The 56,236-nt window shown below is 73.4% G+C and carries 48 protein-coding genes (1 of these 48 cut by a window edge); 17 read left to right on the top strand and 31 right to left on the bottom strand.

What is annotated here, in order from left to right:
* The 3 genes from gltB to MNY60_RS04600 form a co-directional block, all read right to left on the bottom strand.
* Nucleotides 1-3,118 carry the 5' portion of a glutamate synthase large subunit gene (gltB, locus tag MNY60_RS04610; protein ID WP_242334318.1) on the bottom strand. Its footprint begins 1,493 nt before the window's first position, so 3,118 of the gene's 4,611 nt are visible here — the first part of the coding sequence; its start codon is at nt 3,116-3,118; its stop codon lies beyond the left edge, outside the window.
* A 437-nt stretch (nt 3,119-3,555) separates the two neighbouring features.
* Complete coding sequence (locus MNY60_RS04605) at nt 3,556-4,215, bottom strand: hypothetical protein (RefSeq protein WP_242334315.1); 660 nt, start codon at nt 4,213-4,215, stop codon at nt 3,556-3,558.
* Between the two features lie 113 nt (nt 4,216-4,328).
* Entirely contained in the window at nt 4,329-5,705 is a 1,377-nt protein-coding gene (locus MNY60_RS04600) for a sigma-54 dependent transcriptional regulator (RefSeq protein ID WP_242334312.1), read from the bottom strand.
* Nucleotides 5,706-5,969: 264 nt separating this feature from the next.
* Here MNY60_RS04600 and MNY60_RS04595 point away from each other — a divergent pair, with 264 nt between their 5' ends.
* Nucleotides 5,970-6,500, top strand: coding sequence for an O-acetyl-ADP-ribose deacetylase (locus MNY60_RS04595; RefSeq protein ID WP_242334309.1), 531 nt, complete (start codon nt 5,970-5,972; stop codon nt 6,498-6,500).
* Nucleotides 6,501-6,539: 39 nt separating this feature from the next.
* Here the strand turns inward: MNY60_RS04595 and MNY60_RS04590 are convergent, their stop codons facing one another.
* From MNY60_RS04590 to MNY60_RS04535, 12 genes are read right to left on the bottom strand one after another with little or no spacing between them, the layout of a single operon-like run.
* Nucleotides 6,540-6,938, bottom strand: coding sequence for a cytochrome C oxidase subunit IV family protein (locus tag MNY60_RS04590; RefSeq protein WP_242334307.1), 399 nt, complete (start codon nt 6,936-6,938; stop codon nt 6,540-6,542).
* Between the two features lie 9 nt (nt 6,939-6,947).
* A complete protein-coding gene (locus MNY60_RS04585; RefSeq protein WP_242334304.1) occupies nt 6,948-7,583 on the bottom strand; it encodes a cytochrome c oxidase subunit 3 family protein in 636 nt (211 codons plus the stop codon).
* The gene (locus MNY60_RS04580; protein WP_242334301.1) at nt 7,573-9,240 is read right to left on the bottom strand and encodes a cbb3-type cytochrome c oxidase subunit I; all 1,668 of its coding nucleotides are present in this window, start codon (nt 9,238-9,240) and stop codon (nt 7,573-7,575) included. Before MNY60_RS04580 ends, MNY60_RS04585 begins: the two co-directional genes overlap by 11 nt.
* Nucleotides 9,215-10,270 (bottom strand): cytochrome c oxidase subunit II, encoded by a 1,056-nt coding sequence (gene coxB / locus MNY60_RS04575; protein ID WP_242334298.1) that lies wholly within the window; start codon nt 10,268-10,270, stop codon nt 9,215-9,217. The genes MNY60_RS04580 and coxB overlap by 26 nt, the downstream gene beginning before the upstream one ends.
* Nucleotides 10,267-11,130, bottom strand: coding sequence for an SCO family protein (locus MNY60_RS04570; protein ID WP_242334295.1), 864 nt, complete (start codon nt 11,128-11,130; stop codon nt 10,267-10,269). The genes coxB and MNY60_RS04570 overlap by 4 nt, the downstream gene beginning before the upstream one ends.
* On the bottom strand, nt 11,127-11,570 hold the full coding sequence (locus MNY60_RS04565) for a hypothetical protein (protein ID WP_242334293.1): 444 nt from the start codon (nt 11,568-11,570) through the stop codon (nt 11,127-11,129). Before MNY60_RS04565 ends, MNY60_RS04570 begins: the two co-directional genes overlap by 4 nt.
* On the bottom strand, nt 11,567-12,751 hold the full coding sequence (locus MNY60_RS04560; protein WP_242334290.1) for a hypothetical protein: 1,185 nt from the start codon (nt 12,749-12,751) through the stop codon (nt 11,567-11,569). The genes MNY60_RS04565 and MNY60_RS04560 overlap by 4 nt, the downstream gene beginning before the upstream one ends.
* A complete protein-coding gene (locus tag MNY60_RS04555) occupies nt 12,748-13,320 on the bottom strand; it encodes a cytochrome c (protein WP_242334287.1) in 573 nt (190 codons plus the stop codon). Before MNY60_RS04555 ends, MNY60_RS04560 begins: the two co-directional genes overlap by 4 nt.
* A gap of 1 nt (nt 13,321) precedes the next feature.
* The gene (locus tag MNY60_RS04550) at nt 13,322-13,849 is read right to left on the bottom strand and encodes a DUF3341 domain-containing protein (protein ID WP_242334284.1); all 528 of its coding nucleotides are present in this window, start codon (nt 13,847-13,849) and stop codon (nt 13,322-13,324) included.
* Nucleotides 13,846-15,258: an NrfD/PsrC family molybdoenzyme membrane anchor subunit gene (gene nrfD, locus MNY60_RS04545; RefSeq protein ID WP_242334282.1), complete on the bottom strand. Its 1,413-nt coding sequence runs from the start codon at nt 15,256-15,258 to the stop codon at nt 13,846-13,848. Before nrfD ends, MNY60_RS04550 begins: the two co-directional genes overlap by 4 nt.
* The gene (locus MNY60_RS04540) at nt 15,255-18,278 is read right to left on the bottom strand and encodes a TAT-variant-translocated molybdopterin oxidoreductase (protein ID WP_242360105.1); all 3,024 of its coding nucleotides are present in this window, start codon (nt 18,276-18,278) and stop codon (nt 15,255-15,257) included. Before MNY60_RS04540 ends, nrfD begins: the two co-directional genes overlap by 4 nt.
* A complete protein-coding gene (locus MNY60_RS04535; protein ID WP_242334276.1) occupies nt 18,266-18,916 on the bottom strand; it encodes a cytochrome c3 family protein in 651 nt (216 codons plus the stop codon). Before MNY60_RS04535 ends, MNY60_RS04540 begins: the two co-directional genes overlap by 13 nt.
* 295 nt (nt 18,917-19,211) lie before the next feature.
* Here MNY60_RS04535 and MNY60_RS04530 point away from each other — a divergent pair, with 295 nt between their 5' ends.
* The 5 genes from MNY60_RS04530 to clpA all read left to right on the top strand — a co-directional run bounded on the left by MNY60_RS04530 (nt 19,212) and on the right by clpA (nt 24,501).
* A complete protein-coding gene (locus MNY60_RS04530) occupies nt 19,212-20,081 on the top strand; it encodes a sigma-70 family RNA polymerase sigma factor (protein ID WP_242352598.1) in 870 nt (289 codons plus the stop codon).
* 95 nt (nt 20,082-20,176) lie between these two features.
* Nucleotides 20,177-20,821, top strand: coding sequence for a hypothetical protein (locus MNY60_RS04525; protein WP_242334270.1), 645 nt, complete (start codon nt 20,177-20,179; stop codon nt 20,819-20,821).
* An 89-nt stretch (nt 20,822-20,910) separates the two neighbouring features.
* Nucleotides 20,911-21,618, top strand: coding sequence for a leucyl/phenylalanyl-tRNA--protein transferase (gene aat, locus MNY60_RS04520; protein WP_242334267.1), 708 nt, complete (start codon nt 20,911-20,913; stop codon nt 21,616-21,618).
* Nucleotides 21,619-21,875: 257 nt separating this feature from the next.
* The gene (locus tag MNY60_RS04515) at nt 21,876-22,202 is read left to right on the top strand and encodes an ATP-dependent Clp protease adaptor ClpS (protein WP_242334264.1); all 327 of its coding nucleotides are present in this window, start codon (nt 21,876-21,878) and stop codon (nt 22,200-22,202) included.
* Between the two features lie 10 nt (nt 22,203-22,212).
* Complete coding sequence (gene clpA / locus MNY60_RS04510; protein WP_242360104.1) at nt 22,213-24,501, top strand: ATP-dependent Clp protease ATP-binding subunit ClpA; 2,289 nt, start codon at nt 22,213-22,215, stop codon at nt 24,499-24,501.
* A gap of 21 nt (nt 24,502-24,522) precedes the next feature.
* Here the strand turns inward: clpA and MNY60_RS04505 are convergent, their stop codons facing one another.
* Nucleotides 24,523-26,385 (bottom strand): methyl-accepting chemotaxis protein, encoded by a 1,863-nt coding sequence (locus MNY60_RS04505; protein WP_242360103.1) that lies wholly within the window; start codon nt 26,383-26,385, stop codon nt 24,523-24,525.
* 240 nt (nt 26,386-26,625) lie between these two features.
* Between MNY60_RS04505 and hrpB the strand changes: the two genes are divergently transcribed.
* The 4 genes from hrpB to MNY60_RS04485 all read left to right on the top strand — a co-directional run bounded on the left by hrpB (nt 26,626) and on the right by MNY60_RS04485 (nt 31,889).
* Complete coding sequence (gene hrpB / locus MNY60_RS04500; RefSeq protein ID WP_242360102.1) at nt 26,626-29,229, top strand: ATP-dependent helicase HrpB; 2,604 nt, start codon at nt 26,626-26,628, stop codon at nt 29,227-29,229.
* 86 nt (nt 29,230-29,315) lie between these two features.
* Nucleotides 29,316-30,428 (top strand): non-homologous end-joining DNA ligase, encoded by a 1,113-nt coding sequence (gene ligD / locus MNY60_RS04495; protein WP_242360101.1) that lies wholly within the window; start codon nt 29,316-29,318, stop codon nt 30,426-30,428.
* 9 nt (nt 30,429-30,437) lie between these two features.
* Entirely contained in the window at nt 30,438-31,184 is a 747-nt protein-coding gene (locus MNY60_RS04490; RefSeq protein WP_242334250.1) for a DUF72 domain-containing protein, read from the top strand.
* A 186-nt stretch (nt 31,185-31,370) separates the two neighbouring features.
* Nucleotides 31,371-31,889, top strand: coding sequence for an SgcJ/EcaC family oxidoreductase (locus MNY60_RS04485; protein ID WP_242352602.1), 519 nt, complete (start codon nt 31,371-31,373; stop codon nt 31,887-31,889).
* Nucleotides 31,890-31,955: 66 nt separating this feature from the next.
* On the opposite strand, the gene odhB is transcribed toward MNY60_RS04485, so the two are convergent.
* Together odhB and MNY60_RS04475 are read right to left on the bottom strand one after the other, a co-directional pair.
* Complete coding sequence (gene odhB / locus MNY60_RS04480) at nt 31,956-33,242, bottom strand: 2-oxoglutarate dehydrogenase complex dihydrolipoyllysine-residue succinyltransferase (protein WP_242360100.1); 1,287 nt, start codon at nt 33,240-33,242, stop codon at nt 31,956-31,958.
* A 5-nt stretch (nt 33,243-33,247) separates the two neighbouring features.
* On the bottom strand, nt 33,248-36,073 hold the full coding sequence (locus MNY60_RS04475; protein WP_242360099.1) for a 2-oxoglutarate dehydrogenase E1 component: 2,826 nt from the start codon (nt 36,071-36,073) through the stop codon (nt 33,248-33,250).
* 68 nt (nt 36,074-36,141) lie between these two features.
* On the opposite strand from MNY60_RS04475, the gene MNY60_RS04470 reads away from it, so the two are divergent.
* A complete protein-coding gene (locus MNY60_RS04470; RefSeq protein ID WP_242360098.1) occupies nt 36,142-37,353 on the top strand; it encodes a methyltransferase in 1,212 nt (403 codons plus the stop codon).
* Here MNY60_RS04470 and MNY60_RS04465 read toward each other — a convergent pair.
* Nucleotides 37,323-38,474 (bottom strand): hypothetical protein, encoded by a 1,152-nt coding sequence (locus MNY60_RS04465; RefSeq protein WP_242341010.1) that lies wholly within the window; start codon nt 38,472-38,474, stop codon nt 37,323-37,325. The genes MNY60_RS04470 and MNY60_RS04465 overlap by 31 nt on opposite strands.
* Nucleotides 38,475-38,651: 177 nt before the next feature.
* Between MNY60_RS04465 and MNY60_RS04460 the strand changes: the two genes are divergently transcribed.
* The gene (locus tag MNY60_RS04460) at nt 38,652-39,953 is read left to right on the top strand and encodes a hemolysin family protein (protein ID WP_308197039.1); all 1,302 of its coding nucleotides are present in this window, start codon (nt 38,652-38,654) and stop codon (nt 39,951-39,953) included.
* A gap of 41 nt (nt 39,954-39,994) precedes the next feature.
* On the opposite strand, the gene MNY60_RS04455 is transcribed toward MNY60_RS04460, so the two are convergent.
* From MNY60_RS04455 to MNY60_RS04435, 5 genes are all read right to left on the bottom strand, one after another.
* Nucleotides 39,995-41,032, bottom strand: coding sequence for an NAD-dependent epimerase/dehydratase family protein (locus MNY60_RS04455; RefSeq protein WP_242360097.1), 1,038 nt, complete (start codon nt 41,030-41,032; stop codon nt 39,995-39,997).
* The gene (locus MNY60_RS04450; protein ID WP_242341007.1) at nt 41,017-41,406 is read right to left on the bottom strand and encodes a response regulator; all 390 of its coding nucleotides are present in this window, start codon (nt 41,404-41,406) and stop codon (nt 41,017-41,019) included. The genes MNY60_RS04455 and MNY60_RS04450 overlap by 16 nt, the downstream gene beginning before the upstream one ends.
* Before the next feature lie 130 nt (nt 41,407-41,536).
* The gene (locus tag MNY60_RS04445; protein ID WP_242341006.1) at nt 41,537-41,914 is read right to left on the bottom strand and encodes a hypothetical protein; all 378 of its coding nucleotides are present in this window, start codon (nt 41,912-41,914) and stop codon (nt 41,537-41,539) included.
* 163 nt (nt 41,915-42,077) lie between these two features.
* Nucleotides 42,078-43,982 (bottom strand): molecular chaperone DnaJ, encoded by a 1,905-nt coding sequence (locus MNY60_RS04440; protein ID WP_242360096.1) that lies wholly within the window; start codon nt 43,980-43,982, stop codon nt 42,078-42,080.
* Nucleotides 43,983-43,996: 14 nt separating this feature from the next.
* Entirely contained in the window at nt 43,997-44,794 is a 798-nt protein-coding gene (locus MNY60_RS04435; RefSeq protein ID WP_242360095.1) for a prolipoprotein diacylglyceryl transferase, read from the bottom strand.
* A 221-nt stretch (nt 44,795-45,015) separates the two neighbouring features.
* On the opposite strand from MNY60_RS04435, the gene MNY60_RS04430 reads away from it, so the two are divergent.
* Nucleotides 45,016-46,128 carry a phosphotransferase gene (locus MNY60_RS04430; protein ID WP_242360094.1) on the top strand — a complete coding sequence of 371 codons (1,113 nt, stop codon included), beginning with the start codon at nt 45,016-45,018 and terminating at the stop codon, nt 46,126-46,128.
* Nucleotides 46,125-46,640, top strand: coding sequence for an adenylyl-sulfate kinase (locus tag MNY60_RS04425; RefSeq protein ID WP_242341002.1), 516 nt, complete (start codon nt 46,125-46,127; stop codon nt 46,638-46,640). Before MNY60_RS04430 ends, MNY60_RS04425 begins: the two co-directional genes overlap by 4 nt.
* Before the next feature lie 9 nt (nt 46,641-46,649).
* Here the strand turns inward: MNY60_RS04425 and MNY60_RS04420 are convergent, their stop codons facing one another.
* Nucleotides 46,650-47,270, bottom strand: a complete 621-nt coding sequence (locus MNY60_RS04420) for a hypothetical protein (RefSeq protein WP_242341001.1) — start codon at nt 47,268-47,270, stop codon at nt 46,650-46,652.
* 185 nt (nt 47,271-47,455) lie between these two features.
* Between MNY60_RS04420 and MNY60_RS04415 the strand changes: the two genes are divergently transcribed.
* The gene (locus tag MNY60_RS04415; protein ID WP_242341000.1) at nt 47,456-49,267 is read left to right on the top strand and encodes a DUF294 nucleotidyltransferase-like domain-containing protein; all 1,812 of its coding nucleotides are present in this window, start codon (nt 47,456-47,458) and stop codon (nt 49,265-49,267) included.
* A 355-nt stretch (nt 49,268-49,622) separates the two neighbouring features.
* Here MNY60_RS04415 and MNY60_RS04410 read toward each other — a convergent pair whose 3' ends face one another.
* Both MNY60_RS04410 and MNY60_RS04405 read right to left on the bottom strand, forming a co-directional pair.
* Nucleotides 49,623-50,837 (bottom strand): HNH endonuclease, encoded by a 1,215-nt coding sequence (locus MNY60_RS04410; RefSeq protein ID WP_242360093.1) that lies wholly within the window; start codon nt 50,835-50,837, stop codon nt 49,623-49,625.
* 719 nt (nt 50,838-51,556) lie between these two features.
* Nucleotides 51,557-52,129 (bottom strand): type 1 glutamine amidotransferase domain-containing protein, encoded by a 573-nt coding sequence (locus MNY60_RS04405; protein ID WP_242341444.1) that lies wholly within the window; start codon nt 52,127-52,129, stop codon nt 51,557-51,559.
* Nucleotides 52,130-52,332: 203 nt separating this feature from the next.
* Between MNY60_RS04405 and MNY60_RS04400 the strand changes: the two genes are divergently transcribed.
* Nucleotides 52,333-52,935 (top strand): 3'-5' exonuclease, encoded by a 603-nt coding sequence (locus MNY60_RS04400; protein WP_242360092.1) that lies wholly within the window; start codon nt 52,333-52,335, stop codon nt 52,933-52,935.
* Nucleotides 52,936-52,945: 10 nt separating this feature from the next.
* Here MNY60_RS04400 and MNY60_RS23645 read toward each other — a convergent pair whose 3' ends face one another.
* The 4 genes from MNY60_RS23645 to MNY60_RS04385 form a co-directional block, all read right to left on the bottom strand.
* On the bottom strand, nt 52,946-53,077 hold the full coding sequence (locus tag MNY60_RS23645) for a hypothetical protein (protein WP_255840998.1): 132 nt from the start codon (nt 53,075-53,077) through the stop codon (nt 52,946-52,948).
* Between the two features lie 127 nt (nt 53,078-53,204).
* Nucleotides 53,205-53,762, bottom strand: a complete 558-nt coding sequence (locus MNY60_RS04395) for a DUF3501 family protein (RefSeq protein WP_242341446.1) — start codon at nt 53,760-53,762, stop codon at nt 53,205-53,207.
* A complete protein-coding gene (locus tag MNY60_RS04390; protein WP_242360091.1) occupies nt 53,759-55,126 on the bottom strand; it encodes a heterodisulfide reductase-related iron-sulfur binding cluster in 1,368 nt (455 codons plus the stop codon). The genes MNY60_RS04395 and MNY60_RS04390 overlap by 4 nt, the downstream gene beginning before the upstream one ends.
* A gap of 94 nt (nt 55,127-55,220) precedes the next feature.
* Nucleotides 55,221-55,640, bottom strand: a complete 420-nt coding sequence (locus tag MNY60_RS04385) for a rubrerythrin family protein (protein WP_242341448.1) — start codon at nt 55,638-55,640, stop codon at nt 55,221-55,223.
* 159 nt (nt 55,641-55,799) lie between these two features.
* Here MNY60_RS04385 and MNY60_RS04380 point away from each other — a divergent pair, with 159 nt between their 5' ends.
* Nucleotides 55,800-56,060, top strand: a complete 261-nt coding sequence (locus tag MNY60_RS04380) for a hypothetical protein (RefSeq protein WP_242360090.1) — start codon at nt 55,800-55,802, stop codon at nt 56,058-56,060.
* The last annotated feature ends 176 nt before the right edge of the window (nt 56,061-56,236 follow it).

Here is a 56,236-nt window from a genome sequence, read left to right as displayed (position 1 = left end):
CCACGCCGACCTCGGCCACGAGCTTCACCGAGACGCGCGCGCGGTGGTTCGCGTTCTTGAGGTCGTGGATGAGCTGGGCGAGGTCCTCGATCGAGTAGATGTCGTGGTGCGGCGGCGGCGAGATGAGGCCGACGCCCGGCGTCGCGTGGCGCACCTTGGCGATCCACGGGTAGACCTTCGAGCCGGGCAGCTGGCCGCCCTCGCCCGGCTTCGCGCCCTGGGCCATCTTGATCTGCAGCTCGCGCGCGTTCACGAGGTACTCGCTCGTGACGCCGAACCGGCCCGAGGCGACCTGCTTGATGGCGCTGTTCTTGGAGTCCCCGCCCGGCTCACGCGCGTAGCGGGAAGGATCCTCGCCGCCCTCGCCGGTGTTCGACTTGCCGCCGATGCGGTTCATCGCGACGGCGAGCGCCTCGTGCGCCTCCTTCGAGATCGAGCCGTAGCTCATCGCGCCGGTCTTGAAGCGGCGCATGATCGACTCGACGGGCTCCACCTCGTCGATGGGCACCGGCTTCGGGCCGGGCACGAGGTCCATGAGGCCGCGGAGCGTGTTGAGGTGCCTCGCCTGGTGATCGACGAGCGAGGTGTACTCCTTGAAGAGCGCGTAGCTCTTCGAGCGGCACGCGTACTGGAGCTTGTGCACCGTCTCCGGGTTGAAGAGGTGGTGCTCCCCGTTCGCGCGCCACTTGTACTGGCCGCCCGCGGGGAGGCTCGTGTGGAAGATGGGTCGCTTCGGGGGGAAGCCGCGCTCGTTGCGGAGCCGCGCCTCCTTCGCGACGACGTCGATGCCGACGCCGCCGACGCGGGTGGAGGTCCAGGTGAAGTACTCGTCGATGAAGTCCTGGTTCAGGCCCACCGCCTCGAACACCTGGGCGCCGTGGTAGCTCTGGATGGTGGAGATCCCCATCTTGGAGATCACCTTCACGATCCCCTTGCTCACGGCCTTCACGTACTTCTTCTCGGCCTCCGCGGCCGGGCCGGGGATGAGCCCCAGGTTCACCTGGTCGTGGATGGTCTCGAAGGCGAGGTAGGGGTTCACCGCGGACGCGCCGAAGCCCACGAGCAGCGCGAAGTGGTGCACCTCGCGCGGCTCGCCCGTCTCGAGGACGAGGCCGATGCGCGTGCGGGTGCCCTCGCGGATGAGGTGGTGGTGCACCGCCGAGACGGCGAGGAGCGAGGGGATCGGCGCGTCCTCGGCGTCGTGGCCGCGATCGGAGAGGACGATGAGGTTGTAGCCCTCGGCGATGCACTCCGAGGCCTTGAAGCGCAGGTCCTCGAGCGCCTTGCGCAGCCCCGCGCCGCCGTCCTTGGCGCGGAACAGGATGGGGAGCGTGATGGCGCGGAGGCCCTTCGATCCCGGCCCGCCGTCGAGCGCGCGGATCTTCTCGAGCTCCTCGTTGCGCAGCACGGGGGTCGGCAGGGAGAGCTGCCGGCAGGCGTCGGGACCGGGCTCGAGGAGGTTCCCCTCCGGCCCCACGGCGGTCTCCACCGCCATGATGATCTCCTCGCGGATGGCGTCGACCGGCGGGTTCGTCACCTGCGCGAAGAGCTGCTTGAAGTAGGCGAAGAGCGGCTGCGGCTTCTCCGAGAGCACCGCGAGCGGCGCGTCGTTGCCCATGGAGCCGAGGGGCTCGGTGCCGTCGGTCGCCATCGGCGTGACGATCATCTTCACGTCCTCGGCGGTGTAGCCGAAGACCTCCTGGCGGCGGAGGACCGTCTCGTGATCCGGCTCGATGACGTGCTGCGGCCTCGGCAGCTCGTCGAGGCGCACCGCGAAGCGCTCGATCCACTCGCGGTACGGATGCTGCCTGGCGATCCGCTCCTTCAGCTCGTCGTCCGCGACGATGCGCCCCTCGGAGGTGTCGACGAGGAAGATGCGCCCGGGCTGGAGCCGGCCCTTGCGGAGGACGCGGTCGGGGGGGATGTCGAGGACGCCGACCTCGGACGCCATGACGACGAGGTCGTCCTTCGTCACGTAGTAGCGCGAGGGGCGGAGCCCGTTGCGATCGAGGAGCGCGCCGACGCGGACGCCGTCGGTGAAGGCGATCGACGCCGGCCCGTCCCACGGCTCCATGAGGCAGGAGTGGAACTCGTAGAACGCGCGCTTCGTGGCGCTCATCGACTCGTGCCGGTTCCAGGGCTCCGGCATCATCATCATCATCGCGTGCGGGAGCTCGCGGCCCGAGAGCGTGAGCAGCTCGAGCACGTTGTCGAACATGGCCGAGTCGGAGCCCTCGGTGTCGACCACGGTGAGGACCTTCTGCAGGTCCTCGCCGAGGAGCGACGAGCGCATCATCGACTGGCGCGCGTGCATCCAGTTGATGTTGCCGCGCAGCGTGTTGATCTCGCCGTTGTGCGAGATGTAGCGGTACGGGTGGGCGCGCGACCACGACGGGAAGGTGTTCGTCGAGAAGCGCGAGTGGACCATCGCGATCGCGGTGACGAGCGCGGAGCGCGACAGGTCCGGGTAGAACGCGCGGAGCTGCGGCGCGTTCAGCATGCCCTTGTAGACGACGGTCTTGTGGGACAGGGACGGCACGTAGAAGTGCGTGCGCCCGGGGATCGCGGAGCGCGAGACCTTCTTCTCGACCAGCCGGCGGATGACGTACAGCTTCCGCTCGAAGCTCATCGCGTCGGGGCAGTTCGAGCCGCGGCCGACGAAGATCTGCCGGACGACGGGCTGGCTCGCGCGCGCGGTGGGCCCCAGGGTGGAGTCGTCGGTGGGGACGTCGCGCCAGCCCAGCACCTGCTGGCCCTCCTCGCGCACCACGGCCTCGAAGATCCGCGCGCACTCGGCGCTGCCCGCCGGGTTCGGCGGCAGGAAGACCATGCCCGCGGCGTAGTGGCCCGGCCGCGGCAGGCGGACCCCGAGCGGCTCGCACTCGGCCGCGAGGAACGCGTGGGGGAGCTGGAAGAGGATGCCCGCGCCGTCGCCGGTGTTCTTCTCGGCGCCGACGGCGCCGCGGTGCTCGAGGTTCACGAGCACCTCGAGGGCCTTCGAGAGGATGTCGTGCGAGGGGCGGCCTTTGATGTCGACCACGAAGCCGAAGCCGCAGGCGTCGTGCTCGTGCTGGGGGTCGTAGAGGCCCTGCTTCCCTGGATACCCGGTCTCGATCATTCTCACTTCACCCTTTGCGAAACGCCTTCACGCCGCGGCAACCGCGGCGCCTCCGCTCGATCGGATCTCCGGATCGCGATGCACACCGTGCGCCGCCTCCGCTCCACTCGGGGCGCGGGGAGCGACCGGCGAGCCGTGCGGCTACGGCACGCTGCACGAGCAAGAAAATCGAGTGTCGCCAAGGGGAAGCGTCTCAGTCAATACCGGCCCGCCCCGATCGGCGCACTGCCCGAGATCCGGGCGCGCTGCTGCTCGTTCGACGTGCAGACAGGCGACGGGGCTGCCCGTCGACTGGGCACCCCCGTCGCGCCTGCTCGATCATCGGGCCCGGGCCCGCTGCCAGGGGCGAGCCTGCCCGGCCGCCGGGCAGCGCCGCGCGCTGCCGCCCGCCCGTCCGCCCTACGCCGCTCCGGTGAAGCCGCGAGTCTTCCGGCAGACTACCCGCGGGGCCCGCGGCCCCGGCGCGCCTGCGCGGGCGGCGCCTCCGCGAGGATGCCGCGCTCGCCGTTCGCCGGGTAGCGCGCTGCGACGCGAGGCTCGGCGCCGTCGAGGTTCTCCTGATCGCGCGGGCGAAGGAGCAGCTCGACGGTGGACGTCCCCTCGGGGACGTCCTTGGCGAGGAGGAAGCCCGTCCCGTCGTTGCCCGGGAGCACGGAGCCGAGCGCCTTCGTCTGGCCGCCCTTCGTGCGCGCGGCGACCACGTACTCCTGGCCCTCGGGCGGCGCCGCGAGGCCGTAGAAGTACACGCGCACCGCCTTCTCGGACGGGTGGGCGAAGGCGATCCCGCTCTCCTGCGCCTTCGGGTTCACGCCGTAGAAGAGCGCCGCCGCGGCGCCCGCGGAGCGCTGGAGGCCCTCCTCGGCGCGCGCGTCGGTGAGGAGCTTGTCCCGCTGCTCGACGGTCTTGTGGAGCTCGGCGACCTCCTGCTGCGCCGCCTTCGCCTCGCGCTCCACCGAGCCCGCCTTCGAGACCTGCATGATGCCGTACCCCGCGAGCGCGAAGACGCCGACGATCACGGGGATGATGAAGAGCCAGAGCTTGCCCTCGGAGCCCTTGCTCTCGAGGACGCTGCCAAATTCGATCCGGTCGGAAGCCATTCCCTAAGGTAGGGCCCGGGCTTCGGGGAGGGCGACTCGTCCGGGCGCGACGAGGTCGCTCAGGAGAGCGCTCCTCCGTTCGGCCGCAGGGGCGGGGTGGCGCGGAGCGGCGGTCAGCTGCCGAGCGCGAGGTCGTGCGGCACGCGGCCCGACCGGTACTCCTTCAGCCGGTACTGGATCTTGCGGATCGAGACGCCGAGGATCTCCGCCGCGCGCGCGGTGGAGCCGCCCACCTGCTCGAGCGTGCGGAGGATCGCCTCCCGCTCGATCTCGAACAGCGACGCGCCGGGGATGAGCGCGATGGCGCCGGCCTCGTCGACGCGGCCCCCCTGGAGCACCGGGGAGAGGTCCTCGGCGGCGATCTCCGTGCCCTGCGTCCGCGAGAGCGCGCGCTCCACCACCGAGGCGAGCTCGCGCACGTTGCCCGGCCAGTCGTAGCCGAAGAGCGCGGACAGCGCGCCGGGCGTCAGCCCGGTGATCCGCCTGCCCGCCGCGAAGGAGGAGGTCTCGAGGAAGTGCTGCACGAGCGCGGGGATGTCGCTCTTGCGCGCGCGGAGCGGCGGCAGCGCCAGGGACACGACGTTCAGCCGGTAGTAGAGGTCGTCGCGGAAGCTGCCCGCCCGGATCTCCTCCGCGAGGTCGTGCTGCGTCCCGGCGACGAGCCGGACGTCCACGTGGATCGTCGTGCGCCCGCCGACGCGCTCGAGCTCGCCCTGCTGGAGCACGCGCAGGAGCTTCACCTGGAGCGCGGCGGGGAGCCGGCCGACCTCATCGAGGTAGAGGGTCCCGCCGTCGGCGTCCTCGAGCCGGCCGGGGCGCCGCTCGTCGGCGTCGCCGAACGCGCCGGCCTCGTGGCCGAACAGGTCCGCCTCGAGCAGCGCCTCGGAGCGCGCCGCGCAGTTGACGCGCACGAACGGCCGCTCGCGGCGCGGAGACCACTCGTGGAGCGCCTGCGCGACCTGCGCCTTCCCCGAGCCCACCTCGCCCTGCACGAGGACGGCGGCCTTGGTCGGCGCGACGCGGCGGAGCACCTCGACGAGCGCGGTCAGCTCGGGGGCGGAGCCGACGATCGAGGCGCGCGCACGGGCGCGCTCGCGGAGCGCCGCGCGGTCCCGGCGCAGGCGCCGCCGCTCGAGCGCCTTCTCGATCACGATCACCGTCTGCGTCGGATCGAGCGGTCGGACGAGGTAGCTGTCGGCGCCGGCGCGCATCGCCGCGACCGCGGCGTCGAGCCGGTCGAGCGGCGTGGAGACGACGACCGACGCGTCCGAGCGGGAGGCGCGCAGGCGGCCGACCATCGCGGCGCCGTCGCAGCCGGGCAGCGTCGCGTCGGTCAGGACCGCACCCGGACCGAAGGTGGGGACGAGCGCAAGCGCGCCCTCCGCGGTCGACGCCTCGACGGCGTCGAACCCGCGCTCGAACAGGGCGGCACGGAGCGACGCCCCCTCGAGCGGGTTGGCGTCGATGACGAGAATGCGATCGCGAGGCATGAAACCGGTCGAACGCCGTAGCAAGCTCCGTACCCGGGTTTTGCGGGTTTTTTCGTGCAGGAATTGCGGGGACGCGGGGCGCGCTCCCGGCGCCGCGCGAGGGCTCGCCCGTCTTCAACCTCGCGCCACCGCTCACGAATCCACTCGGCGTCGCCCCTCGGATCCGCCCGCTCGGGCGCCGCGCCGCGGCGCACGCCGGGCGGGGGATCACCCGGGCCCGGGAGGTCACCTGCCTCCGCGTCCGGCATCCGCTACGAAGCACCGATGGACCGGACCTGGGCGAGCGGGCGGATCACGGTGGTGCAAGGCGACATCACGCAGCTCGCGGTGGACGCGATCGTGAACGCGGCCAACGCGTCGCTCCTCGGCGGCGGCGGCGTGGACGGCGCGATCCACCGGGCGGCGGGCCCCGGCCTCCTCGAGGAGTGCCGCGCGCTCGGCGGCGCGCGCACCGGCGAGGCGAAGCTCACCGGCGGCCACCGACTTCGGGCGCGCCACGTCATCCACGCGGTCGGGCCGGTGTGGACGGGCGGCGGCGCGGGCGAGGACGCGCTCCTCGCCCGGTGCTACCGCGAGTCGATGCGGCTCGCGGCCGAGCACGGGGTGCGCTCGATCGCGTTCCCGGCCATCTCCACCGGCGCGTACGGCTTCCCGCTCGAGCGCGCCACGCGGATCGCGGTGGCGGAGGTCGTGGCCGCGCTCGCCGCGCCGCTGCCGGAGCGGGTGGTGTTCTGCTGCTTCTCCGCGGCCGACCGCGAGGTGTACGAGCGGGTCCTGGCCGCGGCCGGGACCTGACCCGTGATTCACCCTTCGTGACAGCCCCCTGGTCGGAGATCAATGCGTCCGCGAGGTCGGCGGCGGGGCGTAGTCGGGCGCGGGCAGGGCGCCCTCGCTGCCGGGCGGCTTCGAGAGCGGGTAGCGCGTCGCGTAGTCGCTGAGCGTGAGCCCCACGAGGAGGGCCACGAACACGAGCGAGGTGACGAACACGAGCCGGTTCGCGCCCTGCTGGTCGTACAGGTGCATGAAGAACAGCGCCACGAGCGCCCCCTTCGCGATCGCGATGGCGAGGGCGACGAGGACGTGGAGCGGGCCGGGCAGGTGCACCTTGGCGAGGGCCCAGGTGGAGACGGTGAGGACGAGGAGCACGATCCACACCGCCACGTACCGGCTCACGTGCGAGTGGTGCGGGGCGCCGTGGTGCTCGACGGTCGAGGCGTTGCCGTGGGCGGCCATGAGCGGCTCCTAGACGAGGTAGATGAGCGGGAAGACGAAGATCCAGATGAGGTCGACGAGGTGCCAGTACAGCGCCCCGAGCTCCACGGGCACGTGGTACTCGGCGGCGTAGGCGCCCCGGCCGGCCCGCCAGCCGATCACCGCGAGCACGGTCATGCCGATCACGACGTGGATCGCGTGCAGCCCGGTGATGAGGAAGTAGAGCGCGAAGAAGATCGGGCCGCCCGGCCCCTGCACCGCGTCGCTCGCGTAGTAGCGTCCCGGCAGCTCGCCGGCGTGGAAGTGGTGCGTGTACTCGACCGCCTTGAGGCCGAGGAACGCGAGCGCGAGCAGGATCGAGAGGCCGAACAGGAGGCGCGTGCCTCGCCCGTCGCCGCGCGTCGCCCGCTCGAGCCCCATCGCGACGGTGAACGAGCTCGTGACGAGCACGAGCGTGTTCACGAAGCCGATCCAGGTCTCGAGGCCGCGGCTCGCCTCGCGGAAGGCCTCCGGGTACAGGTACCGGTACACCCCGTACCCGGCGAACAGGGCCGTGAACAGCAGCACCTCCGTGGCGAGGAACAGCCACATGCCGAGCCGCGCGGCGTAGGTCTGCTTCTCGAGGCTCTCGAAGTGGTGCGCGAGGTAGGTCGTGTTAGCTGGCATGCTTCGGCTCGGGCGTCGCGGCCGGCGGAGTCTCGACGCCGGGCAGGTCGTACTCGTGCGGGCCGTGCGTGTAGACCGGCGTCGTCTCGTAGTTCTCCGGCGGCGGCGGCGAAGGGGTGTTCCACTCGAAGCCCCGCGAGTTCCACGGGTTCGCGCCGGCCACCGGGCCCCACTTCAGCGCGACGAGCGTGTAGACGAGCACGATGACGAGCCCCATCGCGAGCACGGACGCGCCCGCCGTCGAGGCGACGTTCAGGGGCCAGAACTTCTCCGGGTAGGAGAAGTAGCGCCGCGGCATCCCCTCGTTGCCGAGCAGGAACTGCGGGATGAAGGTGAAGTTGAACCCGAGGATGATCATGACCGCGGCGACGAGGCCCCAGCCCTCGGGCAGGCGCTTCCCCGCGATCTTCGGGAACCAGTAGTGGAGCGCCGCCAGGAACGCCATGAGCGTCGCGCCGACCATGATGAAGTGGAAGTGCGCGACGATGAAGTAGGTGTCGTGCCAGTGGACGTCGAGCGACACCGTGGCGAGCGCGATGCCCGTCATGCCCCCGAACACCAGGAAGAACAGGAAGCCGACGAAGTAGGCGAACGGCGTGGCGAACAGGATCGACCCCTTGTACAGGGTCGCCGTCCAGTTGAAGACCTTGATGGCCGTGAAGATGCCCACGAACATCGAGAGCACCCCGAACACGCCGCCGTTGAAGGCGGACTGCCCGGACACGAACATGTGGTGGCCCCAGGTGAAGAAGCCGACGAAGGCGATGCCGAGCGAGGAGTAGGCGACGGCCTTGTAGCCGAAGATGTTCTTGCGCGAGAAGGCGCAGACCACCTCGGAGATCACGGCCATGGCGGGCAGCACCATGATGTAGACGGCGGGGTGCGAGTAGAACCAGAAGAAGTGCTGGAAGAGCACCGGGTCGCCGCCGCGCGCCGGATCGAAGATGCCCCAGCCGAACGCGTGCTCCACGGCCACCAGCAGGAGCGACATGCCCAGCACCGGCGTGGCGAGGATCTGGATCACCGAGGTCGCGTAGATCGACCACACGAACAGCGGCAGGCGCGTCCAGGTCAGGCCGGGCGCCCGCATGGTGTGCGTGGTGACGATGAAGTTGAGGCCGGTGAGGATCGACGAGAAGCCCAGGATGAACGCGCCGAGGAGCACCGGCACGACCTTGGTGATCGTGGTGGTGGAGTACGGCGTGTAGAACGTCCAGCCGGTGTCCGCCCCGCCCTGCACCATCCCGAAGAGCGCGATCACCGCGCCGGCGAGGTACACGTAGAAGCTGAGCAGGTTTAGCCTCGGGAACGCCACGTCCTTCGCGCCGATCATGAGCGGCACGAGGAAGTTCCCGAAGCCGCTCGGGATGGCGGGGATCATGAAGAGGAAGATCATGACCACGCCGTGGAGCGTGAACATGCGGTTGTAGGTCTGCGCGCTCATGATCGTCGGGCCGGGCGTGAGCAGCTCGATCCGGATGAGGAGCGCGAAGATCCCGCCGATCGCGAACGCGATCGTGGTGGCGACGAGGAACATCACCCCGATCCGCTTGTGATCCTGGGTGAGCAGCCAGGACCTGAGGCCGGTCTCGGGCGAGTTCAGGTAGTTCCGGGGGTTCCACACCGGGACTTCACTGCGGGCGAGGGATGGATTCATAGACCGGGCCTTCCGACGGACCGGAGCGGACCGCCTGCGTCTTGAGGGTCTTGATGTACTCGACGACCGCCGCGACCTCGGGCGGAGAGAGCTTGCCCTGGTAGGTGGGCATCACGTTCTGGTAGCCGGCGACGATGTCCGCCGCGGGGTCCATCATCGATTTCGTGAGGTAGCCCTCGTCCGCGACGACGCTCTTGCCGTCCTTGAGCTTCTCCTGGCGGAGGTAGAGGTCCACCCAGGTCGGGCCGATGTGCCGCGTGCCGTCCACGCTGTGGCACTTCATGCACCCCTGCTCCGAGGCGATCCGGCGCCCCTCCTCGGCGACGTTGGCGGCGGGCAGCGCCCGCTCCCCCGACGGCCCCGCGTCCTGGGCGACGGCGTTCGCCCCCCGGCGCTGCTCCGCGATCCAGGTGTCGAACTCCTCCTGCGGCATGACGACGAGCTCGCCGAGCATGGCGGAGTGGCCCAGGCCGCAGTACTCGGCGCAGAAGATCTCGTAGCGCCCGGGCTTCTCCGCCTTGAACCACGACTGCGTGTAGCGGCCCGGGAGCGCGTCCATCTTCACCCGCAGCGCGGGGACGTAGAACGAGTGGATCACGTCACGCGAGGTGATGAGGAGCCGCACCGGGCGCCCCACCGGGACGCGCAGCGTGTCGATCGCGTTCGGCCCGCCCGGATAGGCGAACTTCCACATCCACTTCTTGCCCTGGACGTAGACGTCCATCGCGTCCTTGGGCGGGAGCGACAGCTTCGCGTACTGCGGGAAGCCGATCGCGAACCACACGAGGAACAGACCGAGCGGCAGGCCCACGAAGACGACCTCGTGGATCGTGCGCGGGGCGACGTGCGGGGTGAGATCGGTGTCCGCGCGGCGGCGGTACCGGACGAAGAAGAAGATCGCGGTCGCGAACACGCCCGCGGCGGCGATCATCGTGGTGATGATGATGAAGTAGTGGAGCCCGTCGACCTGGCGCGCGTAGTCCGACGCCTGCTCGGGGAGGAACAGCATCCTGCGGAGGAGCTCGTTCATGCCGTGCGCCTCGCCTTGCCCCGGCGCTCGCGCCAGACGAGGCCGCCGATGAGGCCCGACAGCGCGAGGAGCACCGCGAGGCCCCCCGCGCGCACGAAGCCCCACGCGTACGGCTCGTACTTCCGCGACGCGGGGTCGTAGCGGTAACAGGTGAGGAGGAACTTGTCGAAGCTGGTGCCGACCTTCCCGTCCGCCGCCTCCACGACGGCGAGCCGGAAGTCCTTCGCCGGATACTCGATGCCGTACAGGTAGCGCGAGACGGTGCCGTCCGGCCCGAGCACGAAGACCGCGGCGATGTGCGCCCACTCCTTCGTCTGCGGGTCGTACTTGTAGCGGAAGCCCACCGCCTCGGCGAGCTGGCGGGAGGCGGCCTCGGTGCCGACGAGGAAGGGCCACACCGGCTCGGACTCCGCGCGCCCCAGGGACTGGAGGTAGCCGCGGCGCCGCTCCGCCGCCTGCGCCGGCTTCTCCTTCGGGTCGAACGACACCGTCACCGCCTCGTAGTCCTTGCCGAGCACGAGCCCGTTCTCGCGCATGGTCTTGGCCATCCCGGAGAGGATGAGCCCGCAGAGCATGGGGCAGTCGTAGTAGACGAGCGTGAGCACCACGGGGCGGTGGCCACGGAACGCGTCGCCGAGCCGGAAGGGGCGGCCGTTCCCGTCGGTGAGCTCGAGGTCGAGCGGCACGCGGTTCCCGAGCCGCTCGTCGACGCCGACCTCCTCCAGGATCGCGGGGGGCTGGTCGGTCGGCGGACCCTTCGGGTCCGGGCGATTCCAGAACTGCGCCGCGGCGGGGCTCGGCCTCGAGGCGAGCGTGGCCAGCGCGGCGAGCGCGGCGAGCCGGGCGGTGCGCCGGATCATGGCTGCCCTCCCGGCGGCGGCGCCTCGCCCTTCGGCGCCTGCGCGGGCCGGACGCCCTTCGCGACGAGGTCCATCGCGCGGTCGATGGGGATGTGCACCACGCCGCCGTCGCGGTCGACCCAGCCGTACGACCCGAGCTTCTCGAGCCGCCGGGCCCGATCGCGCGTGCCGCGCACCGCGACGTCGAAGATCTGCTGCTCGACCATCCCGATCTTCGACTGGCCGAGCTCGGCGGGGATCGTGGGGGGCGGCTGCTCGCTCTGGCGCAGGCGCAGGTAGCTCACCGCCGCGAGCGAGGCGAAGAAGAAGACGACGAGCGCGCCGACGCCGACCGCGACCACCTTGCCGCTCGAGATCCGGTCCTCCTCCGACCGGACCCCGTGGCCGTGACCGCCCTCGTGCGCGTGGGCGTGCGTGGGATCGATGTGCGGATCGTTCATTGCGGCAGGTACCTCAGCGAGTCCTCGAGGTAGGGGTCGCGCACCGGCACCGGGGAGGCGCCGCGCAGGCGGAAGAGCGTGAACGCGACCGCCGCGCCGCCGACCCCCACGAACGCCGCGAGGTCCCAGAGCGACGGCCGCGGGCCGGCGGGGTCGAGGTGCGGCATGACGAGCCAGTAGAGGTCGACCCAGTGCACGAGGAGCAGCCAGCCCGCCACGAGCGAGAGCGCCCGGGGGGTCCGCTTCAGGTCGCGCGAGAGGAGCAGGAAGAACGGGACGACGAAGTGGAACAGCGCGAGGAAGATCCCCACCCACTTCCACCCGCCGTCGATCCGGAGGATGTACCAGGGCACCTCCTCCGGGACGTTCGCGATCCAGATGAGCATGAACTGGGAGAAGGCCACGTAGGCCCAGAAGGCGGTGAAGGCGAGCAGGAACTTCCCGAGCGAGTGGAAGTGCTCGAGGCTCATGTGGTGCCCGAACGCGGTCGGATCGGGCCGCGAGAGCGTGGCGGCGATGATCGTGACCGCGAAGGCCGCCATGAAGCTGCCGGCGAACCAGTACACGCCGAAGATCGTCGAGAAGAAGCGCGGGTCGAGCGACATCATCCAGTCGAACGACGCGAAGGTGAGCGTCAGCGCGAGGAACGGGAGCGAGCCCGCGCCGAGGCGGCGCTGCCACCGCGTGAGCGTCGCGCCCCCGGCGCTGTCCTGGCGGATCGACCAGCTCCGCAGCAGGTGCGCGACGACGATCCAGAACACGAAGTAGACGGCGGCGCGCCCGAGGAAGAAGCCCGCGTTCAGGTAGGGGAGCTTGTGGTGGACGGCGTGCGCCATCTCCGGCGCCAGCGTCTCCGGCGGCGCCATCCACACGAAGAGGTGCTTCATCCCGAGCGCGATGGGGACGAACAGCACGGCGAAGAGGGGCAGCGCGGCGGGCACGGTCTCGACGAAGCGCCGCAGCACCACCGGCCAGCGCGCGTTCGACGCGTGGAACGCGCCGAGCAGGATGAGCGCGCCGAGCGCGATGCCGAGCCAGTAGACGAACGCGACGAGGTACGCGAAGAGCGCGCGGCGCGGGTCCACGAGGCCGCCCACCGCGGTGAGCGCCAGGCCCGCGACGGCGGCGACGAGGGCTGGGGCCATGAGGCGCCGGCCGCCCTGGTACGGGGTGAGCGTCATCGCCCCTCCTTCTCGAGGCGCTCGCGCGCCTCCGGCGGGACCTGCTCCATGGCGGCGTGCTGGGAGAGCTGGAGGGCGCGCACGTAGGCGACGACCGCCCACCGGTCCTGCACCGAGAGCTCCGCGGCGTACGAGGGCATGAGGCCGAACCCCTCCGAGATGACCTGGTAGATGTAGCCGTCCGCGAGGTCGCGGAACTGGTGCAGCGAGGGCGGCTTCCTGAGCGACATGTTGAGCGCGACCTGACTCTCGCCGTCGCCGAGCACGCCGTGGCAGGTCGCGCAGATCACGTCGAACCGGGCCCGGCCGCGCGCGAGCTGCTCGGCCGTGGCCGCGACGGGCGACACCGCGAGCGGCCGGCCGTCGGGGCCCCGGCCGGTCGCGACGGCGGGCTCGATCGGCGCCCGGTGCGGCACGGTGCCGGGCGGCGGGGTGCGCATGGCGAGGCCGTCCGGGTAGTACTTGCTCGCCTTGTAGGCCTTCACCTTGGGCTGATCCCACATCGGATCGAGCCGCGGGCAGGCGGCGAGCAGGAGGAGCAGGGGGGCGGCGAGGCGCGCGGTCTTCATCTCACTTCGCCTCCGGCACGATCGACACGTTGCGCGCGCCGAACCGGCGCAGCTCCTGCGCGACGGGCTCGGCGTCCTTCCCCTCCACCTCCGCCGAGAGCCACAGGCCGTCGATGGACGCGGAGCGGAACGCCTCCACCTCGAACACCGGGTGGTGCGTGCGCGGGAAGCCGAAGTAGCCGGCGAGGAGCCCGACGAAGATGGCGAGGGAGGCGAAGAGGACGCCGAGCTCGAAGGTGACCGGGATGAACGCGGGCGCGCTGTGCGGCGGGCGGTTGCCCACGTTGAGCGGCCAGTCGTGACCGACCGTGTACCACTGCAGCAGGTAGCCCGTGATGGCGCCGGCGAGGCCGCCCACGAGGGCGACGATCGGCACGGTGGAGCGCTTCAGGCCGAGGGCGTGATCCGCCTCGTGGAGCGGGTACGGAGAGTGGATGTCGAGGCTCTCGTGCCCGTGGGCGCGGAGCGCGCGGGCGGCGTCGTAGAGCGGCTGCTCGCGCTCGAACTCACCGAGGACGTAGGCCTTCATCCTTCCTCCTCCGAGCCGGGGTGGGCGTTGTCGCCGTAGTGCTCGAGCTCGCGGCGGAGCTCCTTCACCTCGAAGAGCGGGATGGCGGGCAGGAACCGGAGGAACAGCAGGAACAGCACGCCGAACATGCAGATGGAGCCGAGGAAGAGGCCCCAGTCCACCCAGGTCGGGTAATACATGCCCCACGACGAGGGGATGAAGTCGCGGTGGAGCGACACGGCGATGATGACGAACCGCTCCGCCCACATGCCGACGTTGACGAGGATGGCGACGAGGAAGAGCACGTACTCGTTCCGCCGCATCGACGGGAACCAGAGGATCTGCGGGGCGACCACGTTGCAGAACATCTGCGCGATGAAGATGCCCCTGTACGGCCCCTGGAACCGGTTCAGGAAGGCGAAGGCCTCGGACGCGCTGCCCGAGTACCAGGCCATGAACCACTCCATCATGTAGCCGTAGAACACCATGAGGCCGGTCGCGAGGATCACCTTCGCCATGTTGTCGAGGTGACGCTCGGTGACGACGTGCTGGTACCCGAGCAGCCGCCGCGCCGGGATCATGAGCGTCAGCACCATCGCGAAGCCGCTGAAGATGGCGCCGGCCACGAAGTAGGGCGGGAAGATGGTGGTGTGCCAGCCCGGCAGCTGCGAGATGGCGAAGTCGAAGGACACGATGGTGTGGACGGAGACGACGAGCGGCGTGGAGAGCCCGGCGAGGAGCAGGTAGCCGATGCGGTAGTGCCGCCAGTGGCGCGCCGAGCCGCGCCAGCCGAAGCTCATGATCCCGTAGACGATGCGGCGCCCGCGGGTCTTCGCGGCGTCGCGCAGGGTCGCGAGATCGGGGATGAGGCCGAGGTACCAGAAGAGGAACGAGACCGTCGCGTAGGTCGAGATCGCGAACACGTCCCAGGGCAGCGCGCTCTTGAAGTTCGGCCAGATCAGGTTCGTGGACGGGTACGGGATGAGCCACCAGAAGAGCCACGGCCGCCCGAGGTGGATGACCGGGTAGACGCCCGCCATCGCCACCGCGAAGAGCGTCATCGCCTCCGCGAAGCGGTTGATGGAGGTGCGCCACTTCTGCTGGAACAGGAGGAGGATCGCGCTGATGAGCGTGCCGGCGTGGCCGATGCCGATCCACCAGACGAAGTTCGTGATGTCGAACGCCCAGGCGACGGGGATGTTGTTGCCCCAGGCGCCGATGCCCACGAACAGGGTCGTGACGAGCGACAGGGTCCAGAACCCGACCCCGCCGAGGAGCGCGAAGAGGAGCAGCAGCCAGCCCTTGCGCGTCGGGCCGAGGACGGGGGAGAGGAGGCTCTCGGTCAGCGCCCGATCGTCCGGGCGGCCCACGAGGACCGGCGCGCCCTCGAGCGCGTGGGCGTCTTGGATCGTCTTCTCGGCGGTGCTCATGCGAGCTCGGGGTTCGGGTTGCGGAGCTTGACGAGGTAGGCGGTGCGCGGCCGGGTGCCCAGCTCGTGGAGCAGGTCGTACCGGCGCGCGTCGGCGTGCTTGCGCGACACGCGCGAGCGCGCGTCGTTGAGGTTGCCGAACACGATCGCCTCCGAGGGGCAGGCCTGGGCGCAGGCCGGCACGACCTCGTCCGGCCCGATCTTCCGCCCGCCCACGCGCGCGTCGATGCGCGCCCGCTGGATGCGCTGGGTGCAGTAGGTGCACTTCTCCATGACGCCGCGGGCCCGCACGGTGACGTCCGGGTTCATCAGCATCTGGAGCGTCGGCGCCATGTCCCCGTGGTAGTCGAGGAAGTTGAAGCGGCGCACCTTGTACGGACAGTTGTTCGAGCAGTACCGCGTGCCGACGCAGCGGTTGTAGACCATCTCGTTCAGGCCCTCGTCCGAGTGGACGGTGGCGTTCACGGGGCAGACGTACTCGCAGGGCGCCATCTCGCAGTGCACGCACGCGAGCGGCTGCGTGACCGACTGTGGATCCTCCGGCGACCCCTCGAAGTAGCGATCGACCCGGATCCAGTGCATCTCGCGGCTGCGGAGCACCTGCTCCTTGCCGACCACCGGGATGTTGTTCTCGGCCTGGCACGCCGCCGTGCACGCCGAGCAGCCGATGCACTTCGACAGGTCGATCGCCATCCCCCAGCGGTAGTCCTTCTCCGAGTAGTCGACCGGCTGGAGGATGGTCGGCGCCTCGCCGCGGTGCTCGTCGAGCTCGGCCTTCGCGCGGGGGAGCTCCTCGTGATCGAGCGCGAGCGCGATGGCGCGCCCCTCCATCGAGAAGTGACCCTGCGTGATGGCGAGCTCGGTCGTCTTGCCGGTCTTCTTCAGCGTGGCGCCGCCGGCGTACCAGGGGGCGTCGCTCGTGCGGAGCGCGTAGGCGTCGAAGCCCGCGCCCTGGCCGACCGCCCCGGCGACCCGCTGGCCGTAGCCCAGCGCGACCGTGACCGCGTCGTCGGCGTGGCCGGGGACGACGAGCACCGGCGCGACCACCGCGCGGCCGCCGCGGGCGAGCTCGACGAGCTCGCCCGACTCGAGCCCGAGCCGCCTGGCGGTCGCGGGCGAGAGGTGGGCGGCGTTCTCCCAGGTGAGCTTGGTGATGGGATCCGGCAGCTCCTGCAGCCAGGCGTTCTCGAGGAAGCGGCCGTCCCAGACCTTGTAGTCGGGCGCGAAGCCGAGCTCGATGCCGCCCGCGGGGGCGGGGAGCTTCCCGAGCGCGTCCGCGACGCGGGCGGGGTCGACCTTCGCTTCCTCCGGGCGGCCGGCGCTCTCCGTGAGGAGGCCGGCCGCGAGCCACTCGTCCCAGGTCCTGTCGAAGGGATCCGGCGGGCGGGGCCGGTTGGTGTCGGCCGGGTTCGAGGCGGCGGCGGGGCCGGAGAGCGGCAGCGGGGCCGGCGGCGCCCCGGAGCGGCTGCGCCAGCCGTCGCGCACGAGGCGCCAGGCGCCGCGCTCGCCCTCGCCGAGGAACGCGGCGAAGAGGTCCACCTCGGTCGTGCTCTCGTGGAGCGGGGAGATCAGCGGCTGCACGACCGTGACGGTGCCGTCCCGCGAGCGGAGATCGCCCCAGGACTCGAGCGGGTGGCTCGCCGCGAGCCGCCAGCTCGCCGCCCGCACCGTCTCGTCGTCGCGGAGCGCGAGGACCATCGAGTTCTTCACCTTGCCGAACACCTTGCGCAGCTCGAGGTCGGCGGGCGCGGTGTGGAGCGGGTTCCAGGCGGTCACGACGAGCGTGTCGACCTTGCCGGCCTGCACCTCGGCGGCGAGCGCGCGGAGCGCATCCGGGCCGGCCTGGGGATCGACCAGCACGGGCGCGCGCCAGCGCACGACGGGCCCGACGTTCCCGAGCGCCTCGTTCATCGCGGCGGCGAGCGCGTGGACCGCCGGCGGCTGCCGCGCACCCGCGACGATGAGCGAGCGCCCGCGGGCGCCGGCGAGATCCTTCGCGACGGCCCTGGCGGCCCGGGCATGCTCGCCCTCGGCGCGCGCGCCGAGCGGCGCGAGTCCCGCCACGCCCGCCTGGGCGAGCTCCGCGGCGACCGCCCGCGCGAACGCCGCGACCTCGGCGCCGCGCATGCGGAACCGGTGGTCGGCCATGCCCCCCGTCACCGAGAAGCGCGGCTCGGCCACGTAGAGCCGGTTCATGCGCTCGCCCTCGCGGCGCGAGGCGAACTCGCGCGCGCTGCGCAGGTGCTCGCCCTCGGTGGCGAGGAAGTCGGAGTCGAGCGACAGGATCACGTCCGCCTTCGCGACCTCGAAGGTGGCGTCGAGCGGGCGGCCGAGCGCGATGGCGGCGCCGGCGCGCTGCGCCGCGTCCCCGCCCGCCGGCGCCCACGTGTCGAAGCGCGCCTTCGGGAAGCGCTCGAGGAGCCGGCGGCGCAGGTCGGCGACGGTCGGCGAGCTCGTCGGGGCGACGAGGAAGCGCAGCCGCGCACCGCCGTCCTTGTCGTGCTCGCGGGCGAGCGCCGCGATCTCCTGGAGGACCGCCGACCACGCGAGCGCGCGGCCGCCGCGCGTGAACCCCGCGAGGCGCGCCGGATCGTAGAGGTCGAGCACCATCGCCTGGGTGATCGCGTCGGTGCCGCCGAGGCTCGCCGGGTGCAGGCGGTTCCCCTCGACCTTGACCGGCCGGCCCTCGAACGCCTGCACGACGAGCCCGACGGCGTAGCCCTCGTCGCTCCGCGCCGTCGCGTAGCCCACGGGGACGCTCGGCGTCACCGCCTCGGGCTTGCGCACGTAGGGCACGAGCTTCTCGCGCGGCGGCTTGCAGGCGAGGCCGGCGAACGCCGCGGAGGCGCCGAGGATCTGGAGGAAGCCGCGCCGGGAGAACCCCGCGGGCGTCTCGGCGGCGCCCTCCGGGAACTCGCCGGGCTCGGCGTCCGCTCGCCCCGCGAGCTCGTCGATGCTCTTCCAGCGGCGCGTCTCGAGCGCCGTCTTCTGACCGTAGATGGGAAGCCCTAGCGATGGCATGTGTAGCAGCTCGTGCGGGGTTTCACGTCGTACTTCTTCGCCAGCTCTTTCCCGAGCGCGACGGGGTCGCCTTCCGGCTGCCACGTCATGTTCGTGACCTCCTCGAGCGGGCGGAGACGCGGGGTGGGATTCCGGTGACAGTCGAGGCACCAGCCCATCGTGAGTGGAGCGACCTGCTCGATCGCCGGCATCAGGTCGACGCGTCCGTGGCACTCGACGCAGCCGACCCCCTTGTTCACGTGGATGGCGTGGTTGAAGTAGACGAAGCCCGGGAGGCGGTGGACCCGCACCCACTCGATCGGCTTGTTGGCGAACCAGCTCGAGCGCACCAGGTCGAGCAGCGGGCTCTTGTTCCAGACCTGCGAGTGGCAGTTGAGGCAGAGCTCGGTGGGCGGGATGCCCGCGCTGGCCGCCTTGTCGACGGTCGTGTGGCAGTAGCGGCAGTCGATGAGGTCGTCCTGCACGTGGTGGCGGTGGTCGAACTGCACCGGCTGGCCCACCTGCTCCGCCTGCCCGGTGCCCGCCGGGATGCGGGCGAACACCATCAACGCGCCCACCGTCCCGGCCGCACCGGCGAAGAGGATCGCGATGACGATGCGGAAGATGCCGTTGGATCTGGGAGAAAAGAGTGCGCTCATCGCATGGCGCGCGGGCCCCTTGGACGTCGTGCAGGTACGACCGGGCCCGCGCTGGGGCGTAAATTGTCTTGGATCAAATATCGACGGAAGGTCTCGGAAGGGGCGAGGGGCTCGGGTTCTTGCCCGGTCGCAAGCCCGCGCGGGACGCGCCGCACCCGCCGGTGCGCGGGCCGTTCCGTGCGGGAGGGACGACGCCCGCTGCCGCCGCCGCGGCGGGCTGCAGGGAGCGGACGGAGGCCGCAGCGACGACGCGGTGCTTGTTCCATCGACCGCTCCGAGTTACGACCCACCCCTCATGGACCCCAAGGACACCGAGCTGCTCGAGCGCGCCCGCGAGGGCGACCGCCGGGCGCTGGAGGCGCTCCTGTCACGGCATCAACGGAGCGTGTATCGCTTCGGGCTGAAGATGTGCCGTGACGAGGAGGACGCAAAGGACGTCTTGCAGGAGACCCTCCTTGCGGTCGCACGAAACGTGAAGGACTTCCGCGGCGCGTCCTCCGTCTCGACCTGGCTCTATACGATCGCGCGGAGCTTCTGCATCAAGAAGCGGCGGCGCTCGAAGTTCGCGCCGGAGCAGGAGGAGTCGCTCGAGGCGCGCGTCTCCGGGGAGGCGGCGCGCCAGGTGGTGGACCCGACGCGCCCGCCCGACGACGCGCTCGCGGGCCGGCAGATCGAGGCCGCGCTCGAGCAGGCCATCGCCGCGCTCGACCCCATGTACCGTGAGGTCCTCGTGCTCCGCGACGTCGAGGGGCTCACCGCCCCCGAGGTCGCCGAGGTCATGGGGCTCAGCGTGGAGGCGGTGAAGAGCCGCCTGCACCGCGCGCGGGTCGCGGTGCGCGAGGCCGTCGCGCCGCTGCTCGGGATCCCCGGCGCCGCCGCCCCGCCCGCCGCGGCAGGCAAGGCCGCCCCCGGCGAGCCCGCCGCGGAGCCCTGCCCGGACATCGTGGAGCTCTTCTCGAAGCACCTCGAGGGCGAGATCAGCGCCACGCTCTGCGCCGACATGGAGCGCCACCTCGCCCGCTGCCCGAGCTGCGACGCGCGCTGCCAGTCGCTCCAGCGGACGCTCGCGCTCTGCAAGGCCGCGCCGCACCCGGAGGTCCCCGCGGCCGTGCAGGCGTCCGTCCGGTCGGCGCTCGAGGAGTTTCTCTCGCTGCAGCGACCGTGATCCGCCGCGTCCGGGGCGCGGCGGATGCGCTCGCGGACCCTGCGGTTTGCCGCCCTCCCCTCCTCACCCCATCTTTGGGGTCGGGAGGTGAGGGGATGCTCGACAAGGGGACACTCTTCGCGGCGGCGCTCGCCGTCGCGAGCCCGGCGCTCGCTCAGTCCGGGACGACGTACCAGCAGCCGTACACGCCGCCGCAGCAGCAGACGCAGCCGCAGCAGCCGCCGGCGCAGCAGCCGGCCCCGCCGCCCGCCCAGCAGCCCGCGACCGGCGGGACCGCGGCGCCGGGGGGCGCCTCGCAGCAGGTGGTGGTGAACCCGCCGAGCGGGCAGTCGGGCGGGACGACCACCACGGTGACGCCGCCCCCGCCGCCGACCTCGACGACAGTGGTGACGCCGCCGGCCTCGCAGCCCGCGACCGAGGTCATCGTGGAGCGGCGCGAGCGGCCGAACCCGATGGCCACGGTCGCCACCGACGCGGCCTACGGAGGCGTCGCGGGCCTCCTCGTCGGCACGGGCGTGTCGCTCGTGAACGAGTGGGACAACTGGCAGCGCGACATGATGATCGGCGCGGGCGTGGGGCTGCTCGTCGGCGCGGCGGTGGGCGCCGTCCACGCGACGTACGACGCGCGCGAGGCGGACCGGCGCGAGCGGCGCGTCGCCGTGCGCGACGGCCTCGGCTCGACCGATCGCGACCCGGTCCTCGAGGCGCCGACCTATGTCGGCTGGGCGGGTCACTTCTAGGCGATAGCGAAGTAGGTGCCGGGGGGACGCGCGTAGGCGTCCCCCCGGCACGGCTGTCCGCGGGGCCCGCCTCGCACTACACTCGCGCCGTGTCGATCTACCGGCTCTCGCGCGAGGTCGCGTTCCCGGATCCGGAGCTCGCCGAGCCCGACGGGCTGCTGGCGGTCGGCGGCGACCTCTCGGCGGAGCGGCTCCTCACCGCCTACGCCACGGGCATCTTCCCGTGGTACGGCGACGACACGCCCATCCTCTGGTGGTCGCCCGACCCGCGTCTCGTGCTGGAGCCGGAGTGGCTGCACGTCTCCGCCTCGCTCGCGCGCACCCTGCGCCGCGGCCGCTACCGCGTCACGGCCGACCGCGCCTTCGAGGACGTGATCCGGCGCTGCGCCGCGCGCGAGCGGCCCGGGCAGTCCGGGACCTGGATCGTGCCGGAGATGGTCGAGGCCTACGTGCGCCTCCACCGGCTCGGCTTCGCCCATTCGTTCGAGGCGTGGGAGGGCGACGGGCTCGCGGGCGGGCTCTACGGCGTCTCGCTGGGCGCGGCCTTCTTCGGCGAGTCGATGTTCGCCGATCGGCCGGACGCCTCGAAGGTCGCGTTCGTCCGCTCGATCGAGTGGCTCGCGTCGTGGGGCGTGCGGCTCGTCGACTGCCAGGTGCGCACCGAGCACCTCTCGCGCTTCGGCGCGCGAGAGATCCCGCGCGCGGACTTCCTCGCGCGGCTGGCGCGGGCGCTCGAGAAGCCCACCCTGCGCGGGCGCTGGGATCTCGAGGCGGCCGCTGGAACCGTCGGCTCGTGAGCGCGGGCCCTCCGCCCCCTATGCGAGCCCCTGATTCCGGAATGCCCGCCAGCCCCTCGGCCCGGCAAGCGTCCGGCCCGTCGCGCCCACGTGGCGCCGCCGCTCCCCTGCCCTTCCCCTCCCCGGAGCGCCCCCTGCGGGGGCGGAGCACCCCCGTGCCGCAGCGCGCGGAGCACGGGAACCGCGCGGCCGCGGGCCCTCCGCCGCGCGCGGTGGGCCCGCGCGGCGGGGAGGCCGTACGCTTAGAATGTGAGGCCATGGCAGAGCGGTCCCGCCCCGGGGGCGACACGGACGTCGTCGTCCCCCGGACGAAGGCGGAGAAGGAGACGAAGCGGCCGTCCCTGTACCGGGTACTCCTGCACAACGACGACTACACCACGCAGGAGTTCGTGGACTGGGTGCTCGTGACGGTGTTCCACCACGATCCCGAGAGCGCGCACCGCATCATGCTGAACGTTCACATGCACGGGGTGGGCGTCGCCGGTATCTATCCATTCGAGATCGCCGAGACGAAGGCGGAGAAGACGATGGAGCTCGCGCGCGAGGCGGAGTACCCGCTCCTCGTGACGGTCGAGCCGGAGTAGCGGAGCAGGCATGGTGACGGTGTCGAAGGAGCTGCAGCAGACGCTTCAGGCCGCGGTCGCGGAGGCGCGACGGAGACGCCACGAGTACGTGACGCTCGAGCACCTCCTGCACGCGATGACGCGCGACAAGGTGGCCTCCGAGGTGCTGCTCGCCTGCGGCGCCGACCTGAAGCTCCTCGAGCGCGAGCTCGAGGAGTACCTCGATCGCACGCTCGAGTCGCTCGGGACGTCGCAGGATCCCGAGCAGACCGCGGCGTTCCAGCGGGTCCTGCAGCGGGCGGCCTGGCACGTGCAGGGCTCCGGGCGCACCGAGCTCAACGCGGGCGACGTGCTCGTGGCGATCACGCGAGAGCGCGGCTCGCACGCTGTGTACCTCCTCGAGAAGCAGGGCGTCCGGCGCCTCGACATCCTCCAGTACATCTCGCACGGCATCGGCAAGGAGGGCGGCGGCGACGACGAGCCGCAGGACGAGGGGGGCGAGGAGTCCGGCGCGCCCCGCACGGTGAAGGATCCGTTCAAGACCTTCACGGTGAACCTCGTCGAGCGCGCGGCGCAGGGGCTCATCGACCCGCTCATCGGTCGCGACTCGGAGATCGAGCGCACCATCCAGGTCCTCTGCCGCCGGCGCAAGAACAACCCGGTGTTCGTGGGCGAGCCGGGCGTGGGCAAGACGGCGATCGTGGAGGGGCTCGCGCTCCGCATCCACGAGAAGAAGGTCCCGTCCGTCCTCGAGAAGGCGGCGATCTACTCGCTCGACATGGGCGCCCTCCTCGCGGGCACCAAGTTCCGCGGCGAGTTCGAGCAGCGGCTGAAGGGCGTCATCGCCGGCGTGAAGAAGACGCCGAACGCGATCCTGTTCATCGACGAGATCCACACCATCGTCGGCGCGGGCGCCACCACCGGCTCGTCCATGGACGCGTCGAACCTCCTGAAGCCCGCGCTCGCCTCCGGCGAGCTGCGCTGCATCGGCTCGACCACCTTCCACGACTACAAGCAGACGTTCGACCGCGACCACGCCCTCGCGCGGCGCTTCCAGAAGATCGAGATCTACGAGCCGAGCGTCGACGACACGATCCGCATCCTCAAGGGCCTGAAGAAGGTCTACGAGGAGCACCACGGCGTCGTGTTCACCCCCCGCTCCCTCCGCGCGGCGGCCGAGCTCTCGGCCAAGCACATCAACGACCGGCAGCTCCCGGACAAGGCCATCGACGTCCTCGACGAGGCCGGCGCGCGCGACCGGATGCGCGCGGAGGCGCGCCGTCGCCACCGCGTCACCGCCCGCGACGTGGAGCGGGTGGTCGCGAAGATCGCCAAGATCCCCGAGCGCACCGTGTCGGCGGACGACGAGACGCAGCTGCGCAACCTGGAGCCCGAGCTCAAGAAGGTCATCTACGGGCAGGACCCGGCGGTGGAGGCGATCGTCTCCGCCATCAAGCTGTCGCGCTCCGGGCTCGGCGCCCCCGAGCGGCCCATCGGCAACTTCCTCTTCTCCGGCCCGACCGGCGTCGGGAAGACCGAGCTCGCGAAGCAGCTCGCGCGGATCCTCGGCGTCGAGTTCCTGCGCTTCGACATGACGGAGTACCAGGAGAAGCACACCGTCTCCCGGCTCATCGGCGCGCCCCCCGGCTACGTCGGGTTCGACCAGGGCGGGCTCCTCACCGACGCGATCCGCAAGACGCCGTACGCGGTCCTGCTCCTCGACGAGATCGAGAAGGCCCACCCGGACATCTACAACCTGCTCCTGCAGGTGATGGATCACGCGACGCTCACCGACAACAACGGCCGCAAGGCCGACTTCCGGCACGTCATCCTCGTGATGACGACGAACGCAGGGGCGCAGGAGCTCTCGGCCCGGCGCGTCGGGTTCGGCTCGGACCTGTCGGAGCCCGGCAACGCGCGGAACGCGATCGAGCGGACCTTCAGCCCGGAGTTCCGCAACCGCCTCGACGCGTGGGTGGCGTTCGACTCCCTGCCGGCGGAGGTGATCGCCCGCGTCGTCGACAAGATGGTGAAGGAGCTCGAGGCGCAGCTCGCCGAGCGCAAGGTGCACGTCGAGCTGAGCCTCGAGGGCCGCGCCTGGCTCGCGGAGCACGGCTTCGACCGCAAGATGGGCGCCCGGCCGATGGCCCGGCTCATCCAGAACGAGGTCAAGAAGCCGCTCGCCGAGAAGATCCTGTTCGGCGAGCTCCACGACGGCGGCACCGTCCGCGTGGAGGTGGAGCCGGACGGCTCGAAGCTCCGCCTCGTGGTGAATGCGGCGGTCGCGGCCCCGCGGGTGCCGGAGCCCGAGCCCGTCTGACCGCGCCGTCCGGCGCTTCGCTCAGGCGGCGCGGCGAGGCGCCGGCAGCGCTGCGGGCTCCTCGCCCGCCGAGCCCAGCCGGAAGAACGCGATCGCCGCCTGCAGCTCGTCGGCGCGGCGCTCCAGGTCCTGCGCGGTGGCCTCGATCTCCTGGGCCGCGCCCGCGGTGTGCTGGACGCCGGAGCTCAGCCCCTGCACGGCTCCGCTGATCTGCGCGGCGCCCGTCGCGAGCGCGCGCGTGGCAGCGGCCATGTCGCGGACCTGCTCGGCGCTCTTTCGGATGTCCGCCACGAGCCGGCCGAGCACCGCCCCCGCCCGCTCCGCGACCGCCACGGTCGAGTCCGAGAGCTCGCCGATCTCCTGCGCCGCGCCGCGGCTCCGCTCGGCGAGGGAGCGCACCTCGGAGGCCACCACCGCGAATCCCCTGCCGTGCTCGCCGGCGCGGGCGGCCTCGATGGCGGCGTTCAGCGCGAGGAGGTTCGTCTGGTAGGCGATCTCCTCCACGATCCCGGTCTTCTCCGCGATCTGCCGCATGGCGGCCACGGCCTCGGTGACGGCGCGTCCGCCCTCCTCCGCCGACGCAGCCGACGCGAGCGCCGAGCGCTCCGCCGCGTCGGCGTCCCGCGCGGTGGCGACGATCGTCGCCGAGATCTCCTCGACGCTGGCCGCCGCCTCCTCCGCCGCGGCGGCCTGCTCGGAGGTCGTCCGGGCGATGAGCTCCGCGCCCCCCCGCAGCTTCTCGCTGCCCGACGCCACGCCGTCCGCCGCGTCGCGGACCTGCCCGACCGCGCCGCGCAGCTGGCCGACGGTGTCGCGCATGGCCGAGAGCACCTGCCCCGCCTCGTCCAGGGCGCGCGCCTCGATCCGGATCGAGAGGTCGCCCGCGGCCATCCGGGCGGACGCGGCGGCCGCCTCGCGCAGCGCGAACAGGCTGCGCCGCAGCGAGCCGTACAGCAGCGCCCCGGCGACCACCATCATCGCGGCGATGAGGGCCATCGTCGTCCAGCCGTCGCGCACCGACGCGGCGTGGAGCGCGGTCGCGTCGCGGAAGAAGAAGAGGACCCCGGCGACCTCCCCGCTCGCGTCCCGCAGCGGACCGATCCCGGCCACGTACCACGCGTCGCCGCGCCGGAAGAGCCGCGCGACCGGGGCCTCGAGCCCGCCGGCGAGCCCCACCGCGCCGCCGAGCTCGTGCGCGAGCGCCCGGTCGGTCGCCTCGAGCAGCTGGAACTCGCCGACGACCTCCTTCGTCGGCTCCGCCCCCTTGGCGCGCAGGTAGTCGGTGCGCAGGAACAGCGCGGCGTCCTCGCCGGTGACCGCCTTCGTCTGGGCGAAGAGGTGGTCGATCTCCTCGGCCACCTCGAGGTACCCGAGCGGCGCGCCGCCGAGCGACACCGGCCGGACGCTCCGCAGCGAGAAGAAGTTCTTGCCGAGCTCGATGCCGTGCGCGTTCCGGCCGGTCTTCGCGGCGGCGAGGAAGGTCGCGCGCTTGAGGACGTCGTCCCGCTGCTCGGGCTTGTGGGCGCGCAGGAAGACGCGCCCGTCCGGATCGATGAAGTACATGTGCGTGATCGCGTTCGTCGCCTTCAGCTCGGCGAACAGCGGGGCGGCCGCGGCGAGGAGCCCGTCGCGATCGTGGGTGGCGAACGGCGCGAGGAGGCGCTCCTGGTGCGCGAGCACGGTGAGCGCGCGCGAGAGCCCCTCCGCGTCGGCGGCGACCGCGGCGTCGAACGCCGCCACGTCGGCCAGCATCTCTCCGGAGGCGGCGTCGAGGAGCTGGCGCTCCCGCGCCGATCGCGTGACGAGGGCGGCGAGAGCGATGGTGAGAGAGAGCACCGCGGCGAGCGAGACGAGGAACCTGTTCCTGAGCGATGCGGTGCGCACGGCGAGCGACCTCCAGTGGGGGGCGCACCGAGTTTCGCATCCCGGAGGGGGTGTGCAAACTCCGATCGGCCCCCGTCGGCGAGCGACATGGCCGCGACCCGGGATTTGCCTGTAGAGCCGATATCGCTCGCATGTGCGTTGACGTAGGGTGAACGAACCCTCGGCCCCGACTCGCCCCGCCACCCCCCCCGATCCCGGGCGCAGTCGCGTCGGCCCCTTCCCTCGGGTACAACCCCGCGCGTGCAGCGGCTCCCCATCGACGACATCCTGGCGGACGCGGTCGCGGCGCTCCGCGCCGGGCCGTCCCTCGTCATCGAGGCGCCGCCGGGCGCGGGCAAGACGACCCGGGTCCCCCCCGCGATCCACGCCGCCGGGCTCGCGGGCAAGGGCGAGGTCGTGGTGCTCGAGCCGCGGCGGCTCGCGGCGCGGCTCGCGGCACGGCGGGTCGCGGAGGAGCGGGGCGAGCGCGCCGGCGAGACGGTCGGCTACCAGGTGCGGTTCGAGGAGGTGGCGGGCCCGAGCACGCGCATCCGCTTCGTGACCGAGGGGCTCCTCACGCGCCGGCTCCTCGCCGAGCCGTCGCTGCCCGGCGTCGGGGTGGTGGTCCTCGACGAGCTCCACGAGCGTCATCTCCAGGGCGACCTCGCGCTCGCCCTGCTCCGCCGCCTGCAGCGGACCTCGCGGCCCGATCTGAAGCTCGTCGCGATGTCGGCGACGCTCGACGCCGGACCGGTGGCCCGGTTCCTGGGCGCCGCCTCGCTCCGCTCGGAGGGCCGGCGCTTCGAGGTCGCCGTCGAGTACCTCTCCCCCGAGGAGGCGGCCCGGCCGGACGTCCGGCTCGAGGACGCGGTCGCGCGCGCCGTGCGCCGGCTTCACCGCGAGGGGATCGACCGCGACGTGCTCGTCTTCCTCCCGGGGGCCGCGGAGATCCGGCGGGCGCGGGAGGCGCTCGCGGCGTGGGCAGCGACCGCGGAGGTGGACCTCCTGCCCTTGCACGGCGATCTGCCGCCCGAGGAGCAGGACCGGGCCGTGCGGCCCGGGCCGCGCCGGAAGGTGATCCTCTCGACGAACGTCGCCGAGACCTCCGTCACCCTGGAAGGAGTGGTGGCCGTGGTGGACTCGGGGCTCGCGCGCGTCGCGTCGCACTCCCCGTGGTCGGGGCTCCCGACCCTCGAGCTCCGCAAGATCAGCCGGGCCTCCGCCGCACAGCGCGCCGGCCGCGCCGGCCGCACCCGGCCCGGGCGCGCGCTCCGCCTCTACACGCGCCACGATCACGACGCCCGCCCCGGGTTCGAGGTGCCGGAGATCCTCCGCGAGGACCTGTCGGAGACGCTCCTCGCCCTGGCCGCCCTCGACGCCGCCGAGGGGCTCGAGTGGTTCGAGCCGCCGCCTCCGGCCGCGTGGGAGGCCGCGCGCGGGCTGCTCGTCCGGCTGGGCGCCATCGACCCGCGCGGCGCCATCTCCGAGGCCGGTCGGCGCATGCTCCGCCTGCCCGTCCACCCCCGCCAGGCGCGGCTCGCGATCGAGGCGGCCGCGCGCGGCGCCCCCGACGCCGGCGCGCTCCTCGCCGCCCTCCTGGGCGAGCGCGACGTGCGCGATCGCCGCGCGCTCGCGGGCGGAGCGCTCCCGCCGACCGGCCCTTCCGACCTGCTCGAGCTCGCGCAGGCGTTCGAGGAGGCCGCGCGCGCGCGCTTCGCGCCGGAGCGGCTCCGGCGCATGGGGCTCGAGCCGGGCGCGGTGCAGGCCGTCGAGCGGAGCCGGAGGCAGCTGCAGCGGCTGCTGAGGTCGATCGGGCCGCCCTCGACGTCGTCCCCGTCCCCGGCCGCGCCCTCCTCCCCGCTCGCCGGCACCACCTCCGAGGAGCACGCGCTGCTCCTCGCCACCCTCGCCGCCTATCCGGATCGCGTCGCGCGGCGGCGCGCGCCGGGGTCGGACGAGGTGGTCCTCGTCGGCGGTGGCAGCGCGCGGCTCGACCCCGCGAGCGTGGTGCGCGAGGCGCCGCTCCTCGTGGCGGTCGACGCGGAGGAGCGCCGCGGCGATCGCCGCCCGCCGGGCGCCCGCGCCGCCGAGGCGCGGGTGCGCGTCGCGAGCGCCGTGACCGACGAGATGCTGCTCGATCTGTTCCCTGCGGCGCTCCGCTACGAGGACGCCGTCGGATGGAACGGCGCCGCCGAGCGTGTGGAGGCGACCGAGCGGCTCGTGTACGAGGACCTGGTGCTGGAGGAGGTCCGCGCGCCGAAGGCGGATCCGGAGAAGGTCGCCGCGCTCCTCGCCGAGGAGGCGCTGGCCCGCGGGCCGAGCGCGTTCGCGCCGGAGGGCGCCGTGGACCGGCTCGTCGCGCGCCTCGCCTTCGCGGCGCGGCACGCGCCGGACGCGGGCCTCTCGCCGCCCTCCGACGAGGAGCTCGCCGCGGCGCTCCGCGACCTGTGCGCCGGGCGGCGGAGCTTCGCGGAGCTGCGCGAGGCGGACCTGCCCGGCGCGATCCTCGCCCGCCAGGACCCGAGGGCCCGCGCCGCGCTGGAGCGGCTCGCGCCCGAGCGGCTGACGCTGCCCGGCGGGCGCAGCACCCGCGTCCACTACGAGGCCGGCAAGCCGCCCTGGATCGAGAGCCGCCTGCAGGACTTCTTCGGCCTCGCGCAGGGCCCGGCGCTCGCCGGCGGGAAGGTGCCGCTCGTCCTGCATCTGCTCGCCCCGAACCAGCGCGCCGTGCAGGTGACGACCGACCTCGCCGGCTTCTGGGAGCGGCATTACCCGTCGATCCGACGCGAGCTCGCCCGGCGCTACCCGCGCCACGCGTGGCCGGAGGATCCGCGCCACGCCTCGCCGCCGCCGGCGCGGAGGTAGCGGGCGCCTCGAGCGCGGCCTCGGCGGGCGGCGGGCGGAACCTCCGGGGCTTGGCCGGGCCTCCTCGCGTTGCGAGCTTCGGATCCGTGGCCTCACGCACGAAGGTCCAGCCCTATCGCGCACAGCTCGCGCAGCTCGTGGACGAGGCGCCCGAGGGCGCCGCCTGGGTCCACGAGATCAAGTACGACGGCTACCGGATCGGCTGCGCGATCGAGGACGGCGCCGTCACGCTCTGGAGCCGCAACGGCAAGGACTGGACGGCCCAGTTCCCGGAGGTCGCCGCCGCCGCGCGGAAGCTGAAGGTCCGCTCGGCGCTCCTCGACGGGGAGGTCGCCGCCGTACTGCCCGACGGGCGCACGAGCTTCCAGGCGCTGCAGAACGCCTTCGGCGCGGGGCGGCGCGAGCTCCTCTACTTCGTCTTCGACCTCCTCCACCTCGATGGGCAGGATCTGGCCGAGCGCCCGCTCCTCGAGCGCAAGGCCGTCCTCGCGCGGCTCGTCGGCGAGGGCGCCGGGATCATCCGCTACGCACAGCATTTCTCCGGGAGCGGCCGCGACGTCCACCGGGAGGCGTGCCGGCTCGGCCTCGAGGGCATCGTCTCCAAGCGGATCGACCGCCCCTACCGTCCCGGGAGGAACGCCACCTGGGTCAAGGCGAAGTGCGTGCTCCGGCAGGAGCTCGTCGTCGGCGGCTTCACCGATCCCGAGGGGGCGGCCCGCGACGCCATCGGCGCGCTGCTCGTCGGCTACCCGGAGGGCGGCGCGCTGCGCTTCGCCGGGAAGGTCGGGACGGGGTGGACGAACGAGGGCGCCCGCGCCCTGCGGGAGCGGCTCGCGCCGCTCTCACGGCAGGAGTCCCCGTTCACGCCGCCGCCCGCCGGCGGGCTGGGCCGCAGCGCGCACTGGGTCCGGCCCGAGCTCGTCTGCGAGGTCGCGTTCACCGAGTGGACGCACGACGGCAAGATCCGCCACCCGTCGTTCCAGGGGCTCCGGGAGGACAAGCGACCGGAGGACGTCGTGCGCGAGCGGCCGGGGGCGACCCCGACCTCGTCCCCGAACGATTCCCCCACTGCGAGCTCGACCCCTGGCCGCTCGGCCTCCTCGACCCGAAAGTCGACCCCGGGCCCGCGCCGGCGCCGGCGCTCAACCGGCCCGCGAGCGACTCCCGCCGGGCGTTCCCGAATCGCGCGCCGCCGTTAGATTGCCGACATGGGACGCGTCCGCGTCGGCACGAGCGGGTACCAGTATCGCCACTGGCGCGGCGTCCTCTATCCGGAGGGGCTGCCCCAGCGCGAGTGGCTCCCGCACTACGCCCGGTTCTTCGACACGGTCGAGATGAACGCGACGTTCTACCGGCTCCCGACGCCGGAGGCGGTCGAGCGGTGGCGCTCGGTGGTGCCGCGCGGGTTCACCTTCGCGGTGAAGGGCAGCCGCTACCTCACGCACCTCAAGCGGCTGCTCGACGCCGAGACCGGGCTGGAGCGCTTCTACGCGCCGGTGTCGCGGTTCGGCCGGAAGCTCGGGCCGGTGCTCTGGCAGCTTCCCCCGCACATGAAGCCCGACCTTCCCCGCCTCGATCGGTTCCTCGGACGGGTCCCCGCCGGCCCCCACGTCGTCGAGTTCCGGAACGAGGGCTGGTACTCGGAGGAGACGTGTGACGTGCTCGATCGTCACGGCGCCGCCTTCTGCGAGCACGACCAGATCAGGCGCCCGCCCCCCCGCCTCACGGGACGCTTCCGCTACGTGCGCTTCCACGGCACGACCGGGCGCTACTCGGGGCGATACGGGGTGGAGGCGCTCCGGCCGTTCGCGGCCGAGCTCCTCGCGTGGACGGAGAGCGGCGGCGACGCTTTCGTCTACTTCAACAACGACCTCGGCGGGCACGCCGTGCACGACGCCCTCACGCTCCTCGCCCTCGTGGGCGAGGAGCGCCCGGCGCTCGGCGCGTCGCCGTGACGCCCGTGCCCGGCGCGAGCCCCCGCCCCGGCGCCGAGCCGCCCGCTCGCCCGCAGCACGTGCGAACGCAGCGCGGCGTGCTCCCCCACGCGTGAGCGGGCGCGCGAGCGCGCCCGCGATATGGCTGCGACCATCCGGCACGCCGTCACTCACCGTGTGCCAGGGAGGTTCACCATGAGGAAGCGGATGGCAGCCGCCGTACTCTCGCTGGCGATCGCGATCCCCGCAGCGGCGGAGGGCGAGCGAGCCGCCGCGGCGCCGGATCTCGAGAAGCGCGTGGGGGAGCTCGAGGCGGCGTTCAACGCCCACGACGCGAACGCCCTGGCCGCGTTCTTCGCGCCGGACGGCACCTTCGTCAACCCGCGCGGTCAGCGCGCGTTCGGGCGGGAACAGGTGCTCGAGCGGTTCCGCGAGGATCTCGCCGGGCCGCTCAAGGGCTCGAAGCACCGCATCCGCATCGAGCGCGTCCGGACGCTCGGAGAGGCCGTGCTGCTCGACCTCGATCAGGACGTCACGGGGCCGAACCTCCCGGCCGCCGCTCCCCGTCCCGCCCACCCCCACGCCTCCGTCCTCATGAAGAAGGACGACTCCGGGCAGTGGATGGTGCTCGACGCGCGCGTCTACTTCTTCCTGCCCGGCGGACGACCCGGCGCCGCGCCCCCGGCCGCCCGCGGCGGTGCGAGAACGGGAGCCGGGCAGCGCTGAGCACGGCGGGCGATCCTCGCCCCTCTCGAGGGCTCCGGGGACGCCCGGCCGCCGACCCGTCCCGCCTCAGATCTCGAGCAGGATCCGCTCGGGATCCTCGATGGCGTTCTTCACCGCGATGAGGAACTGCACCGCCTCGCGTCCGTCGACGATGCGGTGGTCGTACGAGAGGGCGACGTACATCATCGGCCGCGCGACGATCGCGTCCCCCTCGACCACCGCGCGCTTCTCGATCTTGTGGAGCCCGAGGATCCCGGACTGCGGCGGGTTCAGGATGGGCGTCGAGAGCAGCGAGCCGTAGATGCCGCCGTTCGAGATCGTGAACGTACCGCCGGCGAGGTCGTCCATCGTGATGCGGTTGTCCCGCGCCTTCCTGGCGAGCTCGCCGATCGTCTTCTCCACGTCGGCGAAGGAGAGCGCGTCCGCGTCGCGCACGATGGGGACCACGAGCCCCTTGCCGCCGCCGACCGCCACCCCGATGTCGTAGTGGTCCTTGTAGACGATGTCGGTGCCGCGCACCTCCGCGTTCACCACCGGGAACGCGCGCAGCCCCTCGACCGCCGCCTTCACGAAGAAGGACATGAAGCCGAGCTTCACGCCGTGCTTCGCGAGGAACGTCTCCCCGTGCCGCTCGCGCAGCGCGAGCACGCGCGACATGTCGATCTCGTTGAAGGTGGTGAGGATCGCGGCGGTCTGCTGGGCCTCCACGAGCCGGCGAGCGACCGTGCGCCGGAGCGACGTCATCGCCACGACGCGCTCCCGGGCGGTCGCGCCGTCCTTGGGGGCCGGCGCGGGCGCGGGCGCGGGACCGCGCGCCGCCGCCGGCCGCTCGAGGGCGCGCACCACGTCCTCCTTGCGCACCTGGCCTCCGGGGCCCGAGCCCGCCACGGCGCCCAGCTCGAGCCCGTGCTCGGCGAGGAGCCGCCGCGCGCTCGGCGGGGCCCGGCGCGCACCCGCGGAGGGTGCGGGGGCCGGCGGCGCGGAACGCACGGTCGGTGGGGCCGCTGCAGGCGGAGCCGGAGCAGGGGGCGGAGGCTCGGCCCGCGCCACGGGGACGACGCCACCCGGCGTGGGGCCCGAGCCGAGCGGGGACGTCGCGGCCGCCTCGCCGGCGGCGCCCTCCTCGAGCTCCGCGATGGCCTCCCCCACCGCGACGGTGTCGCCGGTGCGCTTCAGCACCCGCTTCAGGACGCCCGCGGCGGGCGCCGGGACCGCCACCGTGGCCTTCTCGCTCTCGACCTCGACGAGCGGCTCGTCCACCTGGACGCGCTCGCCTTCGTTCTTGAGCCACGCGCCGATGGTGGCCTGCGTCACCGACTCTCCGAGAGACGGGACCTTCAGCTGGATGGACATGATCTTCAGCGCTCCTGGGCGGCCGCGCGCTCCGCGCGGATCCGCGAGACGGGCTCTCCGAGGGCCTCGCGCACGAGCTGCTCCTGCTCGAGCCGGTGGCGCGTCGCCGACCCGGCCGCCGGGCTCGCCGACGGTCCGCGCGAGACGAGCGCGATCCGCGACGGGAGCCGCGGCGCGAGGTGGGCGTTCACGTAGTCCCACGCGCCCATGTTCGACGGCTCCTCCTGCGACCAGACGATCTCGACCCCCGGGCGGAAGCGCGCGATGGCGGTCCGCACCGACTCCACGTCGAGCGGGTAGAGCTGCTCGAGTCGTACGATCGCCGCGTGCCGCGCACCCTGAGCCTCCCGCGCGGCGGCGAGGTCGTAGTAGAGCTTGCCCGAGCACAGGACGACCCGCGTCGTCTCCGTTGGGTCGACCCACTCGTCGTCGATCACGGGGCGGAAGCGCTCCTGCGCGAGCTGATCGAGCGGCGACACGACCTTCGGGTGCCTGAGGAGGCTCTTCGGCGACATCACCACGAGCGGCTTGCGGTACGGCGAGCGCACCTGGCGGCGCAGCGCGTGGAAGTACTGGGCGGGGGTGGTGAGGTTCACCACGCGCCAGTTGTCGTCCACGGACAGCTCGAGGAAGCGCTCGAGCCGCGCGGACGAGTGCTCCGGACCCTGCCCCTCCATGCCGTGAGGCAGGAGCAGCGCGAGCCCGGAGAGCCGGTTCCACTTGGCCTCTCCGGAGGAGAGGAACTGGTCGATGATGACCTGCGCCGCGTTCACGAAGTCGCCGAACTGCGCCTCCCAGACGGTGAGCGCGTCCGGCATCTCGAGGCTGTAGCCGTACTCGAACCCGAGCGCGCCCGCCTCCGAGAGCAGGCTGTCGCGGATCTCGACCGGACCCTGGCCGCTCCGCAGATGGGCGAGCGGCGAGTACGGGATGCCCGACTCGTGGTCGTAGAGCACCGCGTGCCGGTGGCTGAAGGTTCCGCGCCGCGTGTCCTGGCCGGAGAGCCGGATGCGCGTGCCCTCCCACGCGAGCGTGCCGAGCGCGAGCTCCTCCGCCATCGCCCAGTCCACCGGCTTCTCGCCGCGCACCATCTGGGCGCGCGCCTCGAGCACCTTCGCGAGCTTCGGGTGAACGCGGAAGCCGCGCGGGACCTCGACGAGCAGGTCGCCCACCCTCCGCAAGACGTCCGGCGCGACGCCGGTCTGCGGCTCCTCGCGGCCCACCGCCCCGCCGCGGATGTCCTTCCAGAACCCGGTCATCGGCGGGGCGCCCGCCTGGACCGCGATCTTCGCCGAGTCGTGGTACGCCTCCTCGAGCCGCGCGCGGTAGCGCGCGACCATCTGCTCGAGCTCGCCGGCCGCGAGCGTCCCCTCCTTCACGAGCGCCTGCGCGTAGAGCGCCTTCAGGGTCGGCTTGCGCGCGATGGCCCGGTACATGACGGGCTGGGTGAACGCCGGCTCGTCCCCCTCGTTGTGGCCGTGCCGCCGGTAGGTCCACAGGTCGATCACCACGTCCCGGTGGAAGCGCTGGCGGAAGTCGACGGCGATCAGCACCGCCTGGGCGACCGCCTCCATGTCCTCGCCGTTCACGTGGATGATGGGGATCTGCAGCATGCGCGCGGGGCCGGTGCTGTAGGTCGTCGAGCGCGCGTCGCGGGGCGAGGTCGTGAAGCCGACCTGGTTGTTCACGATGACGTGGATCGTGCCGCCCACCGTGTACGCCTCGAGCTCCGACATCTGGAGCGACTCGGCGACGACGCCCTGGGCCGCGAACGCCGCGTCGCCGTGGACGAGGATGGGCAGCGAGCGCTGGCGCCCGGTGTCGCTGTAGCGATCCTGCTTCGCGCGCACCCGCCCCTGCACCACCGTGTCGATCCACTCGAGGTGGCTCGGGTTGAACGCGAGCGACAGGTGCACGAGGACGCCCTCGGCGCTCTCGCGGTCCGAGGAGTAGCCGAGGTGGTACTTCACGTCGCCCCCGCCGGCGTTCACGATGGCTGCGTCGCGGAACTCGGCGAAGATGTCGCGGAGCGGCTTGCCGACCACGTTGGCGAGCACGTTGAGCCGCCCGCGGTGCGCCATGCCGATGACGACGTTGCGCACCCCGTGGCCGATGGCCCGATCCACCGCGAGCTCGAAGAGCGGCAGGAGCCCCTCGGCGCCCTCCACGCTGAAGCGCTTCGCGCCGAGGAACTTCGTCCCGAGGTACTGCTCGAGCGTCTCCGCCTCGACGAGCTTCTCGAGCAGCCGCTTCTTCACCCCAGCGTCGAGCGACACGCGGTTGCGCGTGCGCTCCATCCGCTGCTCGAGCCAGCCGCGCAGGTCGGCGTCGTGCATGTGCGCGAGCTCGACGCCGATCGTCCGGCAGTAGGTCTCCTCCAGCCTCGCCACGAGCTGGCGGAGCGTGTCGCCGCGGTGCCCCTCCGGGTCCGCCGCGGGCCGGTCGAGGTCCGCCTCGGAGAGCCCGAACGCCGCGAGCGAGAAGCGTTCCGCGCGGCGGGTGAGCGCCAGGGGATCGAGGTCGGCCCGCAGGTGGCCGTACTCGCGGTACGCGGTGACGAGCCGGTCCACCCGCGCCTGGAACGCGGCGTCCGCCGATGCGGTCGCCGCAGCAGCAGGGGCGGCGTGCGCGGCCCCGTTCGGCCGCCGAGGCGCGAACGCCTCCGGCGCCGGCTCGCTGCCCGGGGAGGCCGGCAGCGCCTCGAAGTACCTGCGCCAGCGCTCGTCCACCGCGCTGGGCTCGGCGAGCCACTCGTAGTACAGCTTCTCGACGAAGCTCAGGTTGTTGGCGCTCGGCGCCGGGACGGGAAGATCGGTCTCGGGTGATGACATGTCGCGACATAACTTAACTGGCCGACCGAACGCCGCCTCGTGGAACGGTGCCGCAACGAGCTTCCCCGGTGATCTCGCCCCCTCTGCTGATCTGGCGCACCCCGTCCGGTGAGCGCCGGGCCGCGTGGCTCTCGCAGCTCGTGCCTGCGCCGGCGCGGGCGGGCGCCGCCGACGACCGCACCACCGCCGCGGCCGCCGTCGCGCGCGCCAGCAGCGGGGAGGCCCTCGTGTACGAGGGCGATTATCACAATGCGCGACAGCTCCTCACCGCCATGGCGCGGCGGCTCGCCCGCCCCGACCAGGCCCCCTCCGGCGCCAGACGGCGCGGCCGCCCTGCGCCCGGCGCCCGGCGGCCCGCACTCCCGCTCACTCCCCCCACCCAGGACCTTGCGTCGGAGTTCCGGCGGGAGCGCGCGCTGAAGCGGCTCGAGCACGAGGTGCTCACCCGCCTCGTCGTACCGGTCGAGGCGGGCTGGCGCGTCGCGCTCCCCCGGGCGCCGGACGTGGCCTCCGCCTGCGAGGAGGCCCTCGGCCCCATGCCGCAGGGGCCCGGGCTCCTGCCGCTGCGGGAGCTGCTCGGGATCGTCGGGGCGCACGAGTGGCGGCGGCGCGGCGTCGAGGTGCGGGCCCTCGGCGCGCGCGTCCACCCGCGCTACGGCGTCTACGCTCCGGTGCGCGCCGAGTACGTGGACCTCGTCGCCGCCGCGGCCGCCGAGTGGCCGGTCGCGGGGAAGCGGGCCTACGACGTCGGCACCGGCACGGGCGTGCTGGCGCTCGTCCTCGCCCGCGCCGGCGCGCGGGTCGTCGCGACCGACGTCGAGCCCGCCGCGGTCGCGTGCGCCCGCGAGAACGCGGCGCGGCTCGGGCTCGCGGATCGCGTCGAGGTGGTGCAGGCGGATCTCTTCCCCGAGGACGGCGCGCCGGTCGAGCTCGTCGTCTCGAATCCGCCCTGGCTGCCCGCCGAGGCGGCCTCGCCCCTGGAGCGCGCGGTGTACGACCCCGGCGGCAGGTTCCTCGACCGGCTCCTCCGCACGCTGCCCGCGCGGCTCGCGCCGGGCGGCGAGGCCTGGATCGTCATCTCGGATCTCGCCGAGCGGCTCGGGCTCCGGCCCCCCGGCGCCGTCGAGGCGCTCGCCGTCGCCGCGGGGCTCGTGGTCCGCGACGTGCGCGAGACGCGCCCGGCGCATCCGCGGGTCCAGGATCGCGAGGACCCGCTCCACGCCGCGCGCGCGGCGGAGCGGACCCGCCTCTACCGGCTCGGCGCGGCGCCCCCGGGCTGAGCCCGGGTGGGCCGCGCGCCGCCCGTCAGGATGCCGGGTCGCGGCAGCGCGAGCGGCGGGGCGCGCAGCGCGAGGGGCTGCGGCCGCGCGGGCGTGGCGGCGAACGCGCGGAGCACACCCTCCACCGGCCGCCGCGGGGGAGCGCGCACCTCGAGGCCATAGCCGAGCCTGAACATGATCTGGGGCGCGCCGCGCTCCCCGATCGCCTCGCGCAGCCGGTGGCGCAGGTCGGGGAGCTCGATGACCTGGGAGAAGTACGACGCGTAGAGCCCGGCGCAGGTGGCGCGGAGCAGCACGCGCTGCAGCGCCTCGCCGGCGGCGATCCAGCCGGCCTCCGCGTCGTCCGGCGTGGACAGGACGAGCAGGGCCTTCGTCCCGATCGCCCGGCGCCGGTCGCGGTCCGCCTCCGCGCGGCCGGTCCCCGCGAAGCGCACGGCGAGCGGGTGCACGAAGGCGGCGGCGTCGCTCATGCCGTAGGAGTAGCCCGGCAGGCCGTCCTGGCGGCTCGACGAGTTGGAGCGCGTCCAGGCGGCGAGCTCGGCCCGGAACCTGCCGCTCGCCCACTGGAGCCGGTCGCCCTCGGCCACGATCTCCGACACCGCTCGCCGCTCGCGCTCCTCGACGACCCGCAGGGACACGTGCTCCCGGCGCGCCTCGCGGAGCAGCGCCGTGAGGAGGCCGTCCGGTGGCTCGCGGCCGTCGAGCGGGAGCCGGTTCGTGCGCCGCAGCGGGATGGCGCGGAACATGGCCTCGGCCTCCGGCGTGGACGCCCAGCGCTCCTCGAGCCGCACCCGCGCGACGAGGCCGTCCGCGCGATGGGCGGGCATGGTCTCGACCGACAGGGTGTGGCCGAAGTGCTGGGCGGCGACGCGCAGGTTCACGAGCGCCGCGCCGCACGCCATGAGGAGCTGCCGGCCATCGGGGTCTGCGGCGGGGAGCGCGCGCGAGGCGTCTGCGAAGACTCGGACCTCGTCCCCCTCGATCTCGAAGATCCAGGGCTGGGTGTTGTGGCGCGACGGCGCGAGCACCGCGTAGCGGAGCAGTGACCGCAGGCGATCCGCGGCCCCGTCGCCCTCGCGGAACCCTCCCTCCGCGGGGTGCCCCGCGTGCTCCCTGCGCATTTGACGCTCCGCGTCAGCCCGGAGCCGGGCTGGTGATACTGTGGCTATGCCCGCGCCCTGCCCCGCGCGAGTCCCCTGCCGGGCGACTCCGCCGGCGGTACGCCCGCGCCGCGCCGGATCGCGTGGTAGACCACCCGAGGAGGCCCGATCCTGAACGACATCCTCGTCGAGCTCGCCATCGTCCTCGCCCTCGTGCTGGCGAACGGCGTCTTCTCCGGCGCCGAGATCGCGGTGCTCTCGATCCGAAGGACGCGGCTCGCCCAGCTCGTCGAGGAGGGCAGCGCGGCCGCGCGCGCGGTGAGGAAGCTGCGCGACCGGCCGGAGCAGTTCCTCGCGACGGTGCAGGTCGGCATCACGGTCATCGGCGCCACCGCGGCCGCGTTCGGCGGCGCCTCGCTCGCGCGGAGGATCGCCCCCGCGATCGCCACCCTCCCCGGCCTCGCGCACTACGCGGAGGCGATCGCGCTGGGCCTCGTCGTCGCCGCCGTCTCCTACCTGTCCCTCGTGCTCGGCGAGCTCGTCCCCAAGTCCATCGCGCTGCGGGCGGCCGAGCGCTACGGCCTCGCCATCGCCCGGCCGCTCCTCGGGATCGCGCAGGTCGCCCGGCCGCTCGTGTGGGTCCTGACGCAGTCCTCGAACCTGCTCCTCCGGCCGTTCGGTGATCGGACCACCTTCACGGAGTCGCGCCTGTCCGCCGAGGAGCTCGAGCAGCTCGTCGACGAGGCCGGCCGGGCGGGGGCGCTCGACGCTCCGACCGCCGAGATCGCCTCGCGCGCGCTGGCCTTCCGCGATCTCACGGCGGGGGACGTGATGGTGCCGCGGAGCCGGGTGGTCGCGCTGCCGCGGGACGCGTCGCAGGAGGACCTGAAGCGAATGCTCCTCGAGGAGGGGCACTCGCGCATGCCCGTGTTCGACGGCACCCTCGACAACCTGATCGGCTACGTGATGGCGAAGGACCTCGCCGCGATGGCGTGGGAGCGGCAGCTCATCGTCCTCGACGACCTCCTCCGCCCGGTGCACTTCGTCCCGGAGGCGGCCAAGGCGGTCCACGTGCTGCGCGACCTCCAGCGCCGCCGCACGCAGATCGCCGCGGTGGTGGACGAGCACGGCGGCATCGCGGGGCTCCTCACCCTCGAGGACCTCGTCGAGGAGCTCGTCGGCGACATCTTCGGCGAGACGGAGGAGCCCGAGGCGCTCTGGCACACCGAGGCGGACGGCGCCGCGCTCGTCCGCGGCGAGGCGCCCATCCGCGAGGTGAACCGCGGCCTCGCGCTCGACCTCCCGGAGGGCGAGGACTACACGACCGTCGCCGGCCTGTGCATCGCGCTCGCCGGCGCCGTACCCGAGCGCGGCGCGCGGCTGCGCACCGACGACGGGACCGAGATCGAGATCGTCGAGGCGTCGCCGCGGCTGGTGCGGCTCGTGCGGATCCGGCCGAAGGCGCCGAGCAGCGAGGAGGACGAGGCGGCCGGAGAGTAGGCGGCCGGAGAGTAGGCGGCCGGGGAATAGGGTCGCGTCGCCTACCCGGCGCCGAGCGCCCTCAGCTCCGGCGTCTCCGCCCGCAGCCGGCCGCGGGCGATCGCCCAGCGGAGCGTGTCCTTCACCATCTCGTCGAAGGGCCGGATCCCGTAGCCCAGCTCGCGCTCCGCCTTCGCGCTCGACACGAACGTGTAGAGCGCGGCGGCGCGGACGAGCTCGCGGGTCATCGCGGCCTGGCCGCCGCCGAGGCGGGCGAAGAGCTCCTGCAACCCCGCCGCGGCGAGCGCGGCGGCGAGCGGGATACGCGGCGGCGCCTTGACGCCGGACAGCTCGGCGACCCGGGTGACGAGCTCGCTCACGCGCAGGTTGTGGCCGCCGAGGACGTAGGTCTCGCCGGGCCTCCCGCGCAGGAGCGCCGCCACGTGACCGCGCGCGACGTCGCGCACGTCGCAGAACGACGCGCCGCCCTCCACGTAGGCGGGGATGCGCCGCCGCACGAGCGCCACGACCGTCGCCGCGGACGAGCCGTGCACGTCGCCGGGCCCGAGCACGTAGGCGGGGCGCACGACCACGACGGGGAGCCCGCGGGCGGCGAGCGCGAGCGCGACCTGCTCGCCGCGGAGCTTCGAGACGAAGTACGGGATGCCGAGCGCCTCGGCGTTGCCGGCGGAGGTCTCGTCGGCGATCCGCGCGTCGCGGGTCCCCCCGAGCACCGCGGTGGACGAGGTGAGCACCGCGCGCGCGACCCCGGACTCCCTCGCGGCCCCCAGCACGACCTCGACGGAGCGCGCGTTCGCCGCCATGAGCGCGTCGGGCGAGGCGCGGAAGCCGGCGAGGCCGGCGGTGTGGACCACGGCGTCACAGCCGTCGAGCGCGGCCCGGACCGCCTCCGGATCGAGCGCGTCGCCGCGCGCGAGCTCCAGGGGCGCGGCATCGCCCTCCGGCGAGGCGAGGGCCTCCAGCCCCGAGGTGTCGGAGCGCTCCCGCGCCAGCGCACGGACCGCGTGCCCGCTCGCGAGGAGCTCGCGGGCGACGGCGCCTCCGAGGAACCCCGTGGCGCCGGTCAGGAGGACGCGCATCGCGCGCTGGACGGCGGCGCCGAGTGGCGCTCGATCGTGTCGAGCAGCACGCCCAGCTCGAACGGCTTCGAGAGATAGCCGTTGACCCGAGGGAGCGGCATCGCGGGGGTGGACGCCGCCGCGGTCATGAGGACGATGGGGATGTCGCGCAGCGTCGCGTCCTCGCGCAGCGCGTCGATGAGCTGCGCGCCGTTCATGACCGGCATCACCAGATCCACCACGATGAGGTCGGGGGGCGCCGCGTCGCGGAGCCAGCGAAGCGCCTCCTTGCCGTTCTCGACCGGCGCGACGGCGTAGCCCTCGGAGACGAGGCACTCGGCCACGCTGTCTCTGATGCCGTCGTCGTCCTCGACGAGGAGGATGGAGCGGTTCATGTTCATGGGTCGGGACGGGCAGTTATACCCTGCCCCCCGAGGGGACGGCCGGCTCCGATGGGGAACCGTGCACTGGAGCAGGCGATCGGCGCCCCACCCGGTGACACGCCGGCGTCAGCGGGACGGTGGCTCAGATCTCGAGCGTGCTCCCCGGCTGCGTCTCGAAGATCGGAACGGCGGGCGCGCCTCCGATCGGCGGGTGGCCCGGTGGGAGCCTGGGCGCGGCGGGAGAATGCCCGAGCGGCTCCTGGGACGCGCTCTCACCCGCCGGCCCGCCGCAGCCGTGCACCGCCCGGAGCTCGCCCACCATCGCCTCGAACCGTTCGCGGGCGTTCGCGTCGCCGCCGTGCAGGGCAGCGAAGTACTCCCGGGCGAGCTCGGGGTCCTGCAGCATCCGGGCTGCCGTGAGCCCGGAGCACAGGTCGGTCTCCGTGCCGTGTGAGCGGCGGGCGGAACCGATCACGACCCCGAGGGCCAAGGCCGCGACGACGACGGCAAAGCGCTTCATGACCCCTCCCGGGCGAGGGGAAACCCCACCCCCTGGAGATCGATGTAAGCGCGACCCTGTCTCGCAGCCCGGCTGCACGTGCGCCCGGTAGGGGCTCGGCTTTGCACGCTCCGTGCGTTCGCGGACGAACCGGACGCGGATCGCGACTCACGAAACTGTCGCTTCAGGGGCGGAAGCGTCGCTCGATGCGGTGGCGGAGGTGGTCGAGCAGCGCCTCGGGCGAGGTGCCGCAGGACGGATCCACCGCGAGGCGAAGCTTCGCGCCGGGCGCCACCGGCGCGTCGGCGGAGAGCACCCCGCCGCGGGACGTGCCGAGCGACAGCGCCTCGCCGGGAACGTCGGCGCCGTACTGGACGAGGTACAGCTCGGCGAAGCGGCGGAGCAGCTCTCCGGCGGTCAGCCGCTCGCGCTCTGCCGGCAGCATCTGGAACCCGATCGCCGTGCCGGCGAGCTGCGCGGTCACCTCCGCGACGAGCCCGAGCCTGAGGGCGTGCGGCGCGAGCGCCTCGAGCCCGTCGAGCTCGCCGTATCGCCAGTAGCTCCGCAGGATGGCGCCGCAGCCGGGGCAGACGACGCCATGGCGCTCGTCGAGCCCGCGGGTGCGAAGGAGGTGCTGCGCCGGACCGCTCGCGCCGCAGCCCGCGCAGGCCTCGGCCGGCCCGAGCGTGGCGAGCACCGCGCGCGCGAGCGCCGCGACCTGCTCGCGCTCGAGCGCGATGCGGACGCCTGCGAGGAGCTCCGCCTCGGCGAGCTGGACGCCCGCCAGGACCTCCTCGCCGTGGGCGCGCGCGCCGAGCACGAGGTGCCGCGGTAGCCGCGCGAGCGCGCGCGCGAGCTCGGGCGCGTCGGGCAGCGCCGGACGCAGCCGCTCCCATGCCGCGCTCCAGCCGTCGGCCCGCGCGATCGCGTCCGGCGGCCGTCCCCCCGCCTCCTCCGCGAAGAACGCGAGGAGCGTCAGCGCCGCCTCGGCCGGCGCCGCCTGCGCCGCATCCTCGAGCTTGCGCGCGAGGTCGCGCGCCGCGGGCGTGGCGCGCTGCCGCTCGAGCCGCGCCGCGCCCATCCGCACGAGGCCGCCCTCCGCCAGCGGGTCGAACGCCCGCCGCGCACCGGTCGGTCCGCGTCTCTCGATCTTCGTCATGAACGCCGTCCTCGCGCGCGCGACCGCGCGCGCCGCCGTGCCCAGCAGCCCGAGGCGGACCAGCGCGTCCGCGTACGCCGCGCGCGCCTCGTCCGCGAGCTCGACGTGCGTCTCTCCGAGGAGGTCCCCGCCCGCCTGCGCGCGGCGGCGCGACTCGGCGAGGAGCCGCGCCGTGTCGCTCCGCAGGAGCCGCTCCCGTTCGCGCCCGAGCGCCGCGCGGATCCGCTCGAGCGCGCTCGCTCGCCGGTCGAGGTGGGCGCGCCGCTCCTCGGGCGAGACGTCCGGGTCGAGCTCTCCCGCGCCGAGCCGCTCCGCCATCAGCTCGAGCGTGGCGAGATCGCCCGCCTCGTAGGCCGCGTTCGCGCGCGCCATGAGCTCGCCGAGCCGCTCGCGCGCGCCGTCCTCCTGCGCGAGGTCCGGGTGGAGCAGGCGAGCGAGGCTCCGGTGCAGCCGCTTCAGCGCGAGCGCCTCGGGCTCGAGCATCGCGGCTGCCTCCTCCGCGTCCCCCCCGTCACCGCCCTCGCCCTCGCGCTCGGCTTCGTCCTCCGCCTCGGAGCGCCGCGCCCGGGCGGCGCGCGCCGCCGCTGCGGCCACGGGGAGCGGGCCGCCGGAGCGTCGCGCCCCCGCCTGCGGCGCGGCCGCGCCGCCGTCACGGAGCTCGCCCTCGAGCACGGCGAGCCGGCCCTCGAGGGCCTGGATGCGCCGGACCAGCCGCTCGGCGGCGTGGAGCTCCTGGAAGGCCTCTCCGAGCGACCGCTCGTAGGCGCGCGCGAAGTCGGCGAGCGTGGCCGAGAGCGCCTCGACCTCGAGGTCGAGCGCGGTCACCTCCTCGAGCGTCGAGCGGAGCCGCGCCTCGGCGGCGAGCGTGGCCGGGTCGGGGGCGGGCCGCCCGACGTGCACCAGCGCCGAGCGCGCCCGCGAGTCGCCCATCGGCGACCGTTCTATCACCGGCCGGCGCCGGCCGCGAACCGCCCGGCCTCGCTCGCCGGCCCGGGGCGCCGGGACAGCTGCCACGCGCCGTAGGCGACGAGCACGATCACGGCGTACTGCGCGGGCGTGAGCCCGAGGTAGCGCGCGTCCGCGTAGGCCACGTCGCGCGCGCGAAGGAAGTCGAGCAGGAAGCGGGCGAGGCCGTACACCACCGCGAGGAGACCGAGCAGCCGGCCGCGCAGGATCCCGCGCCGGTGGAGCACCCACAGCACCGCGGCGAGCGACAGCAGCACGATGGCCTCGTAGAGGCCGAGGTCGTGGCGCCCGCCGTCCGGGAAGCGCACCGCCAGGAAGAAGTCGCTGTGGATGCCTGGGTGGTCGTGCACCGTGAAGCAGCCGACGCGAGCGATGCCCCAGCCCGGCGCGACGCCGAGCGCGAACGCGTCCCCGTAGTCGTGGAAGCGGATCTTCTTGCGCCGGAAGTAGAAGGCCGCGGCGAGGACGCCGCCGAGGAGCCCTCCCATCGACGAGAGGCCCTCCCAGAACTTGAGGATGCGCCAGGGGTCCTCGAGCTCCTCCGGGTGGTAGAAGAAGAGGTGCACGAAGTGCCCGGCGAGGACCCCCGTGAGCACCCCGACCACCGCGAAGTCCAGGATGACCTGAGGGTTCCTGCCGGTCTCGCCGGCGCCGCGCGCGGCGAGCTTCACCGCGGCGAGGATCCCGAGCGCGGACAGCACGCCGAAGGACTGGATGGTGAAGGGACCGAGCGACAGGCTCGGCAACTCGAACCACGGGATGAGGGCGAGCGGCATCGGGCCCGTGTTTACGACCGACCACTCGCCCGGCCAAGAGAAAATGCTGACCCCTCCCTCCCCCTGACGGACGCGGCCGCTCGGTGGCCTCCGCCAGCGGGCCCTCCGCGCCGCCCGAGCCCCCGGGCGCGTCCCGCGCGATTGTGGCGCCCCGCCGCGCCCCGCCGCGGTGGCGTCCCGAGCCCGCGCGTGCGCTATGAGCGCAGGGGGGGAGCGAGGGCATGGCGGAGATCCCGGAAGGCCTGCGCGAGCTCGCGGCGACGCTCTTCCCGGGCGCAGCGCTCGAGGCGGTCGAGCCGCTCGCGGCGGACGCGGCGGGCGGCGAGGCGGAGAAGGCGATCGGCTACGGCGAGCCGCTGCGCGTCACGGTCCGCCTCCCGGACGGCGCGCGCCGCCGGTTCGTCTTCCGGACGCAGCGCGCCGACGCCTTCGGCCACGACCGCCGGGCGGACCGCCTCGAGGGTGCGCTCCTCTCCCACGAGCTCTTCAACGCGCTCCCCGCCCACGTCCGCGCGCTCGACGTCGGGGTGGCGAAGGCGGACGGGCGCTTCCTCTCGCTCTCCGGGACCGGCGAGCCCTACCTCGTCACCGACTTCGCGGAGGGCGCGCTGTATGCGGAGGACCTGCGGCGCCTCGCGCGCGGAGGCGCCGCGCTGCCGCTCGACCTCGCGCGCGCGGACGCGCTCGCGGACTACCTCGCCGCGCTGCACGGGGAGAAGCTCGACGACCCGATCGCGTGGCGGCGCGCGGTGCGCGATCTGGTGGGGCACGGCGAGGGGATCTTCGGGATGGTGGACGGCTATCCGCCCGCGGTGCCCGCCGCGCCGCCCGAGCGGCTCCGGGCGATCGAGGAGCGCTGCCTCGCCTGGCGCTGGCGGCTCCGCGAGCGGCCCGCGCGCCTCGCCCGCACCCACGGCGACTTCCACCCCTTCAACATCGTGTTCCGCCCGCCCGGCGCCGGCGAGGACGGCTCGGGCTTCGCGCTCCTCGACGCCTCCCGCGGCGGCAAGGGCGACCCCGCCGACGACGTCGTCGCGCTGGCGGTGAACTACCCGTTCTTCGCGCTCGATCACCCCGGCGCCTGGCGCGCGCTCGGCCTGCTGTGGCGCCGCTTCTGGGGCCGCTACCTCGGCGCGAGCGGCGACGCAGCGGTGCTCGAGAGCGCGCCGCCCTACCTCGCCTGGCGGGCGCTCGTGCTCGCCTCGCCGCGCTTCTACCCGCGCCTCACCGCCGCCTCGCGCGACGCCCTCCTCGGCCTCGCCGAGCGCGCCCTCGACGCCGGGCGGCTCGACCTCGACGCGCCGGCGGCGCTCTTCCCGGAGGACGGGGCGTGACGCACGGGCCCGGCGGCGGGGCGGTCGTGTGGGTGACGGGGCTCCCCTCGTCGGGCAAGTCCACCTTCGCGCGCCGCCTTCGGGCGCGGCTCGCCGCCCGGGGGCGGCCCGCGGCGCTCCTCGACGGGGACGCGGTCCGCGCCGCGCTGCACCCGGCGCCCGGCTACGAGCCGGCCGCGAGGGCGGCGTTCTACGAGACGCTCGGCGATCTCGCGCTGCTGCTCGCGGCGGACGGGCTCGTCGCGGTCGTGGCCGCCACCGCGAGCCGGCGCGCCTTCCGCGACCGCGTGCGCGCGCGAGCGCCCCGCTTCGTCGAGGTCCACCTGGCGGTGCCCGCGGAGCTCTGCGCCGCGCGCGATCCGAAGGGCCTGTGGGCGCGCGCCCGGGCGGGCGAGGCGCCGGAGCTCCCCGGCGCCGGCCGCGCGTACGAGCCGCCCGTCGCGCCGGAGGTGGTCGCGACGGGCGGTGAGGACGACGCCGCGCTCGAGGCCGCGCTGGCGGCGCTCGGGTGAGACTCATCATCAGAGCTCGATCCCGACCCCTCCGACGACGCCGAAGGTCGTGCCGCCGGCCTCGTAGGTCGAGCGCGTCGTGGTTGCGCCGCCCGAGGACGGCACCGCGACGTCCTTCTTCACGAGATCCCAGCGCGCGAACGGCGCGCCGGAGAGGACGAGGCGCGTCGGGCCGAGCGGCAGGCGCAGGGAGAGCGTGGGGCGGACGCCGACGTAGGGCAGCCAGACCGACTGCGCGTCGGTGCCGATGTTCGTGATGCGGTGCCCGCCGAGCTCGCCGAGGAAGTCCACGCGGACGAGGTCGGTGACGTCCCACTTGAAGCCGACGAGCGGCGTGAGGACGAAGCTGTCCGTCGCCTCGCGGAACGAGCCCTCGTACAGCGCGCCCACGTCGAGCCAGCCGAGGCGGAGGAGCGCGGAGGCGCCGTACGTGTCGAGGTTGCCGTCGAGCGTGTCCCGATCGAGCGTCTCCACGCCGTGCTTCAGCCCGAGCACGTCGTAGCGGGAGGCGCCGCCCCAGACGCCGAGCGTGAGGGACCAGCCCGAGTTGGGGGCGGTGTCGGCGGCCGCGAGGCGAGGCCCCGCGAGGGCGAGGGCAGCGGCGATGATGAAGAGGCGGGGGGTGCGCATGAGCCACTCCTGTCGTCGAAGAACCACGATGTCGTCCGTCCCGGTCAGCTCCGCTCGCAGGGCGGCGGCGCCTCCGGGGCGTGATCCCGCCCATTCGACGGGATGGGCAGGCGTGGAGCAAGAACCGCACCGCCGCGCCCGGTTCGGCGGCGGGCCCGCGGCGCCGCTCTGCTATCCTCGCCCACATGGTCGCTCTCGATCCGGTCACGTTCGTCCGCTCGACCCCGCCGTTCGACGGGCTCCCGCAGGACGCGTTCGACCACGCTGCGCGCGCCATCGAGATCGTGTTCCACCCGGCCGGCACGCGGCTCCTCACCCGCGGCGGGGAGCCCTCGCAGCACCTGTACGTGATCCGCAAGGGGGCGGTCCGACTCGAGCGCGAGGGCCAGACCGTGCAGCTCCTCGAGGAGGGCGAGATCTTCGGCTTCACCTCGCTCATCTCGGGCGAGGCGACGCTCGACGTGACCGTCGAGGAGGATCTGCTCGCCTACCGCCTGCCCCAGTCGGAGTTCGAGAAGCTGCTCGCGCACGCGGCCTTCGCGGGCCACTTCGCCTCGGGGCTCGCCGAGCGCCTCCGCAACAGCCTCGAGCGCTCGCAGGTGGCGAGCTTCCAGCCCGACCTCGGCGTCCCCGTCGCGACCCTGCTACGCGGCCGCGGGCCCGTGCGCGTCCCGGCGACCGCCACGGTGGGCGAGGCGGCGCGGGTCATGGCCGAGCGGTGCGTGGGGTCGGCGCTCGTGGACTCGGATCCGCCGGGCATCGTGACGGATCGTGACTTCGGGCGTCGCGTGCTCGCGATGGGACGCGGCCCCGAGACGCCCGTGGTCGAGGTCGCGAGCGCGCCGCTCCGCACCGTGCCGGCGGAGACGCCGGTGTACGAGGCGTGGCGCATCCTCCTCGACTCGGGGGTGCACCACCTCCCGGTCACGCGGGGCGGAGAGATCACAGGCGTGCTCTCGTCCACCGACCTCCTGCGCTTCACCGCGGCGGGACCCGTGGCGGTGATGCGCAGCGTCGAGCGGCTCGCGAGCCGGGAGGCGCTGCCGGGGTACGGGGCGCGCGTCGCGGAGATGGCGTCGGCGCTGTTCGCGGGCGGGCTCGAGCCGATCGTGATCGGCGGGTTCGTGGCGCGCCTCAACGACACGCTCCTCGCCCGCATCCTCCGCATGGCCGAGGCCGACCTCGGCGCGCCCCCGACGCCCTACACCTGGCTCGCCTTCGGCTCCGAGGGGCGCATGGAGCAGACGCTCCTCACCGATCAGGACAACGCGCTCGTCTACGGTGAGGACACGCCGGCCGCCCGCGCCTACTTCGCGCGCTTCGCCGAGCGCGCCATCGCGGACCTGCAGGCGGCCGGGTTCCCCCGCTGCCCGGGCGGCTACATGGCGACGCGCTGGCAGGGCCCGCTCGAGGAGTGGCGCGAGCGGTTCCGCGGCTGGCTCGAGAAGCCCACCCCCACCGCGCTCCTCGAGGCGTCGATCTTCTTCGACTTCCGGCCCGTGTACGGCGGCCTCGACGTGTCGATGCTCCACGCGCTCGCGGGCCGGGCGGCCGGCGCGCGCACCTTCCTCTCCGCCATGGCGAAGAGCGCCCTCACCTTCCGGCCGCCGGGCGGGCTCGTGCTCCGGATCCGCGGCGACGCCTCGAAGGTGGACCTCAAGCTGAAGGGCATCAGCTCGATCGTCTTCCTGGCCCGCGTCTACGGCCTCGAGGCCGGAGCGCGCACGTCCAACACGCTCGGCCGCCTGCGCGCCGCCTGCGAGGCGGGGCTCATCGCGAAGGACACGCTCGAGAACCTCTCGGAGGCGTACGGGTTCCTCCTGCGGCTGCGCCTGCGCGAGCAGCTCCGGATGATCGCCGAGGGCCGCCCGCCCGTGAACGTCGTCTCGATCGCCGATCTGTCCTCGCTGGAGCGCAGCCGGCTCCGCGACACGTTCCGCGCGATCGAGGACTGGCAGGAGCGGGCGGCCTACCACTACCGCACCGACATGTTCTGACCCGGCGCACGATCCCGGGCCTGCGTCGGGGGTGCTCGCTCCTCGCGGCCGCGGCGTACGGAGGCAGTCTCAGGATTCGAACACATTTTCGGCTGCTCTAACCGAGGGAGCGGCTTCGGTCGGCCGAGCGGCGCACCGCGCGCTCCGGCTGGGCATCGACGGGTCAGCACGCGCGCGCCGGGAACGCTCCGGGCGGAGCACTGCGGGCGACAGAGCGGTGAGCGTCACCGGCGGGGGCGCAGGGGTTCGGAAGCCCGGAAGTACGCGAGCGGCGAGTCGACGCTCTAGCCACGCGGCCATTGCGAGTTCAACCCCGGTTCGCCGGAGGTTCGGCCAGCTCCGTCGCGGCCGCGAATCAGGGCGCCCACATGCCCAGCTGCCTGACGGGACGCAGCGGCGCCACGTCAGCGCGCGAGAGCGACGATGGCCCGTCGCCCGCGTCGCGGCGGAAGCGATCCATGTGCTCGCGCCCGAAGGTGCTCTCTGCGTGAAGCAGGTCGTGAGCTCGGCAGGCGAGCCGAAGATTCTCGATCGTGGACGGCCCCCCGAGGGCGGCGGGCTGGATGTGGTCGAGCTCGAGCTTCCAGCGGCTGTTGCAGCGGCAGCCGTCCGGGCCCACCCAGGCGCAGCGCCCGCCATCGCGCGTCCACACCGCGCGGCGCACTATCGCCGGGATCGTGGTCCTCGCAGCCGGCGGCTTCGCCGCGGTCTTCTTCGTCGCGGCGGCCTTCGTCGTCCCGGCCTGCTTCACTTCCTTCGTCTTCCGCTTCGACGCGACAGCGCCTTTGCGCTTGCCGTGCTTTTCGATCGCGCAGCGGATCGCCTCGTGGAGCACCGCCGCGAGGTCGCCGTCCGGGACCTTGTGCGACAGAAGCGACCGGAGCGTCTCGAGGTCCTCCTTGCAGGCGCGGTCGAGGGTGACACGGAGCGACCAGTGGCTCTCCGAGACGGCGAGCGTCTCGGCCCGTCGCTTCGGCTGCGCGACGGGGGGCGGGGGCGCCGGCAGCGCGCCGGCCGCGGGTCCCGGTTCGAGGGTCGGCTTCGCGGTGCCGCGCTCGGTCGTCGTCTCAGCCTGCCCTGCATCGGAAGCTGGGAGCTGCAGCGCCGCGCTTCCCGCGGTGGGCGCGCGTTCGGTGAGCTTGCGGAGGCCAGCACGCGGAGCGGTGCGCGCCTGGACGGAGACGACGAGGTGCTCGACCTCGGTCCGGGTCCGGAAGGCGGCGCGAGGGAGGAGGTCGTCCACGTTTTCCTCGGTGAGCACCTGGCCGAGGAGCGCGACAGTGGAAAGGCAGAGACGGCCATCGCGGAGTGGAGCTTCCAGTGTCGGAAAGCGGCGCAGCACGCGCATCGCCTGGATGCGCCGGCCGGCGGCGCCCTCGCGGAGGTGGAGCGCCTCCAAACAGTACGCCCAGAGGGACGCATGGCCGACCTCGACGAAGGCGCGGCGCCGATCAAACTCGTCGAGGTGCAGGAGGAAGTCGACCTGAACGTTTCGTTCCTCTCCGGCGAGCTCGCGCAGGCGGATCGCGAGCGCGTTCGATTCGAGAGCAGCGGGGGCGAGCGCAGACATGGGTGTGCACCTCCAGTACACCCTTCGTAACACGCGATTTCCGGAGCTCCGGAGACGCTCCAGGCTCGCGCCTGCGCGGCGTTCTCCGCTGCGCCCTCGTCGGAGCCTCAAACCGATGGGCGCGCGCTTCCCGCGCGAGGTACGTGCGCGAGAGCGACCCTCCCGCGCCTACTCATATGCCGAGCGCGACCGAGGCGAGAAGGCGTCAATGGGAAATGTCTCACCCACCGCATCTGGGACGTCTTGCCTCGTCGCGAGAAGAGCCGCGGCACCGGCCGGCACTACCGCTGGCGATAGTTGTCACCCAAGGTGAATACGGTCGACCTTCCGCGACGCTCCAGGGCGTGCTTCGGGGCGAGCTGCGGAGGCGCCTTCGAGAAGTCCGCGAGCTCCCCGCGCGAAGTCACGCCGTCGCTGGGCCGGTTCGACCACGACGAGACGCTCGCCTGCTCCGCCGCCTTCCCGCGTTCATCGGGGTCGAGCACGAGCGCGTGCGCCGACCCCGTCGATGCCCCGAATCCGTCATGCGCACGGAAGCCGTGGTCGAAACACCCGCCGCTCGTCCGGCGAGTACCCGAACTTGTGACGAATGATGAGACGGAAGCAGTACGCCTCGCCGCTCGTCGCTGCGCTTCCCCGTCTCGGCTCCGGTCTCGTGCGCCTTGCGTCCAGGCCGGGCGCGACGACGACCGGAGCCGAGGCGCGCCCGCAGCCCGAGGTCAGTGCATCGTGGGCGTCTCGCCGTGCTCTCCGCCGGCCGCCGGGCGGCGCGCCTCGGCGGTGCGGTCGAGCTGCCGCAGGATGGCGGCGGAGAACGCGGCCAGGTCGCCGGGGTTGCGGGAGGTGATGAGGTTCCCGTCCTCCACCACCTCGCGGTCCACCCAGCGCGCGCCGGCGTTGATGAGGTCGGTCTTGAGCGACGGCCAGGAGGTGACGGTCCGGCCGTCGATCGCGTCGGCCTCGACGAGCATCCACGGGCCGTGGCACACGGCGGCGACCGGCTTCCCCGCCACGAACATGTCGCGCGTGAGCCGCACCATGTCGAGGCTCGTGCGGAGGTGATCCGGCGAGTAGCCGCCGGGGACGACGAGCGCGGCGAACTCCTCGGCGCGGACGTCCTTCGCCGCCCGCTCGACCGTCACCTTCTCCTTCTTCTGCTTGCCCTCGAGCTTCTTTCCCTGCTCGAGCCCGACGATGACCACCTCGTGCCCGGCCTCGCGGAGCCGGTCGTACGGCACGCGGAGCTCCGAGTCCTCGAACATGTCGTCCACGATGAAGGCGATGCGAGCCATGTGTTCCCCCGGGGTTCAACCGGAGACGTTTCGCACGCCGGGGGCCCTCGCCAACCGCCGCGGACACGACGCTCACGCGAAGGCCGCGCGGAGAGGGGCGCCGGAGGTGCCGGAGCCCGCGAGAGGCCTGACGAGGAGGCGGGCCGCCGTCGCCCGTGTCGGGCGACACGACGGCGGGCGCGGCGCATGCTAGGAACGGGCTCGTGCTCTGGCCCTCGCCGCCCTGGGACGGCATCACCTACTGGGCGCTCGACCTCGAGACCGGCGGGCTCGACGTGAAGTCCGATCCCATCCTCGCCGTCGGGATGGTCCCGATCCGGGCGGGCGCGATCCGGCTCGGGGAGGCCTACGCGACGCTCGTCCGCCCCGCGGCGACGGAGGGAATCCGGCCGGACTCGATGCGGGCGCACCACCTCGTCCCGCACGACGTACGCGAGGCCCCCCCGCTCGAGGAGGTGCTGAGGGAGGTCGATCGCCGGCTCGGCGAGGGGGCGCTCCTCGTGCACAACGCGGCGGTGGACGTCCGCTTCCTCCGCCGCGCCTACCGCAGCGCGGGGATGCGCTGGCCGGGGCCGCCCGTGGTGGACACCGTCGCGCTCCTGCTCAAGGCCGCGCGCCGGGCGCGCTTCGTGGATCCGGACGCGCCCGAGATCGAGCCGGAGCTGAACCTCGCCGCCGCGCGGCGCCGCGTCCACCTGCCGGAGTACGGCACGCACGACGCGCTCATGGACGCCGTCTCCGCGGCCGAGCTGTTCCTCGTCCTGCGCCGCCGCCTCGCGGCGAAGACGCTGCGCGACCTCCGCTGAGGCGAGCAGGTCAGTGCGCGAGCAGCGCCGCGAAGAGGAGCGTCACCGCCGCGAGCGTCACCGCCCACTCCTCCCACTCGGACGCGGCGGGGCGCGGCACGGCCAGGGCGAGGGCGCGGGGAGAGGTCGGGTGGCGTCGCATCGGTGTCTACCTCCGGGCGAGCGAGCGCGCGCCCGCCTCCCTGAGAGGTAGCCGGGGCCCCGCGCGGGCGCAACCGCCCCCTCGGGCCGGGTCACCGCCGCGAGGCGCACGATGGTGTCGCGCATCGTTAGTCCGAGGACAGATCCGCGCGCAGGGCCTCGCGCTGCTCCACCTCGAGCGGCGCCTCGACGGTGAAGCCGGGCAGATCCGCGCCCGCCGCGACGGGCACCTCTCCCCCGACGTCGAACTTGAGGTACTGCACGGAGGACAGCCGGTCGTCGCCGATCTGGCGCGGATCGAAGCGGGGGCGGATCTTTCGGCCGTCGGCGAGCTTCAGGTACAGGTGGCGGGGCAGGTCCAGCCACTCGCGCAGCCTGCGGTCGCGCTCGGCGGGCTCGGGGAGCTCGATGAGCAGGGACACCCCGAGCTCGCCCTTCCCGCCGAGCAGCTCGTTGTAGGTCTCGAGCTCGTGCCGGATGTCCTCCTCGCGCGTCATCCGCTCGGCCCGGATCATCTCCTGCACCTGGTAGCGGACGGTGGCGGCGTTCTCGAAGAGGAAGGTGAGCACGCCGCCGACGTGCACGCGCCGGCGCCGCTTCGCCTCGATGATCCCGGGGCGGAGCTCCGCCCGCGAGCGCTCGTAGGTGGAGACGTCGAGGAGCTCCTCGCGCCGCACCGGCCTCATCGCGTGCCTCCCTCGCCGCCCTCGCCGAAGCCGTCGTCGCGATAGGCGCGCGCGAGCAGCGACAGCGGGTGGAGCGGCTTCTTCCCCGCGTGCTGCTCGAACTGCAGCGCCGCGAGGGGGCAGTCCGTGGCCCAGGTCGTGGCCTCCGCGGCCTTCATGCCGTCGAACGCCTTCCTGCCGATCCGCTGCGACGGCTCGAACCCCTCGACCGTCAGCGCGAAGGTGCCGTCGTGCCCGCAGCACTCCATCACCGTGGCGGTCACGGTGACGCCGGGGATCTTGCGGAGGAGGTCACGGCCCTTGAAGCCCACCCCCTGCGCGCGCAGGTGGCACGGCGCGTGATAGGCGACCTTTCCGCCGGGGGGCGCGGAGCGGAACGCCGTCGAGAACCGCTCCTCGTTGCGGATCGACCAGAGGTACTCGGAGACGTCCATGACCGCGGGCGCGAGCCGCTCCGCGCGCCCCCGGTCGGCGCCCTCGAGCAGGTGGGGCCACTCGCGGCGCATCATCATCGAGCAGGTCGGGTTCACCACGAGCACCTTCGCGCCCCGCTCGACGTACGGCATGAGCAGCTCGAGATCGCGGTGCGCCTGGCGCCGGAGCGCCTCGAGGTCGCCGTGCTCCCACGCGGGCATCCCGCAGCAGACGAGCCCCTTCACGACGCGCACGTCCACGCCGCAGCGCCGGAGCACGAAGAGCGCGTCCTTGCCGATGTCCGGCTCGTTGTGCTGCACGAAGCAGGTCTGGAACAGCACCGCCTCGCCGCCCGGCTCCGCCTTCACGTAGCCTTGGCCCTCGGCCCACCGGTCGAACGGCTGGGCCGCGAAGTCGGGGAGCTTCTTGTCGCGGTGGATCCCGACCGTCTTCTCCATGAGCACGCGCAGGGGCCGCGAGCGGTTCGCGGCGTTCGCCGCGCCGAGGGACAGCCGCGCCAGGCGCCCGGCGCCGTCCGGATCGTTGAGCACGCGCTGGCGGAGCGTGCGCGGCTTGCCCCGCTGGTGGACGCCGCGGTAGCGGTGGACGAGGGCGGGGAAGTCGAGCTGGAACTCGTGGCCGTCCCGCGGCGTGTACGGGCACTGCACCTCGCAGAGCTTGCACTGGAAGCACGCGTCCATCACGTGCGCGACGTCGCCCGCGCCGAGCGCGTGCACGTCGCCGTCGTACTTCTGGTCGAGGAGGGTGAACAGGCGCGGGAAGCTGTCGCAGTACTTGAAGCACATGCGGCAGCCGTGACAGATCTCGAAGGCGCGGCGGACCTCCCCCTCGAGCGCCGCCCGGTCCCAGTACCTCGCCTCGGACGGATCGTAGGAGAGCCCCGGCGTGGGCTGGTACGAGATCCTCTTCGGCTGCTCGGGCGTGGTCATGGCGGCGGTTTTCTCCGGGGCGGCTCGACGCGGAACGACCCGGCGCACGCCCGCGAAGGGGGCGCGCCGGGTCGCGGTCGGAGCGTGCGCGCCCTCAGCTGATGCTCTTCAGCATCTTGTCGAAGCGGCCGGCGTGAGACTTCTCGGCCTTCGCGAGCGTCTCGAACCAGTCGGCCGCCTCGGTGAAGCCCTCGTCACGCGCGGTCTTCGCGAAGCCCGGGTACATGTCGGTGTACTCGTGCGTCTCGCCCGCGATGGCGGCCTTGAGGTTCGTCGCCGTGTCGCCCATCGGCAGGCCGGTGGCGGGATCGCCGACCGCCTTCAGGAAGTCGAGGTGACCGTGCGCGTGGCCGGTCTCGCCCTCCGCGGTCTCGCGGAAGTTCATGGCGACCTCCGGGTAGCCCTCCACGTCGGCGATCTTCGCGAAGTACAGGTAGCGGCGGTTCGCCTGGGACTCCCCCGCGAACGCGTCCTTGAGGTTCTGCTCGGTCTTGCTGCCCTTGAGGTTCGCCATGGTGTCTCCTCGCCTCCGAGGCGATGGGGGACGCTCGAGATCCGGCCCGCGGGGTGCGGGCGTCGGGCGAGCGGAATCGGTGAGGGAACCTATCGGAGCGACGTGGGATTGCATCGCCCCCGGTGGGTGGCCAGCGTGAGGATCGATCAGGAGGGTGCGATGTCCGAGCGCAGGGATCCGATGTTCGATCGCGAGCTCGCGCGTCGGCGCGAGAACGAGAAGAAGGACCTCGACGTGGAGAGCCGGCACGGGGAACGGCCGCTGGAGGGGCTGTCTCCGGAGGGCGCGGGGACGACCTGGACGTCGGACCAGGACGAGCGCGAGGCGGAGCGCGTCCACGGTCACGACGAGGAGCGCTCGCGGGAGGCCTCGCGCCTGCAGATCCCCGAGCACCCCGGCGATCCGCTGCCGGAGGGGTAGGCGTTCACCGTCGGTGGACGGGGGGTCCCTCCCCCGCGGCGCGCCGGGCGGCGGCCGCGGCGCCGAGCGCGAGGAGCAGCGCCGCCACGGCGAGGGCCACCCCGCTCTGCACGGCGGGGGCGACGAGGCCCAGGCCGAGCCCGCCCGCGAGGGCGAGCGCGAGCCGCGCGAGCCCG

This window comes from Anaeromyxobacter sp. SG17 (genome assembly GCF_022690695.1).
Classification (GTDB): domain Bacteria; phylum Myxococcota; class Myxococcia; order Myxococcales; family Anaeromyxobacteraceae; genus Anaeromyxobacter; species Anaeromyxobacter soli.
This window is presented reverse-complemented; position numbering and strand designations above follow the sequence as displayed.

Bases quoted from the DNA above. Each gene is read 5' to 3' on its own strand.
- MNY60_RS04605 (WP_242334315.1), bottom strand. From the start codon at position 4,215: ATGGCTTCCGACCGGATCGAATTTGGCAGCGTCCTCGAGAGCAAGGGC.
- MNY60_RS04580 (WP_242334301.1), bottom strand. From the start codon at position 9,240: ATGAATCCATCCCTCGCCCGCAGTGAAGTCCCGGTGTGGAACCCCCGG.
- MNY60_RS04420 (WP_242341001.1), bottom strand. From the start codon at position 47,270: ATGCGCACCCCCCGCCTCTTCATCATCGCCGCTGCCCTCGCCCTCGCG.
- MNY60_RS04380 (WP_242360090.1), top strand. From the start codon at position 55,800: ATGTCCGAGCGCAGGGATCCGATGTTCGATCGCGAGCTCGCGCGTCGG.
- MNY60_RS04440 (WP_242360096.1), bottom strand. From the start codon at position 43,982: ATGGGCGACTCGCGGGCGCGCTCGGCGCTGGTGCACGTCGGGCGGCCC.
- MNY60_RS04450 (WP_242341007.1), bottom strand. From the start codon at position 41,406: ATGAACCGCTCCATCCTCCTCGTCGAGGACGACGACGGCATCAGAGAC.
- MNY60_RS04560 (WP_242334290.1), bottom strand. From the start codon at position 12,751: ATGACGCTCACCCCGTACCAGGGCGGCCGGCGCCTCATGGCCCCAGCC.
- nrfD (WP_242334282.1), bottom strand. From the start codon at position 15,258: ATGAGCACCGCCGAGAAGACGATCCAAGACGCCCACGCGCTCGAGGGC.
- MNY60_RS04455 (WP_242360097.1), bottom strand. From the start codon at position 41,032: ATGCGCGTCCTCCTGACCGGCGCCACGGGGTTCCTCGGAGGCGCCGTC.
- MNY60_RS04600 (WP_242334312.1), bottom strand. From the start codon at position 5,705: ATGCCTCGCGATCGCATTCTCGTCATCGACGCCAACCCGCTCGAGGGG.
- MNY60_RS04530 (WP_242352598.1), top strand. From the start codon at position 19,212: ATGGACCCCAAGGACACCGAGCTGCTCGAGCGCGCCCGCGAGGGCGAC.
- MNY60_RS04415 (WP_242341000.1), top strand. From the start codon at position 47,456: ATGGTCGCTCTCGATCCGGTCACGTTCGTCCGCTCGACCCCGCCGTTC.
- MNY60_RS04490 (WP_242334250.1), top strand. From the start codon at position 30,438: ATGGGACGCGTCCGCGTCGGCACGAGCGGGTACCAGTATCGCCACTGG.
- MNY60_RS04475 (WP_242360099.1), bottom strand. From the start codon at position 36,073: ATGTCATCACCCGAGACCGATCTTCCCGTCCCGGCGCCGAGCGCCAAC.
- MNY60_RS04410 (WP_242360093.1), bottom strand. From the start codon at position 50,837: ATGTCTGCGCTCGCCCCCGCTGCTCTCGAATCGAACGCGCTCGCGATC.
- MNY60_RS04550 (WP_242334284.1), bottom strand. From the start codon at position 13,849: ATGAAGGCCTACGTCCTCGGTGAGTTCGAGCGCGAGCAGCCGCTCTAC.
- MNY60_RS04540 (WP_242360105.1), bottom strand. From the start codon at position 18,278: ATGCCATCGCTAGGGCTTCCCATCTACGGTCAGAAGACGGCGCTCGAG.
- MNY60_RS04590 (WP_242334307.1), bottom strand. From the start codon at position 6,938: ATGGCCGCCCACGGCAACGCCTCGACCGTCGAGCACCACGGCGCCCCG.
- MNY60_RS04465 (WP_242341010.1), bottom strand. From the start codon at position 38,474: ATGCGCAGGGAGCACGCGGGGCACCCCGCGGAGGGAGGGTTCCGCGAG.
- MNY60_RS04390 (WP_242360091.1), bottom strand. From the start codon at position 55,126: ATGACCACGCCCGAGCAGCCGAAGAGGATCTCGTACCAGCCCACGCCG.
- MNY60_RS04555 (WP_242334287.1), bottom strand. From the start codon at position 13,320: ATGAAGACCGCGCGCCTCGCCGCCCCCCTGCTCCTCCTGCTCGCCGCC.
- MNY60_RS04430 (WP_242360094.1), top strand. From the start codon at position 45,016: ATGGCGGAGATCCCGGAAGGCCTGCGCGAGCTCGCGGCGACGCTCTTC.
- MNY60_RS04385 (WP_242341448.1), bottom strand. From the start codon at position 55,640: ATGGCGAACCTCAAGGGCAGCAAGACCGAGCAGAACCTCAAGGACGCG.
- MNY60_RS04565 (WP_242334293.1), bottom strand. From the start codon at position 11,570: ATGAACGATCCGCACATCGATCCCACGCACGCCCACGCGCACGAGGGC.
- MNY60_RS04435 (WP_242360095.1), bottom strand. From the start codon at position 44,794: ATGCCGCTCGCCCTCATCCCGTGGTTCGAGTTGCCGAGCCTGTCGCTC.
- MNY60_RS04395 (WP_242341446.1), bottom strand. From the start codon at position 53,762: ATGAGGCCGGTGCGGCGCGAGGAGCTCCTCGACGTCTCCACCTACGAG.
- MNY60_RS04405 (WP_242341444.1), bottom strand. From the start codon at position 52,129: ATGGCTCGCATCGCCTTCATCGTGGACGACATGTTCGAGGACTCGGAG.
- MNY60_RS23645 (WP_255840998.1), bottom strand. From the start codon at position 53,077: ATGCGACGCCACCCGACCTCTCCCCGCGCCCTCGCCCTGGCCGTGCCG.
- MNY60_RS04535 (WP_242334276.1), bottom strand. From the start codon at position 18,916: ATGAGCGCACTCTTTTCTCCCAGATCCAACGGCATCTTCCGCATCGTC.
- MNY60_RS04595 (WP_242334309.1), top strand. From the start codon at position 5,970: ATGGACCGGACCTGGGCGAGCGGGCGGATCACGGTGGTGCAAGGCGAC.
- MNY60_RS04525 (WP_242334270.1), top strand. From the start codon at position 20,177: ATGCTCGACAAGGGGACACTCTTCGCGGCGGCGCTCGCCGTCGCGAGC.
- coxB (WP_242334298.1), bottom strand. From the start codon at position 10,270: ATGAACGAGCTCCTCCGCAGGATGCTGTTCCTCCCCGAGCAGGCGTCG.
- MNY60_RS04445 (WP_242341006.1), bottom strand. From the start codon at position 41,914: ATGAAGCGCTTTGCCGTCGTCGTCGCGGCCTTGGCCCTCGGGGTCGTG.
- MNY60_RS04515 (WP_242334264.1), top strand. From the start codon at position 21,876: ATGGCAGAGCGGTCCCGCCCCGGGGGCGACACGGACGTCGTCGTCCCC.
- clpA (WP_242360104.1), top strand. From the start codon at position 22,213: ATGGTGACGGTGTCGAAGGAGCTGCAGCAGACGCTTCAGGCCGCGGTC.
- odhB (WP_242360100.1), bottom strand. From the start codon at position 33,242: ATGTCCATCCAGCTGAAGGTCCCGTCTCTCGGAGAGTCGGTGACGCAG.
- MNY60_RS04570 (WP_242334295.1), bottom strand. From the start codon at position 11,130: ATGATCCGGCGCACCGCCCGGCTCGCCGCGCTCGCCGCGCTGGCCACG.
- MNY60_RS04585 (WP_242334304.1), bottom strand. From the start codon at position 7,583: ATGCCAGCTAACACGACCTACCTCGCGCACCACTTCGAGAGCCTCGAG.
- MNY60_RS04485 (WP_242352602.1), top strand. From the start codon at position 31,371: ATGGCAGCCGCCGTACTCTCGCTGGCGATCGCGATCCCCGCAGCGGCG.